Origin of the sequence: Pseudomonas sp. PS02288 (assembly GCF_029959715.1) — a bacterium.
In the GTDB taxonomy this organism is placed as follows: domain Bacteria; phylum Pseudomonadota; class Gammaproteobacteria; order Pseudomonadales; family Pseudomonadaceae; genus Pseudomonas_O; species Pseudomonas_O kuykendallii.
Map to the genome: position 1 here is coordinate 1 of NZ_JASCPA010000043.1, position 45,138 is coordinate 45,138.

42 protein-coding genes and 1 tRNA gene are annotated in these 45,138 nt (G+C 66.0%); 14 read left to right on the plus strand and 29 right to left on the minus strand.

Annotated features, from left to right (window positions below):
• Positions 1-103: 103 nt before the first annotated feature.
• The 17 genes from bamB to trmJ all read right to left on the minus strand — a co-directional run bounded on the left by bamB (position 104) and on the right by trmJ (position 14,300).
• Entirely contained in the window at positions 104-1,246 is a 1,143-nt protein-coding gene (gene bamB / locus QMX85_RS16320) for an outer membrane protein assembly factor BamB (protein ID WP_282342570.1), read from the minus strand.
• 1 nt (position 1,247) lies between these two features.
• On the minus strand, positions 1,248-1,856 hold the full coding sequence (locus QMX85_RS16325; protein ID WP_282342628.1) for a tetratricopeptide repeat protein: 609 nt from the start codon (positions 1,854-1,856) through the stop codon (positions 1,248-1,250).
• A gap of 60 nt (positions 1,857-1,916) precedes the next feature.
• Positions 1,917-3,215: a histidine--tRNA ligase gene (gene hisS, locus QMX85_RS16330; protein WP_282342572.1), complete on the minus strand. Its 1,299-nt coding sequence runs from the start codon at positions 3,213-3,215 to the stop codon at positions 1,917-1,919.
• Between the two features lie 18 nt (positions 3,216-3,233).
• Positions 3,234-4,346: a flavodoxin-dependent (E)-4-hydroxy-3-methylbut-2-enyl-diphosphate synthase gene (gene ispG, locus QMX85_RS16335; protein WP_273232174.1), complete on the minus strand. Its 1,113-nt coding sequence runs from the start codon at positions 4,344-4,346 to the stop codon at positions 3,234-3,236.
• Between the two features lie 6 nt (positions 4,347-4,352).
• Positions 4,353-5,345: a RodZ family helix-turn-helix domain-containing protein gene (locus QMX85_RS16340; RefSeq protein WP_282342582.1), complete on the minus strand. Its 993-nt coding sequence runs from the start codon at positions 5,343-5,345 to the stop codon at positions 4,353-4,355.
• Complete coding sequence (gene pilW, locus QMX85_RS16345; RefSeq protein WP_282342583.1) at positions 5,345-6,103, minus strand: type IV pilus biogenesis/stability protein PilW; 759 nt, start codon at positions 6,101-6,103, stop codon at positions 5,345-5,347. Before pilW ends, QMX85_RS16340 begins: the two co-directional genes overlap by 1 nt.
• 11 nt (positions 6,104-6,114) lie before the next feature.
• Positions 6,115-7,263 (minus strand): 23S rRNA (adenine(2503)-C(2))-methyltransferase RlmN, encoded by a 1,149-nt coding sequence (rlmN, locus tag QMX85_RS16350; RefSeq protein WP_282342585.1) that lies wholly within the window; start codon positions 7,261-7,263, stop codon positions 6,115-6,117.
• 24 nt (positions 7,264-7,287) lie between these two features.
• Positions 7,288-7,719 (minus strand): nucleoside-diphosphate kinase, encoded by a 432-nt coding sequence (ndk, locus tag QMX85_RS16355; RefSeq protein ID WP_090227117.1) that lies wholly within the window; start codon positions 7,717-7,719, stop codon positions 7,288-7,290.
• 132 nt (positions 7,720-7,851) lie between these two features.
• Positions 7,852-8,052 carry a Fe-S cluster assembly protein IscX gene (gene iscX, locus QMX85_RS16360; protein ID WP_090227114.1) on the minus strand — a complete coding sequence of 67 codons (201 nt, stop codon included), beginning with the start codon at positions 8,050-8,052 and terminating at the stop codon, positions 7,852-7,854.
• A 7-nt stretch (positions 8,053-8,059) separates the two neighbouring features.
• Positions 8,060-8,398: an ISC system 2Fe-2S type ferredoxin gene (fdx, locus tag QMX85_RS16365; protein ID WP_090227112.1), complete on the minus strand. Its 339-nt coding sequence runs from the start codon at positions 8,396-8,398 to the stop codon at positions 8,060-8,062.
• A gap of 1 nt (position 8,399) precedes the next feature.
• Positions 8,400-10,262, minus strand: coding sequence for a Fe-S protein assembly chaperone HscA (gene hscA, locus QMX85_RS16370; protein WP_282342589.1), 1,863 nt, complete (start codon positions 10,260-10,262; stop codon positions 8,400-8,402).
• 42 nt (positions 10,263-10,304) lie between these two features.
• Positions 10,305-10,826, minus strand: coding sequence for a co-chaperone HscB (gene hscB / locus QMX85_RS16375; RefSeq protein ID WP_282342591.1), 522 nt, complete (start codon positions 10,824-10,826; stop codon positions 10,305-10,307).
• A 7-nt stretch (positions 10,827-10,833) separates the two neighbouring features.
• A complete protein-coding gene (gene iscA, locus QMX85_RS16380; protein ID WP_282342592.1) occupies positions 10,834-11,157 on the minus strand; it encodes an iron-sulfur cluster assembly protein IscA in 324 nt (107 codons plus the stop codon).
• A gap of 10 nt (positions 11,158-11,167) precedes the next feature.
• Positions 11,168-11,554, minus strand: coding sequence for a Fe-S cluster assembly scaffold IscU (gene iscU, locus QMX85_RS16385; protein WP_090227102.1), 387 nt, complete (start codon positions 11,552-11,554; stop codon positions 11,168-11,170).
• A 45-nt stretch (positions 11,555-11,599) separates the two neighbouring features.
• Entirely contained in the window at positions 11,600-12,814 is a 1,215-nt protein-coding gene (locus QMX85_RS16390; RefSeq protein WP_273232154.1) for an IscS subfamily cysteine desulfurase, read from the minus strand.
• A gap of 55 nt (positions 12,815-12,869) precedes the next feature.
• Complete coding sequence (gene iscR / locus QMX85_RS16395; RefSeq protein WP_282342594.1) at positions 12,870-13,364, minus strand: Fe-S cluster assembly transcriptional regulator IscR; 495 nt, start codon at positions 13,362-13,364, stop codon at positions 12,870-12,872.
• A 162-nt stretch (positions 13,365-13,526) separates the two neighbouring features.
• Complete coding sequence (trmJ, locus tag QMX85_RS16400) at positions 13,527-14,300, minus strand: tRNA (cytosine(32)/uridine(32)-2'-O)-methyltransferase TrmJ (protein ID WP_282342596.1); 774 nt, start codon at positions 14,298-14,300, stop codon at positions 13,527-13,529.
• A 146-nt stretch (positions 14,301-14,446) separates the two neighbouring features.
• Here trmJ and suhB point away from each other — a divergent pair, with 146 nt between their 5' ends.
• On the plus strand, positions 14,447-15,262 hold the full coding sequence (suhB, locus tag QMX85_RS16405; RefSeq protein WP_282342597.1) for an inositol-phosphate phosphatase: 816 nt from the start codon (positions 14,447-14,449) through the stop codon (positions 15,260-15,262).
• Between the two features lie 61 nt (positions 15,263-15,323).
• On the opposite strand, the gene QMX85_RS16410 is transcribed toward suhB, so the two are convergent.
• The 6 genes from QMX85_RS16410 to queA form a co-directional block, all read right to left on the minus strand.
• Complete coding sequence (locus QMX85_RS16410; protein ID WP_282342598.1) at positions 15,324-15,863, minus strand: glycine zipper 2TM domain-containing protein; 540 nt, start codon at positions 15,861-15,863, stop codon at positions 15,324-15,326.
• A 99-nt stretch (positions 15,864-15,962) separates the two neighbouring features.
• The gene (gene secF / locus QMX85_RS16415) at positions 15,963-16,874 is read right to left on the minus strand and encodes a protein translocase subunit SecF (protein WP_282342599.1); all 912 of its coding nucleotides are present in this window, start codon (positions 16,872-16,874) and stop codon (positions 15,963-15,965) included.
• Positions 16,875-16,883: 9 nt separating this feature from the next.
• The gene (secD, locus tag QMX85_RS16420; RefSeq protein WP_282342600.1) at positions 16,884-18,746 is read right to left on the minus strand and encodes a protein translocase subunit SecD; all 1,863 of its coding nucleotides are present in this window, start codon (positions 18,744-18,746) and stop codon (positions 16,884-16,886) included.
• Positions 18,747-18,811: 65 nt separating this feature from the next.
• Positions 18,812-19,147 carry a preprotein translocase subunit YajC gene (gene yajC / locus QMX85_RS16425; RefSeq protein WP_282342601.1) on the minus strand — a complete coding sequence of 112 codons (336 nt, stop codon included), beginning with the start codon at positions 19,145-19,147 and terminating at the stop codon, positions 18,812-18,814.
• 41 nt (positions 19,148-19,188) lie between these two features.
• A complete protein-coding gene (tgt, locus tag QMX85_RS16430; RefSeq protein ID WP_282342630.1) occupies positions 19,189-20,304 on the minus strand; it encodes a tRNA guanosine(34) transglycosylase Tgt in 1,116 nt (371 codons plus the stop codon).
• A 5-nt stretch (positions 20,305-20,309) separates the two neighbouring features.
• Positions 20,310-21,359 carry a tRNA preQ1(34) S-adenosylmethionine ribosyltransferase-isomerase QueA gene (queA, locus tag QMX85_RS16435; protein ID WP_282342602.1) on the minus strand — a complete coding sequence of 350 codons (1,050 nt, stop codon included), beginning with the start codon at positions 21,357-21,359 and terminating at the stop codon, positions 20,310-20,312.
• Positions 21,360-21,465: 106 nt separating this feature from the next.
• Here queA and QMX85_RS16440 point away from each other — a divergent pair.
• The 3 genes from QMX85_RS16440 (at position 21,466) to QMX85_RS16450 (ending at position 22,674) form a co-directional block, all read left to right on the plus strand.
• Positions 21,466-21,550 (plus strand) — tRNA-Leu (locus QMX85_RS16440).
• Between the two features lie 320 nt (positions 21,551-21,870).
• The gene (locus QMX85_RS16445; RefSeq protein WP_090227075.1) at positions 21,871-22,083 is read left to right on the plus strand and encodes a cold-shock protein; all 213 of its coding nucleotides are present in this window, start codon (positions 21,871-21,873) and stop codon (positions 22,081-22,083) included.
• A gap of 96 nt (positions 22,084-22,179) precedes the next feature.
• Positions 22,180-22,674, plus strand: coding sequence for an RDD family protein (locus QMX85_RS16450; protein ID WP_282342604.1), 495 nt, complete (start codon positions 22,180-22,182; stop codon positions 22,672-22,674).
• 9 nt (positions 22,675-22,683) lie between these two features.
• Here QMX85_RS16450 and lptG read toward each other — a convergent pair whose 3' ends face one another.
• Positions 22,684-23,745: an LPS export ABC transporter permease LptG gene (gene lptG, locus QMX85_RS16455; protein ID WP_282342606.1), complete on the minus strand. Its 1,062-nt coding sequence runs from the start codon at positions 23,743-23,745 to the stop codon at positions 22,684-22,686.
• Complete coding sequence (lptF, locus tag QMX85_RS16460; protein ID WP_090227066.1) at positions 23,738-24,856, minus strand: LPS export ABC transporter permease LptF; 1,119 nt, start codon at positions 24,854-24,856, stop codon at positions 23,738-23,740. Before lptF ends, lptG begins: the two co-directional genes overlap by 8 nt.
• Positions 24,857-25,139: 283 nt before the next feature.
• Between lptF and QMX85_RS16465 the strand changes: the two genes are divergently transcribed.
• Positions 25,140-25,979 carry a DMT family transporter gene (locus tag QMX85_RS16465; RefSeq protein WP_282342608.1) on the plus strand — a complete coding sequence of 280 codons (840 nt, stop codon included), beginning with the start codon at positions 25,140-25,142 and terminating at the stop codon, positions 25,977-25,979.
• A 42-nt stretch (positions 25,980-26,021) separates the two neighbouring features.
• Here QMX85_RS16465 and QMX85_RS16470 read toward each other — a convergent pair whose 3' ends face one another.
• Positions 26,022-26,288, minus strand: a complete 267-nt coding sequence (locus tag QMX85_RS16470) for a PepSY domain-containing protein (protein ID WP_273232131.1) — start codon at positions 26,286-26,288, stop codon at positions 26,022-26,024.
• A 357-nt stretch (positions 26,289-26,645) separates the two neighbouring features.
• Between QMX85_RS16470 and QMX85_RS16475 the strand changes: the two genes are divergently transcribed.
• The 9 genes from QMX85_RS16475 (at position 26,646) to QMX85_RS16515 (ending at position 38,004) form a co-directional block, all read left to right on the plus strand.
• Positions 26,646-28,136 carry a leucyl aminopeptidase gene (locus QMX85_RS16475; RefSeq protein WP_282342611.1) on the plus strand — a complete coding sequence of 497 codons (1,491 nt, stop codon included), beginning with the start codon at positions 26,646-26,648 and terminating at the stop codon, positions 28,134-28,136.
• A 50-nt stretch (positions 28,137-28,186) separates the two neighbouring features.
• On the plus strand, positions 28,187-28,615 hold the full coding sequence (locus tag QMX85_RS16480; protein ID WP_090227056.1) for a DNA polymerase III subunit chi: 429 nt from the start codon (positions 28,187-28,189) through the stop codon (positions 28,613-28,615).
• Between the two features lie 8 nt (positions 28,616-28,623).
• Complete coding sequence (locus QMX85_RS16485; protein ID WP_282342613.1) at positions 28,624-29,091, plus strand: DNA polymerase III subunit chi; 468 nt, start codon at positions 28,624-28,626, stop codon at positions 29,089-29,091.
• Between the two features lie 135 nt (positions 29,092-29,226).
• On the plus strand, positions 29,227-32,061 hold the full coding sequence (locus tag QMX85_RS16490) for a valine--tRNA ligase (RefSeq protein ID WP_282342614.1): 2,835 nt from the start codon (positions 29,227-29,229) through the stop codon (positions 32,059-32,061).
• Positions 32,062-32,145: 84 nt separating this feature from the next.
• The gene (locus tag QMX85_RS16495) at positions 32,146-32,442 is read left to right on the plus strand and encodes a winged helix-turn-helix domain-containing protein (protein WP_282342615.1); all 297 of its coding nucleotides are present in this window, start codon (positions 32,146-32,148) and stop codon (positions 32,440-32,442) included.
• Between the two features lie 33 nt (positions 32,443-32,475).
• On the plus strand, positions 32,476-34,305 hold the full coding sequence (locus QMX85_RS16500) for an SLC13 family permease (protein WP_282342618.1): 1,830 nt from the start codon (positions 32,476-32,478) through the stop codon (positions 34,303-34,305).
• A 118-nt stretch (positions 34,306-34,423) separates the two neighbouring features.
• Positions 34,424-35,401: a 23S rRNA (adenine(1618)-N(6))-methyltransferase RlmF gene (gene rlmF, locus QMX85_RS16505; RefSeq protein WP_282342620.1), complete on the plus strand. Its 978-nt coding sequence runs from the start codon at positions 34,424-34,426 to the stop codon at positions 35,399-35,401.
• A gap of 67 nt (positions 35,402-35,468) precedes the next feature.
• The gene (locus tag QMX85_RS16510) at positions 35,469-36,044 is read left to right on the plus strand and encodes an isochorismatase family cysteine hydrolase (RefSeq protein WP_282342622.1); all 576 of its coding nucleotides are present in this window, start codon (positions 35,469-35,471) and stop codon (positions 36,042-36,044) included.
• A 118-nt stretch (positions 36,045-36,162) separates the two neighbouring features.
• A complete protein-coding gene (locus tag QMX85_RS16515) occupies positions 36,163-38,004 on the plus strand; it encodes an ABC transporter ATP-binding protein (RefSeq protein ID WP_282342624.1) in 1,842 nt (613 codons plus the stop codon).
• Positions 38,005-38,171: 167 nt separating this feature from the next.
• Here the strand turns inward: QMX85_RS16515 and QMX85_RS16520 are convergent, their stop codons facing one another.
• The 3 genes from QMX85_RS16520 to sbcD all read right to left on the minus strand — a co-directional run bounded on the left by QMX85_RS16520 (position 38,172) and on the right by sbcD (position 44,952).
• Positions 38,172-39,800: a glucan biosynthesis protein D gene (locus tag QMX85_RS16520; RefSeq protein ID WP_282342625.1), complete on the minus strand. Its 1,629-nt coding sequence runs from the start codon at positions 39,798-39,800 to the stop codon at positions 38,172-38,174.
• Positions 39,801-39,981: 181 nt separating this feature from the next.
• On the minus strand, positions 39,982-43,425 hold the full coding sequence (locus tag QMX85_RS16525; protein WP_282342626.1) for an AAA family ATPase: 3,444 nt from the start codon (positions 43,423-43,425) through the stop codon (positions 39,982-39,984).
• Positions 43,426-43,734: 309 nt separating this feature from the next.
• Positions 43,735-44,952: an exonuclease subunit SbcD gene (sbcD, locus tag QMX85_RS16530; protein ID WP_282342632.1), complete on the minus strand. Its 1,218-nt coding sequence runs from the start codon at positions 44,950-44,952 to the stop codon at positions 43,735-43,737.
• Positions 44,953-45,138: the final 186 nt, after the last annotated feature.

Sequence of the window (45,138 nt, forward strand, 5' to 3'; positions counted from 1 at the left end):
GCATCCACTGGCTTTTAATAATAAAACCCGGGGGGGCGGGGGGGGGCCGGGGGCCCGACGAAAAGTTAAGCACAGCGACCGGCAAATGCCGGCCCGCCGCAGGTCAGCGGATTTTCATCGCGACCAGTTTGCCGCTGTTGCCGAAGGCATACAGCGTGTCGCCGACGACCAGCGGGCGGACGCGCAAGCCGTCGCTGTCGATGCGCTCGCGAGCGACGAAGCGCCCATCGACCTGGCTGAGCAGGTGCAGGTAGCCCTCGATGTCGCCGACCGCGACATAGCTGGAGAACACCGCCGGCGCCGACAGCTCGCGACGGGCCAGGGAGTCGTTGCTCCACAGCGCCGAGGTCGAGCGCTCGTCGATGCCTTCGACGGTGCCGCTGGCCTGGCTCACGTAGACGCTGCCGAAACCTTCGGCGACGCCGACGTAGCTGGACGCATCGCGCTGCCAGAGCACCCGGCCGGTCTGCAGGTCGAGACCGGCCAGGCGACCCTGGTAGGTGACGACGTACAGCGTGTTGCCCGAGAGCAGCAGGCCGCCGTCGATGTCGACCACGCGATCCAGCTCGGAACGGCCCTGCGGCACGGCTATGCGCTGTTCCCAGACCGGCAGGCCGCGCTGGGTGTCGACGGCGATGACCTTGCCGGTGGACAGCCCGGCGATGGCCAGGTTGTTGGTCACGACCGGCGCGCCGGTGCCACGCAGGGTCAGCACGGCCGGAGAGTTTTCGTAGATCCAGCGCTGCGTACCGGTGCTGGCCTCGAGGCCGATCAGGCGGTCGTCCTGGGTCTGAACCACGACGATGTCACCATTGGTGGCGGGCGCCGAAAGCACCTCGCTGGTGACTCGCGCACGCCACTTCTCTTCGCCACTGGCGGCGTCGAGGGCGATCACTTCACCTTTCAGGGTGCCGAGCAGGACCATTCCCGAGCCGACGCCGACGCCGCCGGATACCGGCGCTTCGAGGTCCTTCTTCCAGAGCACCTTGCCGGTTTCGCGGTCCAGCGCCATGACATCGCCGTCCGCGCCGGCAGCGAAGATGCTGTCGCCGTCAACGGCCGGAGTCAGCAGGTTGTAGAGGTCGCCCTGACCGTCGCCGACGGAGCGGCTCCACTGTTCGTCGAGCTTCACCTCCGCGTCGAACTTGACCAGTTCGGCGGGCGGCAATTCCTTCTTGCTGTTGCTGCTGCAACCCACGGCCAGCACGGCCAGGGTCAGCACTGCGGCATATTTCCAGTGCTTCACGTCACGCATCCCCTTTCGCCAGGTCGTCGAGTTTCATTTGCAGGGTACCCACGGCAGCCTCATCGGAGAGCGCCGCTTTGGCCTTCTCGTAAGCGCCGTGCGCGTCGTCGGTACGGCCCAGCTTCGCCAGCAGATCACCCTTGATTTCTTCGCGGCTGGCGACGAACGCCTTGTCGGCGTCGCCATCGAGCAGCTTGAGTGCCTCTTCGGCCTTGTCCTGGGCCGCGAGCACGCGCGCCAGACGCTGACGCGCCAGCTCGCCGAGCACCGCGTCGGCTGGCTTGTCGACGATCGGCTGCAGCTCGGCGACGGCGTCGTCCAGCTTGCCCGACTCGACCGCCACCTTGGCTACGAAGAAGCTGCCGTACTGCGCGTAATGCGTGCCGGGGAAATCCTTCTTCAGCACACCGGCCAAGTCCGCGACGCGCGCCGCATCCGGCTGGCCGGTGCTCATCAGCACGCTCTCCAGCAGTTGCTGATACACGACCGAAGCGCCCTGCTCCTTGTTGGTTTCGTGCTTCCTCCAGGCCTGCCAGCCAAACACCAGCACCAGCGCTAGCAGGATGCCGGTCAACAGCGGCTTGCCGTTGCGCTGCCACCAGTCGCGCATAAGCGCCAGGTTTTCGTCTTCGGTACGCGAGGTCACGCCATTACTCCTTGATCACGCCTGTTAGAGGCAGCTTGCCAGGTGCTCGGCGAGAGCATCCCAGGCGATGGTCCGTTGTTCACCGTTGCCCTGCTCCTTGAGCGAATCGCGCAGCGGTTTGACGCCGACCACCTGCTGCGCCAGCTCATCCTCACCGAGGATCAGGGCATACAGCGCGGCACTCTTGTCGGCTTTCTTCAGTTGACTCTTGAAACTTCCGGCACCGGCGTTGACCTGCAGGCGCAGGTCCGGCAACTGGTCACGCAGACGCTCGGACAGCGCCAGCGCGGCCACCTCGGCCGCCTCGCCGAAGGCACACAGATAGACGTCGACCTGGCGCGCCAGGGATTCAGGCACCTTGCCGAGGGTTTCCAGCAGCAGCACCAGGCGCTCGATGCCCATGGCGAAACCCACGCCCGGCGTCGGCTTGCCGCCCATCTGCTCGACCAGCCCATCATAGCGGCCGCCGGCACACACCGTGCCCTGGGAACCGAGCTGGTCGGTGACCCACTCGAACACCGTCTTGCTGTAGTAGTCGAGGCCACGCACCAGCTTGGGATTGATCACGTAGGGAATGCCGGCGGCATCCAGACGGGTCTTCAGGCCGTCGAAGTGCGTCTGCGACTCGTCGTCCAGGTAATCCGCCAGTTTCGGCGCGTCGACCAGCAGCGCCTGGGTATTGGCGTCCTTGCTGTCGAGAATCCGCAGCGGGTTGCTCGCCAAACGACGGCGGCTGTCCTCGTCGAGCTGGCCTTCACGCGCGGACAGGTAGTCGACCAGCGCCTCGCGGTAACGCATGCGCGCCTCGGGCGTGCCCAGGCTGTTGAGTTCGAGGGTCACCGCGTCGCGGATGCCGAGCAGTTTCCACAGGCGCCAGGTCAGCACGATCAACTCGGCGTCGACGTCAGGCCCTTCGAGGTTGAACACTTCCAGGCCGATCTGGTGGAACTGCCGGTAGCGACCCTTCTGCGGGCGCTCGTGGCGGAACATCGGGCCGGCGTACCAGAGCTTCTGCGGCTGTCCGCCGCCGGTCAGGCCATGCTCCAGCACGGCGCGCACGCAGGCGGCGGTGCCTTCGGGACGCAGCGTCAGCGAATCGCCGTTGCGGTCCTCGAAGGTGTACATCTCCTTCTCGACGATGTCGGTGACTTCGCCGATGGAGCGCTTGAACAATTCGGTGAACTCGACGATGGGCATGCGAATCTGCCGATAGCCGTAGCCGTCGAGCAGGCGGGCCACGCTGTCCTCGAAATAGCGCCAGAGCGGGGTCTGCTCGGGGAGGATGTCATTCATGCCACGAATGGCCTGGAGCGTCTTACTCACAAAGAATCCTTAAAAAAGTCAGCCGCGGGCGATCAGCGCCGCGTCGGCTTCGGCCTTTTCGGCCGCTTTCTGGCGGATCAGCCGTTCCAGCTCATCCACCAGATTTTCGTTGGTCAGTTTCTGCGCCGGCTTGCCGTCGATGTAGATCAGGTTGTTCGGCGTGCCGCCGGTGAGGCCGATATGCGCCTCCTTGGCCTCGCCGGGCCCGTTGACCACGCAACCGATCACGGCCACGTCCATCGGCACGAGCAGGTCTTCCACACGAGTTTCCAGCTCGTTCATGGTCTTCACCACATCGAAGTTCTGCCGCGAGCAACTCGGGCAGGCGATGAAGTTGATGCCACGCGAACGCAGGCGCAGGGACTTGAGGATATCGAAGCCGACCTTGATCTCCTCGACCGGGTCGGCGGCCAGCGAGATGCGGATGGTATCGCCAATCCCGTCGGCAAGCAGCATGCCCAGGCCGACGGCGGATTTCACCGTACCCGAACGCAGGCCGCCGGCCTCGGTGATGCCCAGGTGCAAGGGCTGCTCGATCTGTTTGGCGAGCAGCCGATAGGCCTCGACCGCCATGAAAACGTCGGAGGCCTTAACGCTGACCTTGAAGTCCGGGAAGTTCAGCCGATCCAGGTGCTCGACATGGCGCAACGCCGACTCCACCAGCGCTTGCGGGGTCGGCTCGCCGTACTTCTTCTGCAGGTCCTTTTCCAGCGAACCGGCGTTGACCCCGATGCGGATCGGGATGCCCTTGTCGCGCGCCGCCTCGACCACCGCGCGCACGCGGTCTTCGCGGCCGATGTTGCCGGGGTTGATGCGCAGGCAGTCCACACCCAGTTCGGCGACGCGCAGGGCGATCTGGTAATCGAAGTGGATATCCGCCACCAGCGGCAGGTTGACCTGCTGCTTGATCCTGCCGAAGGCTTCGGCGGCGTCCATGTCCGGCACCGAAACACGCACGATGTCGGCGCCGGCCTGCTCGAGACGGCTGATCTGCGCGACCGTGGCCGCGACATCGCAAGTGTCGGTATTGGTCATGCTCTGCACGGAGATCGGCGCATCGCCGCCCACCGGCACGGAGCCGACCCAAATCTTGCGGGACAGCCGGCGTTTGATCGGGGATTCGCTGTGCATGGGGTCTTATTGTCCCAACTTCAGGCGGGCGGTTTCACCGCGGGTAAAGGACGTCATGTCCACGGGCTGGCCGTTGTAGCTGACCTGAGCGCCGCGGGCGTAACCGAGACGAAGCTCGAGCGGTGCCTTGCCGGTCACCTGCAGGCTGTCACCCTTGCGCTTGAGCATGCTGACCAGCACCTTGCCGGAGGCATCGGTGACCTGGGTCCAGCAGTCCGCCACGAACTGGATCGCGACCACACCCTCACCCGCCGCCGGAGCGACAGGCACCTCGGAGGCTGCGGCTTGCGCCGGAGCCTGGGGCGCGGTCGGAGTGGCTGGCAGCGGCAGCGGAGCAGAGGCAGGCGCACTGGCCGACGTAGCGGGTTGGCCAACGCCGGCCGCAGCATTCGGCGCCGTAGCCGCCGCTTCGTCGTTGCCACTGGCGACCTCAGGCGAAACCGGCAGGCTCAGCTCGTCGGGCTCGCGCGCCTCGACGACGGCCTGGTCCTCGGGCTCGTCCAGCGGATGGATCTGGGTGGTGCCGTCGGCACTCTCGACTTCCACGTGTTCGATCGGCGTACCGGCCTGCTCGCGCGCGACCTGGTCGCTCTGCCCCTGCCACCAGAAAAATCCGGCCAGGCCGAGGGCCACCAGCAAGGCGAAGCTGACGAAGCGCAGGATGTTCTGCGACAGCCGCATCGGCTCTTCGATGCGTCCGAGCGCATGCACGCTGCTGCCGCTGGCGTCGGTACCCGTGTAATGATCGAACGCGCTGACCATCTGCGCCTGGTCCATGCCCAGCAGCTTGGCGTAGGCGCGGATGTAGCCGCGGGCAAAGGTGTGCCCGGGCAGCTTGTCGAACGAACCGGCTTCGATCTGGCCCAGCGAGGTGGGCGTCAGGTTCAACTGGCTGGCCGCCTCTTCCAGCGTCCAGCCCTTTTCTTCGCGCGCCGCACGCAATGTCTCGCCCGGGTTGGTACGAGTCGCCGCGACAGCTTCGGTTTGCGACGTTTTCATCACTGCTCCGATAGATATTGCTTGTATTCCGGCGAGCCGGGATACAGCCGTTTCAGTTGCAGGCCATAGCTGGCCGCGGTGTCCCGATCCTCGAAGACCCGCGCCAGGCGAATGCCGAGCAGCAGGGTACGGGCGTTTTGCGGGGCCAGGCTACTAAAACGCTGGTAGTAGGCACGTGCGGGAACGTATTCCTTGTCCTCGTAGGACATCTGCGCCAGCTCGAACAGCGCCCTCGGCTGCTGGTTGTTCAGCCGCAGGGCACGCTCGAAATGCTGCTTGGCGAGGTCACGCTGGTTCATCGCCAGGGCGGTCATGCCGAGGTTCTCGAACACCCGCGAGCGCTCGGAATACAAGGTATCGGTGGAGGCCTGCTCGAAACGCTGGTAGGCCTGCTTGTAATCCTTCTGTTCGAAAAGAAAGCCGCCGTAGTTGTTGAGGATGCGCGGGTCGTTACCGCGCTCGGCCAACGCCTTGCGGTAGTGCTCGTCGGCGAGCTTGGGCTCCATCTGCGCCTGGAACACGAGCGCCAGCGCCGTATGCGCATCGGCGTTGCTCGGGTCGATCTCCAGCGCGCTTTTCAATGGCGACTTGGCGCGCTCGGTGTCGCCCTGCTGCAGATAGCCGATACCCAGCTGGATGTAGGCATCACGGGCCTGATCCCGGCCCTTGGAGGTTTTCATCGGATCGACATGGCCGGTGGACACGCACCCTGTCAACCAGCCGATAACGCATATGAGCAGCGCAACGCGCAGTGTCATGGTGTCTCCCTTCAAGTCCGATTCGCGGCGCTGCGCGGCCTCTCTGTCTCGGCACTCAGCTCGCGCACGGCGATGTAGCGTTCGCTACGGCGGGTCCGATCGAGCACCTGGCCCACCAACTGGCCGCAGGCCGCGTCGATGTCCTCGCCGCGCGTGGTGCGCACGGTAACATTGTGGCCGGCCTTGTGGAGAAGATCCTGAAACCGCCGTATCGCATTGTTGCTCGGCCGCTCGTAGCCGGAATGGGGAAACGGGTTAAAGGGAATCAGGTTGACCTTGCACGGCACGTCGGCGAGCAGAGCGATCATCTCGGCGGCGTGCTCAGGCTGATCGTTGACGTCCTTGAGCAGCGTGTACTCGATGGTCAGGAAGCGCTTCTCGCCGAGCCCGCCGATGTAGCGTTTGCAGGCGTCCAGTACCACCGCCAGCGGGTACTTGCGGTTGATCGGCACCAGCTTGTTGCGCAACGCGTCGTTGGGCGCGTGCAGCGACAGCGCCAGCGACACGTCGATCACCTGGCCGAGCTTGTCGATCATCGGCGCCACGCCGGAGGTGGACAGCGTCACCTTGCGCTTGGAGATGCCGTAACCGAGGTCGTCCATCATGATGGTCATGGCGGCGACCACGTTGTCGAAGTTCAGCAACGGCTCGCCCATGCCCATCATCACCACGTTGGTGATGGCGCGATCGATCTTCGCCGGCACGGTGCCGAACGACTTGTTGGCGATCCAGACCTGGCCGATGACTTCGGCCGCGGTCAGATCGCTGTTGAATCCTTGTTTGCCGGTGGAGCAGAAACTGCAGTCCAGCGCGCAGCCGGCCTGCGACGACACGCACAGGGTGCCGCGCCCGCCCTGCGGGATGTACACGGTCTCGACGCAGCTGCCGGATGCCACGCGCACCACCCATTTGCGGGTGCCGTCGGTGGAGATGTCCTGGCTGACGATTTCCGGACCGCGAACCTCGGCGCAACCCTTGAGCTTGTCGCGCAGGGCCTTGCCAAGGTTGCTCATGGCGTCGAAATCATCGACGCCAAAGTGGTGAATCCATTTCATCACCTGGCCGGCACGAAAACGCTTTTCCCCGATCCGTTCGAAGAACTGCTCCATTTCCGGCTGGGTCAGACCCAGCAGGTTGGTCTTGCCGGTGGCTTCGGTCATGGTTTCACCCTCGCGCCCTTCGCCTCAGCGAATGCGAGCGCAGACCTCGGTGGAGGCGAAGAAGTAAGCGATTTCGCGAGCGGCCGAGGCTTCGGAGTCGGAACCGTGAACGGCGTTCTCGTCGATCGACACGGCGAAATCGGCGCGGATAGTGCCGGCGTCGGCTTTCTTCGGATCGGTGGCGCCCATCAGCTCGCGGTTTTTCAGGATGGCGCCTTCGCCCTCCAGAACCTGCAGAACCACCGGACCGGAGGTCATGAAGGCAACCAGGTCCTTGAAGAAGCCGCGCTCGCTGTGCTCGGCGTAGAAACCGCCCGCTTCACGCTCGGAAAGCTGGACCATCTTCGAGGCAACGACGCGCAGGCCAGCCTTCTCGAAGCGGGTGACGATTTCGCCGATTACGTTCTTGGCGACGGCATCGGGTTTGATGATGGAAAAAGTACGTTCGACAGCCATGAAAAACTCCATGAAACAAGGATTAAGCAAAAATTAAACCCGCGAATTATACGCGGGTTCCGGTTAAATGCGTAGAAGCTGCTGTGCGCGCACGTCGGAGCCGAAGGCGGCGCTCCACAGCGCTGCCGGCGCTCACTCGGCCTCTTCGATCCAGGCCGCCTGGATCGCCTCGAGAACCTTCTCGCCGCCCCGCTGCGGGTCGTCGTCGAACTCCGGCAGCGCCACTACCCAACTGCGCAGATTGACGAAATTGACGAAGCGCGGATCGACGTCTGCCCTGCTCTCGGCCAACTGGATGGCGATTTCCTGAACATCGACCCATTTGAGACCCATGGCGCCCTCAGTGTCTTTCCGAAACCTGGTTGATGGTGTAGCGCGGGATCTCGACCGTCAGGTCCTTCTCGCCGACCACGGCCTGGCACGAGAGGCGCGATTCCGGCTCCAGCCCCCAGGCCTTGTCGAGCATGTCGTCCTCCAGCTCGTCGGAGGCCTCCAGCGAAGCGAAACCTTCCCGGACGACCACGTGGCAGGTGGTGCAGGCGCAGGACATCTCGCAGGCGTGCTCGATCTCGATACCGTTACGCATCGCCGCGGCAATGATGGTTTCGCCAGGCTGAGCCTCGATCACCGCGCCCTCGGGGCATTGTTCGGCGTGCGGCAGAAAAACGATTTGCGGCATCTTATTCCTCGATTTCGTTCAGTCGACGCCCAGCCAGCGCCGCCTTGACCGTGGAGTCGAGGCGACGAGCGGCGAAGGCGTCGGTAATGTTGCTCAGGCGCTTGGTCTGCTGCTCGATGGCCAGGCCGTCGGTGCCGTCGAGCAGACGGCGCAACTCGTCCATCTGCGCCTCGATGGCCAGGCGCTCCTCGTCATCGAGCAGGCGCTCCCCGTCGGCATCGAGTGCGCCCTGCACGGCTTCCAGCAAGCGCTGCGCATCCACCTGGTGTTCGCGCAGCGCACGGGCAGCCTTGTCGTCGCCGGCGTTGCGGAAGGAATCCTGCAGCATCCGCGCGATCTCGCCATCGGTGAGACCGTAGGACGGCTTGACCTGGATGCTCGACTCGACCCCACTGGACAGCTCGCGCGCCGAGACGCCGAGCAGCCCGTCCGCGTCCACCTGGAAGGTCACGCGAATCTTCGCCGCGCCGGCGACCATCGGCGGAATCCCGCGCAGCTCGAAGCGCGCCAGGGAGCGGCAATCCTTGATCAGCTCGCGCTCGCCCTGCAGCACGTGGACCATCATCGCCGACTGGCCGTCCTTGTAGGTGGTGAAGTCCTGCGCACGCGCCACCGGAATCGTCGTGTTGCGCGGGATGACCTTCTCCATCAGGCCGCCCATGGTTTCCAGGCCTAGCGACAGCGGAATCACGTCGAGCAGCAACAGCTCCTCACCGTCGTGCTTGTTGCCCGCCAGGGTGTCGGCCTGAATCGCCGCACCGATGGCGACCACCTGGTCCGGGTCGATATCGGTCAGCGGTTCGCGACCGAACAGTTCGCCGACCACTTCACGCACGCGCGGTACGCGGGTCGAACCGCCGACCATCACCACCGCCCCGACCTCCTCGCGCTCGATGCCGGCGTCGCGCAGCGCGCGGCGGCAGGCCTTGAGGCTGCGCGCCAGCAGCGGCTCGATCAATTGCTCGAACTGCGCACGCGTCAGCGTGCCCTTCCAGTCGCCCTGGACTACCTCGACCGATTGCGCCGAGCTCAGCGCCTCCTTGGCGGCGCAGGCGTTCTGCAGCAGGCTGCGCTGGGTTGACGGATCGAGATCGGCGGAAAGCCCGGCGTTTTCGATGATCCAGCTGGCGATGGCGTGATCGAAATCGTCGCCGCCCAGGGCGCTGTCGCCGCCGGTGGCCAGCACCTCGAAGACCCCGCGCGACAGGCGCAGGATGGAAATGTCGAAGGTGCCGCCGCCCAGGTCGTAGATCGCCACCAGCCCCTCGGCCTGCTGGTCCAGCCCGTAGGCGACCGCGGCGGCGGTGGGCTCGTTGAGCAGGCGCAGCACGTTGAGGCCGGCGAGCCGCGCGGCATCCTTGGTGGCCTGGCGCTGGGCGTCGTCGAAGTAGGCCGGCACCGTGATCACCGCGCCGACCAGCTCGCCACCGAGGGTCCGCTCGGCACGCTTGCGCAGCACGCCGAGGATGTCGGCGGACACTTCCACAGGGCTCTTCGGCCCCTGCACGGTGTCAAGGAAGGGCATGTGCGACTCGCCCTCGACGAAGCGGTAGGGCAACTGGTCGCCCAGTTGCTTGACGTCGGCGATGCCGCGCCCCATCAGCCGCTTGATCGAAAGAATGCTGTTCAGCGGATCGCTGGAAGCAGCATTGCGTGCGGCCTCGCCCACTTCCACGCGATCGGCGTGATAGCGCACGGCGGACGGCAGGATGACGCGGCCCTGCTCATCGGGGAGCGGTTCGGAGAGGCCGCTGCGCACGGCGGCGACCAGGGAATTGGTGGTACCCAGGTCAATGCCCACCGCCAGGCGACGCTGGTGCGGCTGAGGGGTTTGCCCGGGTTCAGCGATCTGCAGTAAAGCCATGGTTGCCTGCGTTTCGGACGCATCGCGCCGGCGATGCGTGGGTTAATCGTCGAGGCGCTCTTCGAGCTGGCGCACTTCCTGGGAAAGCTTGTCGAGAAACTGCATGCGCCGCACCAGCCGCTCGGACTCCTCGCGCTGCGCGGGGTCCTCCCAGCTGGCGGCGAAGCTCTCCTCGAGCGCTTCCTGGGCCGCTTTCAGGCGCCGCTTGAAGACCGCGACGCCGGCCAGATCGGCCTCGTCCTGCAGCTCCTCGAGCTCCTCCCGCCACTGCATCTGCTGCAGCAGGAACTGCGGGTCCTGCACGGTGACTTCCAGGGGCAGTTCGTGGCCACGAATCGCCAGAAGGTAGCGGGCGCGCTGGGGCGCATTCCTCAGCGTCCGGTAGGCCTCATTGAGCCCCGCCGCGCGCTCGAGCGCAATGCGCTGCTCGCTGGCGGGCGCATCGGCGAAACGATCCGGATGAGTGGCACGAGCCAATTCCCGATAACGCACCGCCAGTTGCTCGAGGTCGATGCGAAAACTGGGCTGCAGGTCGAACAGCGCGAAATGACAGGGAGTGCCCACGATAGCCTCAGGTATTGAAGCTCTCGCCGCAGCCGCATTCGCCGCGCACGTTGGGGTTGTTGAACTTGAAGCCCTCGTTGAGCCCTTCGCGGACGAAGTCCAGCTCGGTGCCATCGAGGTAGACCAGGCTCTTCGGATCGACGATCACGCGTACGCCGTTGGTCTCGAAGACCTGATCGTCGCCGCTGAACTCGTCGACGAACTCCAGCACGTAGGCCAGCCCCGAGCATCCGGTGGTACGAACGCCCAGACGGATGCCCTCGCCCTTGCCACGCCCTTCGAGGGAGCGACGAACGTGGCGAACCGCCGCTTCAGTCATGCTGATGGCCATTGGCGCCTCCTCAGATCAGGCCTTTCTTGTGCTTGTAGTCACGCACAGCCGCCTTGATGGCGTCCTCCGCCAGAACCGAGCAGTGGATCTTCACCGGCGGCAGCGCCAACTCTTCGGCGATGGTGGTGTTCTTGATCAGTTCGGCTTCGTCCAGCGTCTTACCCTTCATCCACTCGGTGGCGAGGGAACTGGAGGCGATCGCCGAACCGCAACCGTAGGTCTTGAACTTGGCGTCTTCGATCACGCCCTGCTCGTTCACCTTGATCTGCAGACGCATGACGTCGCCGCAGGCCGGCGCACCGACCATGCCCGTACCTACATCCGGATCCTCGGCGTTGAGCTTGCCGACGTTGCGCGGATTCTCGTAATGGTCGATGACCTTTTCACTGTAAGCCATGATGCAATTCCTCTGTAATCACGCGGGCGGCTTGTGGGTGACGTCTTAATGCGCCTGCCATTCGACCTGGGAAAGGTCGACACCCTCTTTGTACATATCCCAAAGCGGCGACAATTCGCGCAGCTTGGTTACTGCTTCGCAGACTTTCTGCGCCGCGTAGTCGATGTCTTCCTCGGTGGTGAAACGACCGAAGGTGAAGCGGATCGAGCTGTGCGCCAGCTCATCGTTGCGACCCAGGGCGCGCAGTACATAGGACGGCTCCAGCGACGCCGAGGTACAGGCCGAACCCGAAGACACCGCGAGGTCCTTGAGCGCCATGATCAGCGATTCTCCCTCGACGTAATTGAAGCTGAGGTTCAGGTTGTGCGGTACGCGGGACGTCAGACTACCGTTGACGTAGAGCTCTTCGAGCGACTCGACCTGACGGTAGAAACGGGCACTCAAGGCGCGAACGTGCTCGGCGTCCTTGACCATGTCCTGCTTGGCGATGCGGAATGCCTCGCCCATGCCGACGATCTGGTGGGTCGCCAGGGTGCCGGAACGCATGCCACGCTCGTGGCCACCACCGTGGGTCTGCGCCTCCAGGCGAACACGCGGCTTGCGACGCACGTAGAGCGCGCCAATGCCTTTGGGGCCGTAGGTCTTGTGCGCCGAGAACGACATCAGGTCGACCTTCAGCTTCTCAAGGTCGATCTCAACCTTGCCGGTGGACTGCGCCGCGTCGACATGGAAGAGGATGCCGCGCGAACGGGTCAACTCGCCGATGGCCGCGATGTCGTTGACCGTGCCGATCTCGTTGTTCACGTGCATGACCGACACCAGAATGGTGTCCTCGCGCAGCACGGCTTCGACCATCTCGGCGGTGATCAGGCCATCTTCGCGCGGATCGAGGTAGGTGACCTCGAAGCCTTCGCGCTCGAGCTGGCGAGCGGTGTCCAGGATCGCCTTGTGCTCGATCTTGGTGGTGACGATGTGCTTGCCCTTGCTCGCGTAAAAATGCGCGACGCCCTTGAGGGCGAGGTTGTCCGATTCGGTGGCACCGGAGGTCCAGACGATTTCGCGCGGGTCGGCATTGACCAGATCGGCCACCTGGCGGCGTGCGGTTTCGACGGCTTCCTCAGCGCGCCAGCCGAACACGTGGGAACGCGACGCGGGGTTGCCGAAATTGCCATCCATGGTCAGGCACTCGACCATCTTCTGCGCAACTCGCGGATCGACTGGGGTGGTGGCGGAATAGTCCAGATAAATCGGCAATCTCATCGGTGATCTCCTAATCAGGTATCGAGGCCTCGCGGCCGGCGCCTGTTATGCCCGTCTATTCGACGGCGGACGCTTGAATCTTGTCCAGGCTCATCGGCCTGCCCGTGGAAATGCGGCGCTGATCCTGCCGCAGGGCAACTTCCTGCACTTCGCGACGGGTGACCAGATCGGCCAGGCTGATGCCACTGAGGAACTCGTGGATCTGGTCGCTGAGGTCGCACCACAGGTGGTGGGTCAAGCAGGTATCGCCGGAATGGCAATCGCCGAGCCCCTGGCAGCGGGTGGCATCGACCGATTCGTTGACGGCGTCGATCACCTGGGCGACCTGGATGCCGCACATGTCCCGGGACAGTTGATAGCCGCCGCCCGGCCCACGCACGCTGGACACCAGCCCGCCACGACGAAGCTTGGCGAAGAGCTGCTCCAGATAGGACAGGGAAATGCCCTGGCGCTCGGAAATGTCGGCCAGGGAAACAGGCCCGTTTTGCGCATGCAGGGCCAGATCGAGCATGGCGGTGACGGCGTAACGGCCTTTAGTGGTCAATCGCATGAGTGGTACCACAGAATTCGCTGGTTTGAGCCGATTATCCAATTTCCGAGTATTTAAGTCAACTATAAGACCTATCAACTCAGTCGGATTAGTCCAGCGAAGCGGCGCAGAATCATAGCAGAAGGCAATCCCCTACCGCCAAGCTCGCCTATCCCAGCGCAATCAGGAGTTACCCCGCTTGTGTGGCTCACCGCGGACGGCTTTCTGGGTTTCCGTGAGAATGCCGCGCAAGATGTTCATTTCCAGCTTGCTCACCGCCGCACGCCCGTATAGCCGGCGAAGGCGCGGCATCAGGTGGCGGGGCTTCTCGGGGTCGAGGAAACGGATGTCCAGCATGACCCGCTCCAGATGGCGGTAGAACGACTCCATCTCCTCGGCCGTGCACACCTCCGCATCGCCATCGGCGAGCGCCTCGGTCTTTTCCATCTTGGTCGGCTTGTTCTGCTGCGCCAGCCAGGCCATGCGGACCTCGTAGGTCAGCACCTGCACCGCGGCGGCGAGATTCAACGAGCCAAACTCAGGGTCCGAAGGAATATGCACATGGTAGTGGCAGCGCTGCAGCTCCTCATTAGTCAGCCCGGCATACTCCCGCCCGAACACCAGCGCCACCTTGCCGCCCTTGGTGGCCTGCTCCAGAGAAGTGACCGCAGACTCACGCGGATCCAGCAGCGGCCAGGGGATGCGTCGATCGCGAGCGCTCGTGCCAAGCACCAGGCTGCAACCGACCAGCGCCTCCTCCAGCGTCGCCACGACACGCGCCGCAGCGAGCACATCGGTGGCGCCGGATGCACGGGCATCCGCCTTTGGACTCGGAAACTCCAGCGGATCGACCAGTACCAGATCGGCGAATCCCATGTTCTTCATGGCCCGCGCCGCGCCGCCGATATTGCCCGGATGACTGGTATTGACCAGGACCACGCGAATGTTCTGCAGCAAGGTCGGCTCCCGCAAGCGTTCTAAAAGGGGGATAAATCTTACAGAAGCCCCTTCCGCCACGCTACGCGAAGGCTCCGTTCGGACTGCATCAATCGCGCTTTTCTGCTAGTATGGCCGGCTTTATTCGACGACCCAGGTGAAACTCCATGCAGCCCATGCTGAACATCGCCCTGCGCGCAGCCCGCAGCGCCGGTGAACTGATCTTCCGCTCCATCGAACGCCTGGACGTCATCTCGATCAACGAGAAAGACGCCAACGATTACGTCAGCGAAGTCGATCACGCCGCCGAACAGACCATCGTCACCGCGCTGCGCAAGGCCTACCCGACCCATTCCATCCTTGGCGAGGAAAGCGGCTTCAGCGAAGGCAGCGGCGAAGGCAAGGACTACCTGTGGATCATCGATCCGCTGGATGGCACCACCAACTTCCTGCGTGGCGTGCCGCACTTCGCCGTCAGCATCGCCTGCAAGTACCGTGGCCGCCTGGAACACGCCGTGATCCTAGACCCAGTACGCCAAGAAGAATTCACCGCCAGCCGCGGCCGTGGCGCCGCCCTGAACGGCCGCCGCATGCGCGTCAGCCCGCGCAAGGGCCTGGAAGGCGCCCTTCTCGGCACCGGTTTCCCGTTCCGCGAAGGTCAGATGGACAACCTGGAAAACTACCTCGGCATGTTCCGCGCCCTGACCGGCCAGACCGCCGGCATCCGTCGCGCCGGCGCCGCCAGCCTGGACCTCGCCTACGTGGCCGCGGGACGTTTCGATGCGTTCTGGGAATTCGGCCTGTCGGAATGGGACATGGCCGCCGGAGCACTGCTGGTTCAGGAAGCCGGCGGCCTCGTCAGCGACTTCACCGGCAGCCATGAATTCCTCGAAAAGGGCAATATCGTCGCGGGCAACACCAAGTGCTTCAAGGCCGTGCTGACCGCGATCCAGCCGCACCTCCCAGCCTCGCTGAAACGCTGACTTCGGCAATTTCCAGGCATTAAAAAAGCGCCCTGCGGGGCGCTTTTTCGTTGTCGCTGATTTACTGGGCAGTGTTCTGACCGATCACCAGCTGGCCATTGCTGACCGGAATCTGCGGACCTGGATCACGATCCATACGCACCTGACCGATCTTGCCGTCGAGGTCGTACTTGACGTCGTAACCCACGATTTTCTCGCTGGTCTCGTTGACCGTATTGCAACGGGTCTGCGTGGTCGTATAGGTATCACCGGCCTGCATGCGACCCTGAACCTGGTTGCCGGCGTAACCTCCACCTACGGCACCGGCCACGGTAGCCAGCTTCTTGCCGTTACCGCCGCCGACCTGGTTGCCCAGCAAACCGCCAGCGATGGCGCCGATCGCCGTACCGGCGATCTTGTACTGGTCCTGCACGGGCTTTTGCCGGGTGACCGTGACATCCTTGCAGACCTCGCGAGGTGTCTTGATGGTTTCCTTTACCGGCTGAACCGCTACGACCTTCGCGTAGTCCGGACCGTTGCCGACTACGCTGTAAGCCACCGCGCCCCCGGCCGTAACGACTACGGCACCGAGCACCGCACCGACGAGCATCGACTTGTTCACACGCACCTCCTGACTACCATCCACTGCGAGCGATTACGCTCCATTCCCTGCCTTGGACAGAAGTCAAAAGGGTTAGTTCGACAAGCTCATCTGCGCGGATCACGGGCGCTCGTCGACTTCCTTCGCTGCCGGAGGGATCAGGTCTTCGGAGCTCAGGCCCAGCCAGACAAGCACCGTGGCACCGATGTAGACCGACGAGTAGGTACCGACGACCACACCGATCAACAGCGTGATTGCGAAGTTCGCCAGGCTGTCGCCGCCGAAGAACAGCAACGCGAAGAGTGCCAGCGCTGTGGACAACGACGTGGCGATGGTCCGCAGCAGGGTTTGCGTGACCGAAATGTCGATGTTCTCGATCAGCGTCGCCCGGCGCAGCAGACGGAAGTTCTCCCGCACACGGTCATAGATGATGATGGTGTCGTTCAGCGAGTAGCCGATCATCGCCAGCACGGCGGCGAGCACGGTCAGGTCGAACGGCACCTGGAAGAACGCCAGCAGCCCGAGGGTGACGATCACGTCGTGCGCCAGGGACGCCACGGCGCCGACGCCGAACTTCCACTGGAAGCGGAACGCCAGGTAGATGAGGATGCCGCCCAGCGCCAGGAGCATGGCGAGGCCGCCCTGATCGCGCAGCTCTTCACCGACCTGCGGGCCGACGAACTCGACGCGCTTGACCTCGAACTGGGCGTCCGCATCGATCTTGCGCAATGCCTCGGCAACCTTGTTGCCCAGTTGCGGATCTTCGCCGGCCAGACGAACCAGCACGTCGGTGCTCGCGCCGAAGCTCTGCACGATCGACTCCGGATAACCGGCCTGCCCCAGCTCGGACTTGATCAGCTCGAGATTCGCGGGTTTCTCGTAGGCCAGCTCGATCAGCGTGCCGCCGGTGAAATCCAGACCGAAGTTCAGGCCCTTGGCGACGAGGCTGCCAAGGCCGATGAAGCTGATGACCAGGGTGATGGCGAACGCGATGTTGCGTATCGCCATGAAACGGATGGTGGACTTGATCATGACGGCACCTTAGATCCACAGCTTCTTGAAGTTACGGCCACCGAAGATCAGGTTGACCAAACCGCGGGTGAACATGATGGCGGTGAACATCGAGGTGATGATCCCCAGCGACATGGTCACGGCGAAGCCCTTAACCGGACCGGTACCCAGGGCGAACAGGATCGCGCCGACCAGCAGCGTGGTCAGGTTACTGTCGATGATCGCGCTGTAGGCGCGATCGAAGCCTTCGTGGATCGCACGCTGTACCGAAAGACCTTTGGCCAGTTCCTCGCGAATCCGCGAGAAGATCAGCACGTTGGCATCCACCGCCATACCCAGCGTCAGCACGATACCGGCGATGCCCGGCAGGGTCAGGGTGGCGCCGATCATCGACATCAGGCCAACCAGCAACACCAGGTTGAAGGCCAGCGCGACGGTCGCCAGAACACCGAAGAAGCGGTAGATGGCGATGATGAAGATCGACACGAAGACCATCGCCCACTCGGTGGATTCGATGCCCTTGACGATGTTTTCGGCTCCCAGGCTCGGGCCGATGGTGCGTTCTTCGGCGAAGTACATCGGTGCGGCCAGACCGCCGGCTCGCAGCAGCAGCGCCAGTTCGGAGGACTCCCCCTGGCCGTTCAGGCCGGTGATGCGGAATTGCCCGCCCAGCGGCGACTGGATGGTCGCCAGGCTGATGATCTGTTTCTCTTCCTTGAAGCTCTGCGTGGCGACTTCTTTCTCGACGCCATCGACCACCTGCTTGCTGTAGGTGGTGACCGGACGCTGTTCGATGAAGATCACCGCCATGCTGCGCCCGACGTTGTTGCGGGTCGCGCGGTTCATCAGCTCGCCGCCGTGGCCGTCTAGGCGGATATTCACCTGCGGGCGACCGTTCTCGTCGAAGCTGGCGCTGGCGTCGGTGACCTGGTCGCCGGTGATGATCAGGCTGCGCTCCAGCTGGACCGGCGGACGGCCCGGCTCGCGGAAGCCAAAGGACTCGGTGGTGGCGCGGGAGGCATCGGCCTCGGCCGCCAGGCGGAACTCCAGGCTCGCGGTCTTGCCGAGAATCCGCTTCGCTTCGGCAGTGTCCTGAACGCCCGGCAGCTCGACGACGATGCGGTTGGCGCCCTGGCGCTGCACCAGCGGCTCGGCGACGCCTAGCTCGTTCACCCGGTTACGCACGGTGGTGAGGTTCTGCTTGATCGAGTATTCGCGAATCTCCGCCAGCTTGGCCTGGGTCAGGCGCAAGCTAAGCACCTGCTGACCATTGCGCTCGGCAGTGGCGATCTCGAAGTCGTTGAAGTTTTTGCGAATCAGGTCCTGCGCCTTCTGCGCCGCCTCCGCATCGCTGAAGCCCAGCTGGAAGGCGCTGTCCTGCGCCGGAAGGCTGCGGTAGCGCACCCGCTCCTTGCGCAGCAGGCTCTTGACTTCACCCTCGTAGACCTTGATGCGCGCATCGACGGCTTTGCCCATGTCCACTTCGAGGAGGAAGTGCACACCGCCCGACAGGTCGAGCCCCAGCTTCATAGGCGTCGCATGCAGGCTGCGCAACCAATCCGGCGTGGTCGGCGCCAGGTTCAGGGCAACCACGTAGTCGTCTCCCAAGGCCTTGCGCACGACGTCCTTGGCCGGCAACTGATCAGCGAGCTTGGTCAGACGCAGCAGGCCGCCATGCTGGGCGACTTCGGCCGCCTTGACGGCGATACCCGCGTCACTCAGCGCCTGGCTGGCACGATCGACAGTCGCCTGGTCGATCTTAAGCGCGGTGCTGCTGCCGGTGAGCTGGATCGCCGGATCGTCCGGATAGAGATTGGGCGCGGAATAAAGCAGGCCGATCGCCAGCACCGCCAGGATCAGCAGGTATTTCCACAGAGGGTATTTGTTCAGCATGACGCCGCCCGCTTATGACGCGGGGCGCCCTAAAGCGCCCCGTGTAAGAAAGGAAAAGGTAGGACTCAGATGGCTTTCAGCGTGCCCTTGGGCAAGGTTGCAGCGATAGCGGCCTTCTGGAATTTCATCTCGACGGTGTCGGAGACTTCGACGACGACGAAATCGTCGGCGACCTTGACCACCTTGCCGGCGATCCCGCCGGAAGTGACCACTTCGTCACCCTTCTGCAGGTTGCCGAGGAGGTTCTTGTGCTCCTTCGTGCGCTTGGCCTGCGGACGCCAGATCATCAGGTAGAAGATGACCAGGAAGCCAACCAGAAAGACCCATTCGAAGCCAGTGCCGGCAGGTCCGGCGGCCGGAGCGGCAGCGTCGGCGTAAGCGGCGGGAATCAGAAAGCTCATGTAGCACCCCTGTTGCAAGTTCTTGAAATAAGGAAGGAATTTCAATCCAAAGGCGGCGTTGGCAGGCCGCGTCGGGCGTAGAAGGCGTCGACGAAGGCGGCCAATGTACCCTGTTGAATTGCCCCGCGCAAACCAGCCATCAGGCGCTGGTAATGCCGCAGGTTATGGATTGTATTCAACATGCTCCCGAGCATTTCGCCGCATTTATCCAGATGGTGCAGATAGGCGCGGGAGAAATGTTTGCAGGTGTAACAATCGCAGTCGGCCTCCAGGGGCGACTGGTCGTGGCGATGTCCGGCGTTGCGGATCTTCACCACCCCTTCGGCGGTGAACAGATGACCGTTGCGGGCGTTGCGCGTAGGCATCACGCAGTCGAACATATCGACGCCGCGGCGCACGCCTTCGACCAGGTCTTCCGGCTTGCCCACGCCCATCAGGTAGCGCGGTTTGTCCGCCGGCATCTGAGCCGACAGGAAATCCAGCACACGGATCATCTCTTCCTTCGGCTCGCCCACCGACAGCCCGCCGATGGCCAGGCCGTCGAAGCCGATCTCGCACAGGCGCTCCAGCGAACGCATGCGCAGGTTTTCGTGCATGCCACCCTGGACGATGCCGAACAGCGCCGAAGGGTTGTCCGCGTGGGCGATCTTCGAGCGCTCGGCCCAGCGCAGCGACAGCTCCATGGAGCGGCGCGCGACGTCTTCGTCAGCCGGGTAAGGCGTGCACTCATCGAAGATCATCACGATGTCCGAGCCCAGCTCGCGCTGCACGCGCATCGATTCTTCCGGCCCCATGAACACCTTGGCGCCATCCACCGGAGAAGCGAAGTAGACGCCCTCCTCCTTGATCTTGCGCATCGCGCCCAGGCTGAACACCTGGAAACCGCCGGAGTCGGTGAGGATCGGCCCCTTCCACTGCATGAAGTCGTGCAGGTCACCATGCTCGCGGATCACCTCGGTGCCCGGACGCAACCACAAGTGGAAGGTATTGCCGAGAATAATCTGCGCGCCGATCGCCTCGATGTCGCGCGGCAGCATGCCCTTCACCGTGCCGTAGGTCCCCACCGGCATGAAGGCCGGGGTCTCCACCACACCACGCGGGAAGGTCAGGCGTCCGCGTCGGGCCCTGCCCTCGGTGGCGAGCAGTTCGAAGGTCATGTGGCTCATGCGAAGTCCTCGGGGCCGCGCGCGGCGGGATTGCGGGTGATGTACATGGCGTCGCCGTAACTGAAGAAGCGGTAGCCGTTTTCCACCGCGGCCGCGTAGGCGGCCATCGTCTCGGGATAACCGGCGAACGCGGACACCAGCATCAACAGCGTGGATTCGGGCAGATGGAAGTTGGTCACCAGGGCATCGACCACATGAAAGGGTCGCCCCGGGTAGAGGAAGATGTCGGTGTCGCCACTGAACGCCTTGAGCTGACCGTCGCGCGCGGCGCTTTCCAGCGAGCGCACGCTGGTGGTGCCGACCGCTATCACCCGCCCGCCCCGCGCGCGGCACGCGGCGACGGCGTCGACGACACCCTGGCTGACTTCCAGCCACTCGCGGTGCATGGGGTGATCCTCGATACGCTCGACGCGCACGGGCTGGAAGGTGCCAGCGCCGACGTGGAGCGTGACGAACGCGGTGTCCACGCCTTTAGCGCGGATCGACTCAAGCAGTGCCTCATCGAAATGCAGGCCGGCGGTAGGCGCGGCCACCGCGCCGGAGCGCTGCGCGTAGACGGTCTGGTAGCGCTCGCGATCGGCAGCGTCATCGGCGCGCACTATATAAGGAGGCAATGGCATGTGCCCGACACGATCAAGCAACGCCAGCGCGGGCTCTTCGAAACGCAACTCGAACAGCGCATCGTGGCGCGCCAGCATCTCGGCGCGGCCACCACCCTCGACGAGGATTTCGGTACCGGGCTTCGGCGACTTGCTCGAGCGCACATGGGCGAGCACCCGATACTCGTCCAGCACACGCTCGACGAGGATCTCCAGCTTGCCGCCGGAAGCCTTCTGACCGAACAGCCGCGCCGGAATCACCCGGGTGTCGTTGAACACCATGAGGTCGCCGGGACGCAGATGATCGAGCAGGTCGGTGAAGCGTCGATGCGCCAGCGCACCGCTCTCGCCATCGAGCACCAGCAGGCGGCTGGCGCGACGCTCGGCAAGCGGATAACGGGCGATCAAAGATTCGGGAAGGTCGAAATGGAAGTCGGAAACGCGCATGTCTGGGTCGTCTTGCTCAGGGCACGAATCTTAACGGAAAAGCCTCGCGCTGACCACGCAGCGCGATTGACCCGACGCAGGCGCCTCCCTATACTCCGCCGCCATTGCCCCGGTGGCGGAATCGGTAGACGCGGCGGATTCAAAATCCGTTTTCGAAAGGAGTGGGAGTTCGAGTCTCCCCCGGGGCACCAACACGCTTCATCCCCGGCGACTTTACAGGTCGCCGCTAGCTACAAAGCGCTCAGACTCCAGCTCACACGGCGTTTCTGCCAAAGCCTCGCAGAGCCCGTCCCAGGCAGCAAAAACCACGCATCCCAGGGTTGGCAACGGCCCGGGAGTTAGCGTAGAGTGTGCCCACTGTGTTTGCATGGGTCGCTGTTGAATCGTGACCTGGTGCAGTAGATCCTAAGATCCGCTACATCCCGCTCGACTTCTCTTACTCTTTGCAACCAGTTCCAGCCCTCTATTGTCGTAGAGGCTGCCATCAACTCTAGTTTCAAGGAAATAAGACATGTCGAATCGTCAAAACGGCACCGTTAAGTGGTTCAACGACGAGAAGGGCTTCGGCTTCATCACTCCCGAAAGCGGCCCGGATCTGTTCGTTCACTTCCGTGCAATCGAAGGTAACGGCTTCAAGAGCCTGAAAGAAGGCCAGAAAGTTAGCTTCGTGGCCGTCCAAGGCCAGAAAGGCATGCAAGCTGACCAGGTTCAAATCCTGGCCTAATCGCCTTCGCAAGAAAAAGCCCCTGATGGTGACATCAGGGGCTTTTTTGTGCGCGCCATTCACTAGAATGGCGCTTTATCCAGCGAGCCCATCCACATGCCGAAACACCTGCTCCGTCCGCAAGGCGAGTTTCCTCCCGCCGGCCTTGGCCGCCGCCTTGCCGCGCTGTTCTACGATTTCCTGCTCTGCGTCGCGCTGCTGATCGTCGTTGCCTTCGCCTACAAGCTGGCGCTGATGGGCATCTACGGCGTCGACGAGACCAAGCGCCTCACCGACTCTGGCGCGCTCGACGGCGACCCGCTGCTGTCGACGCTGCTGGTGTTCGCGCTGTTCGGTTTCTTCGCCAAGTTCTGGACCCACTCGGGACAGACGCTCGGCATGCAGGTCTGGGGGCTCCGCATCCAGAACGCGGACGGCTCGGCGGTCAGCCTGTGGCAGGCCCTGCTGCGCTTCGTGATCGCCATCGGCTCCTGGCTGCTCGGCGGGCTCGGCTACCTGTGGATCCTCTGGGACAAGCGCAAGCGCAGCTGGCACGACATCTACTCGGACAGCCAGGTGGTGCGGCTGCCCAAGCATATTCACAAGAAGTGAGTGCCCTCCTCAGCCCGCGCGCCTGAGCAACCAGCCGCCGGCCAGCGCGCAGATCGCGGCCGGCACCAGCACCGCCAGCAACGGCGAGAAGCCGAACACCAGGCTCGATGGACCGAGCAGATCCTGGGCGATGCGGAACACGAAGCCCACCAGCACGCCGGTGAAGATGCGCTGGCCGAGGGTCACCGAGCGCAGCGGACCGAAGATGAAACTGATCGCCATCAGCACCAGCGCAGCGGTTACCAGCGGTTGCAGCAGCTTGCTCCAGAACGCCAGCCAGTAGCGCTGGTTGTTCAGCTCCTGATCGGCGAGATAGCCGATGTACTTCCACAACCCCACGAGCGACAGCGCGTCCGGCTCCATCACCACGGTCCCGAGCATCTGCGGGCTGAGCTCAATATCCCAGGGCTCCTCCGCGGTCGTCTTCACCTCGGTGCTGCGCTCCTTGAACAGCGTGGTGGTCACGTCCTGCAGCTGCCAGTGGTCGCCGTTGTAGTGGGCCTGGCGGGCGAAACTGGATGATTGCAGGTGACGCTGATTGTCGAAGCGGTAGCGTGTCACCCCATACAGGATGCCACTGGGCTGGACGGCGTTGATGTGCACGTATTCGTTGCCCTGGCGATGCCACAGGCCGTGCTTGGCGCTTTGCGCGTCACCGCTGCCCTGGGCCATCGCGCGGAACGACTGAGCCTGGTTCTCGGTTTGCGGCGCGAGGTATTCGCCGATCAGGATGCCGACGACCATCAGCATCAGCATCGGCCGCATCACCGACCAGACGATCCGCCCGATCGACACCCCGGCCGCACGCATGATGGTCAGCTCGCTGTTGCTGGCCAGCGTGCCGAGACCGATGAGGCAGCCGATCAGCGCCGCCATCGGCAGCATCTCGTAGATTCGCCGCGGCGCGGTCAGCAGCACGTACCAGGCCGCGTCGAGCAGGCCATAGCTGTCCTCGATATCGCCCAGCTCGTCGATGAAGGCGAACAGCAGGGCAAGGCCGACGATCACACCGAGCACACTGAGGATGGCGAAGAACACGCTGGTGCCGATGTAGCGATCCAACTTAACCATGGGTCGCAGCTCCAGCACGACGCGCCGCCAGTTTCAGGCGCAACGATTCCCAATAAAGCATCAGCATGCCGATGGCGAAGAACAGCAGATGCACCCACCACAGCCCCAGCGCCGGCGGAATCCGCCCTTTGTCCAGCGCGCCGCGCATGGCGATCAGCAGTGACAGATAGGCCATGTAGAGCAGGATCGCTGGCAGCAGCTTGAGGAAGCGCCCCTGACGCGGATTGACCCGCGCCAGCGGAACGGCGAGCAGCGTGATGACGAACACCAGCAGCGGAATCGACAGGCGCCATTGCAGTTCGGCGATGTAGCGGATGTTGTCACTGCCGAACAGCTGCGAGGTCGGGATCGCCTCGCGATCGCTGATTTCGGCGCTGACCTCCGGGCGCGGCAGCAGCACGCCGTAGGTGTCGTACCGGATCGCGCGGTAATTGGCCTCGCCGGGGTTGCCGTCGTAGCGGTAGCCGTTCTTCAGGATCAGGTAACGGCTGCCATCCTCGCGAATTTCCTGGCGTCCGGATTCGGCCACCAGCACGGTGATGCCGCGCTCCTTCGCCTTGTCGCGGGACAGCTGCTTCTCGGAGATGAACAGCCCGCCCAGCGCGTCGCGATTCTCCGACAGGGTCTCGGTGTAGGTGACCCGCGACCCGTCGCGCATGGACTGGAAGCGCCCCGGCTCCAGCGTATCGAACTCGGTGAGGGCGTCCTGTGCGTTGAGAATGCGCGCCACCTGGCCGATGCCCTGGGGCGCCAGGCCCATGCTCAGCCAGGCCACCAGCAGGGCGACCACGGTGGCCGGCGCGAGGCTGTAGGCCACCAGACGCTGCTGGCTCATGCCGGTGGCTGCCAGCACGGTCATTTCGCTGTCGAGGTAGAGCCGTCCGTAGGCCAGCAGGATGCCGAGGAAAAGCCCCAGCGGCAGGATCAGTTCGAGGAAACCGGGCATCCGGTAGAGCATGATCAGCAGCAGCACGCCCGGATCGAGCAAGCCCTGGGCAGCCTGGGCGAGGTACTTGATGAAGCGCCCGCTCATGATGATCACCAGCAGCACCGCACTGACCGCGCTCAGGGTAATCAGCAGCTCTCGGGACAGGTAACGAAAGACGATCAAACCAGACCACTCCAGGGTTGTCGGGCTCGGGCGGCAACCCAGTGCGCCACCCGCGGCCGGCACGCCCACGGGCGGCCGATTTAAAAAGAGGCCGGCATTATCCTGCGATTGCGCGCGAGTGTCACGGCGAACTCGGATCGCTATCCTCCCGCTCGCCTGCGGCCGGCGCAACCGGCGAGCTTCTACCGATGAACGAGCCACCCTCTACCTTTGGCCAGGCGCGAACCCGAGCCCCGACGCATAGACTCCAGCGTAGCCCGATCGGACTCTGCGCAGAGACGAGATGAACGCCCGAACGCTATCGCTGACCAGCCTCGCCATGCTCGCCTTCGCCGGCAACTCACTGCTCTGCCGCCTGGCGCTCAAACACACTGCCATCGATGCTGCCAGTTTCACCGGGCTGCGCCTCCTCGCCGGCGCACTGATGCTGAGCCTGCTCCTGCAGGTACGCCGCTCGCGAGGCAAACCCCACGGTAGCTGGTCCGGCGCTGCCGCCCTGTTCACCTATGCCGCGGCGTTTTCCTTTGCCTATCTGCAACTGGACGCCGCCGTCGGCGCCCTGCTGCTGTTCGGCGCCGTGCAGTCGAGCATGCTGCTCTACGGGGTGATGCGCGGCGAACGTCTTGGCCGCTGGGCGACACTCGGCCTGCTGCTCGCGCTTGGCGGGTTGCTTGTGCTCCTGCTGCCGGGGGCCAGTGCGCCGCCCCTCGGCAGCGCGCTGCTGATGCTGCTCGCCGGCCTCGCCTGGGCGCTCTATTCGCTGCTCGGACGCGGCGTCGCCGACCCGCTCGCCGCCACCGCCGGCAATTTTCTGCGCGCCATTCCCTTCGCCGTGCTGCTCTGCCTGGCGCTCGTCACCCGGCGCGACTGGGACCTGCCCGGGGTGACCTATGCCCTGCTTTCCGGCGCGCTCGCCTCGGGCGTCGGCTACGCCATCTGGTACACCGCACTGCGCGGCCTGGGCGCGCTGCAGGCCTCGACGGTGCAACTCAGCGTACCCATCCTCGCCGCCCTGGGCGGCAGCCTGCTACTGGGCGAAACCCTGACGCTGCGCCTGCTGCTGGTGTCGATCGCGGTGCTCGGCGGCATCGCGCTGGTGCTCGGCAGCCGCACGCGCACATGAAAAGGCCCCGCAGGGGCGGGGCCCTTCGGCTGGCGCGGTCGATCAGTCCAGCTTGTCACGAGTGACGTCGCCGGTCTTGCCGTCGACGCGGAACTCGTAGACCTTGCCGTCCTGCTTCACGCCTTCTCCCTCCCAGTAACCGCCGTCGTCGGCCTCGATCTTGTGGACCTGGGTGTAACCGGCGGCCTTGGCTTTCGCCAGCGCCTGGTCGATGGTGATCCAATCGGCGCCCGGACGATCGGCCAGGGCCATTCCGGCGGTGAGTGCGGCGGCAGCTGCCAGGGTGGCAGTGAGAGTGTGCTTGAGCATGGAAAGCCTCCGTTTCCGTTATGGGGAGACACCTTGGCGGCGTCATGCAGTTGGAGGCTACTCGCGCGCCAAGGGTTCCATCCCCGTGCGATCCGCTACGCCAAGGCTGGGCATCCGCGCGCCACGACAGTAGGATACGGAGCACACCGCGACACGCCGGCGCAGGTTGGGGTGAGCACCCGTCCGGACGGTTCAGCGCATCCCCGGACAGGCCATGACTGACTCGCTCCACGACCGTCGTCCTGCCACCGGACCAAAGGCATCGACGGTCTTCGCGGCATCTTCCGGATCACGCGGTGGCCCCATGCGCTGTCGCCTTCCTGCACATCAGACACCTTGTCTCGGGGACAAATCTCGATGGAATTCCTAGTCAAAAGCGCTCGCCCGGAAACCGTAAAAACCGCCACCCTGGTGATTCCCGTCGGCGAAGGCCGCGTACTCGGCAACCTCGCCCAGGCGGTCGATACGGCGAGCGGCGGCGCCATCGCCACCCTGCTCAAGCGCGGCGACCTGGCCGGCAAGCCGGGCCAGACTTTGCTCCTGCACAGCCTGCCCAACCTCAAGGCCGAGCGCGTGCTGCTGGTCGGCTGCGGCAAGGAAAGCCCGCTTTCCGACCGCCAGTTCCGCAAGCTGGTGGGCGCTGCGCACGCGGCGCTCAAGGGCCTCGGCGGCACCGACGCGGCCTTCGCCCTGGGCGACCTCGAGGTGAAGAACCGCGACGCCTATGGCAAGGCCCGCCTGACCGTGGAAACCCTGGCCGACGGCACCTACGTGTTCGATCGCTTCAAGAGCCAGAAGGCCGAAGCGCGCCCACTGAAGAAGATCACCCTGATCACCGACAAGCCCGCCCAGGCCGAGGTCGAGCGCGGCATCCTTCACGCCCGCGCCATCGCCACCGGCATGGCCTTCACCAAGGATCTGGGCAACCTGCCGCCGAACCTGTGCACACCGAGCTTCCTGGCCGAAGAGGCCAAGGCGCTGGGCAAGACCTATCCCGGCCTGAAGGTCGAGATCCACGACGAGAAGAAGCTCAAGGCGCTGGGTATGGGTTCGTTCCTCGCCGTCGCCCAGGGCAGCGAGCAGCCCCCGCGGCTGATCGTCATGCAGTACAACGGCGGCAAGAAGGGCGAGCAGCCCTACGCGCTGGTCGGCAAGGGCATCACCTTCGACACCGGCGGCATCAGCATCAAGCCGGCCGCCGGCATGGATGAGATGAAGTACGACATGTGCGGCGCCGCCAGCGTGTTCGGCACCCTGCGCGCGGTGCTGGAACTGCAGCTGCCGATCAACCTGGTGTGCCTGCTGGCCTGCGCCGAGAACATGCCCAGCGGCCGCGCCACGCGCCCTGGCGATATCGTCACGACCATGAGCGGGCAGACCGTGGAAATCCTCAACACCGACGCCGAAGGCCGCCTGGTGTTGTGCGACACCCTCACCTACGCCGAGCGCTTCAAGCCGCAGGCGGTCATCGACCTGGCCACGCTGACCGGCGCCTGCATCGTCGCCCTGGGCAGCAACACCTCGGGCCTGATGGGCAACGACGACGCTCTGATCGAGCAGGTCCTCGACGCCGGTCGCCGCGCCGACGATCGCGCCTGGCAGCTGCCGCTGTTCGACGAATACCAGGAGCAGCTCGACAGCCCGTTCGCCGACATCGCCAACATCGGCGGGCCGAAGGCCGGCACCATCACCGCCGGCTGCTTCCTGTCGCGCTTCGCCAAGGCCTACAAGTGGGCGCACCTGGACATCGCCGGCACCGCCTGGATCAGCGGCGGCAAGGAGAAGGGCGCCACCGGCCGCCCGGTTCCGCTGCTGACGCAATACCTGCTGGATCGCACCCAGGCCTGAGTGCCTGCTGCCCGGCGCCGCGAGGCGTCGGGCAGCACGACGAGAATCCCATGCCCCAGATCGATTTCTATGTGCTCCCCACCGCCGATCCGGCGGCCCGGGTGGAGTTCGCCTGCAAGCTCAGCGAAAAGGCCTGGCGCCTCGGTCATCGCATCTACCTGCACTGCCAGAACGCCGAACAGCGCGAGGCACTGGATGCGCGGTTGTGGACGTTCAAGGGCGAGGCCTTCGTTCCGCACGGGCTGGCCGAAGACGACAGCCAGGCTCCCATCGCCCTGGGCCTGGGCGATGCGCCCGTGGCGCATTGCGATCTGCTGATCAACCTCGACCTGGCCGTGCCGGCGTTTTTCGAGCGCTTCGCCCGGGTCGCCGAGCTGGTGGTGGAAGATCCCGCCATCCGTCAGGCGGCCCGCGAGAGTTTCCGTTTCTACCGGGAGCGCGGCTATCCTCCGCAGGACCACCGCCTGCCTCGCCTTTGAAGCCATCCATGGACAGCCATCAACCTCCTCGCAAGCCCGCCCACCTGCTCGACGAACTCGAGTCGATCCGCCGCGTACTCACGCCGCCGGACCAGGAACCGCCGCTGCTGACCGATTCGCTGGATGCACCGGAGATCCCCCTGCTCAGCGAGGTCGTCGAGGAAGAACCCGAGCCGGCCCCCGTACCGCTCATGCAAGCTCCGCAGGCACCGGTCACCCCGACACCACCGGTGGTGCCGCTGGCGCAGCCGAACCTCGCCCAGACGCCCGTGCAGCAGGCCGAGATCGCCCAGAGCCTGGGCCGCCACCTCTCGCCGGGCGCCGCCGAGCTGGCGCGCCTGGACGGCGAGCTGCGGTCCGCCGCACAGCTGCTGTTGCAGGACGTGATCGATGATTTCGTGCCGCAGATCGAAGCCGAACTGCGCCGTCGCCTCGACGCCCGTCTGGATCGTCTGCTGGCGCAACGCAAGCGCTGAACGCCGCAAAAACGCGCCATCGCCGCGCAACAGTCCGCACGCGGCAGCCTGGCTCCGCGTGCCTAGGCCCTGCCCGCCATCCCCTTTATACTTGCCGGCTTTCCTGATCAGCCGCTTTCAAGAGTCCCGCACCGCATGGACAAGACCTACCAGCCGCACGCCATCGAGACTTCCTGGTACCAGACCTGGGAAGCGAACAACTATTTCGCTCCTCAGGGTGCCGGCGAGCCGTACACCATCATGATCCCGCCGCCGAACGTCACCGGCAGCCTGCACATGGGGCACGGCTTCAACAACGCGATCATGGATGCACTGATCCGCTTCCGCCGCATGCAGGGCCGCAACACCCTGTGGCAGCCGGGCACCGACCACGCCGGTATCGCCACGCAGATGCTGGTGGAGCGCCAGATCGGCGCTCAGGGCCTGTCGCGCCACGACCTCGGCCGAGAGAAGTTCCTCGACAAGGTGTGGCAGTGGAAGGCCGAGTCCGGCGGCAACATCAGCCGGCAGATCCGCCGCCTGGGTTCCTCGGTGGACTGGTCGCGCGAGCGCTTCACCATGGATGACGGCCTCTCCGAAGCGGTCAAGGAAGCCTTCGTGCGCCTGCATGAGGACGGCCTGATCTACCGCGGCAAGCGCCTGGTCAACTGGGACACCAAGCTGCACACCGCGATCTCTGACCTCGAAGTGGAAAGCCACGACGAGAAAGGCCACCTGTGGAACCTGCGCTACCCGCTGATGGACGGCGCGAAGACCGCCGATGGCAAGGACTACCTGGTCGTCGCCACCACCCGCCCGGAAACCCTGTTGGGTGACGCCGCGGTCGCGGTGAACCCGAATGACGAGCGCTATCAGCACCTGATTGGCCGTCAGGTTCAACTGCCCATCGTGAACCGCCTGATCCCGATCATCGCCGACGATTACTGCGACCCCGAGTTCGGTACCGGCTGCGTAAAAATCACCCCGGCCCACGACTTCAACGACTACGAGGTCGGCAAGCGCCATGGCCTGCCGCTGATCAACATCTTCGACAAGAACGCCGCCGTGCTGGCCAGCGCGCAGGTGTTCGACATCGACGGCAAGCCGAACACCGAGGTCGACGCGAGCCTCCCTAGCGGTTACGCGCAGATGGACCGCTTCGCCGCGCGCCGCGCGCTGGTCGCCGAGTTCGAGGCCATGGGCCTGTTGGAGAAGATCGAAGACCACGCGCTGAAAGTACCCAAGGGCGACCGCTCCGGCACCGTCATCGAACCCTGGCTGACCGATCAGTGGTACGTCTCCACCAAACCGCTGGCGGAGAAAGCCATCGCCGCGGTCGAGGGCGGCGAGATCCAGTTCGTGCCCAAGCAGTACGAGAACATGTACTTCAGCTGGATGCGCGACATCCAGGACTGGTGCATCAGCCGTCAGCTCTGGTGGGGCCACCGCATCCCGGCCTGGTACGACGAACTGGGCAACGTTTACGTCGGCCGCGACGAGATGGACGTGCGCGAGAAGCACGGGCTGGGCAGCGAGGTCCTGCTGCGCCAGGACGACGACGTCCTCGACACCTGGTTCAGCTCCGGGCTGTGGACCTTCTCGACCCTCGGCTGGCCCGAGCAGACCGACTACCTGAAGACCTTCCACCCCACCGACGTGCTGGTCACCGGCTTCGACATCATCTTCTTCTGGGTCGCCCGGATGATCATGCTGTCGACCCACCTGACCGGGCAGATCCCGTTCAAGACCGTCTACGTCCACGGCCTGGTGCGCGACGGCCAGGGCCAGAAGATGTCCAAGTCCAAGGGCAACGTGCTCGACCCGCTGGACATCGTCGACGGCATCTCGCTGGACGCGCTGCTGGAGAAACGCACCAGCGGCCTGATGCAGCCGAAGATGGCCGAGAAGATCGCCAAGCAGACCAGGGCCGAGTTCCCCGAAGGCATCGCCAGCTACGGCACCGATGCGCTGCGCTTCACCTTCTGCTCGCTGGCCTCCACCGGGCGCGACATCAAGTTCGACATGGGCCGTGTCGAGGGCTACCGCAACTTCTGCAACAAGCTGTGGAACGCGGCCAACTTCGTCATCGAGAACACCGATGGCCAGGACACCGGCGTGAATGGCGAAGCCGTGGACTTGTCCTCGGTCGACCGCTGGATCATCTCCGCGCTGCAGCGCACCGAAGCCGAAGTCACCCGCCAGCTCAACGCCTTCCGCTTCGACCTGGCCGCCCAGGCGCTCTACGAATTCGTCTGGGACGAGTACTGCGCCTGGTACCTGGAGCTGGTCAAGCCGGTGCTGTGGGACGAGAACGCGCCCCTCGAGCGCCAGCGCGGCACCCGCCGCACGCTGGTGCGCGTGCTGGAAGTGATCCTGCGTCTGGCTCATCCGTTCATGCCCTTCATCACCGAGGAAATCTGGCAGCGCATCAAGGCGCAGGCCGGCGTCAGCGGCGAGACGATCATGCTGCAACCCTGGCCAGTGGCCGACGAAAGCCGCATCGACCCTGCCGCCGAAGGCGACATCGAGTGGGTCAAGACGCTGATGCTCGGCGTGCGGCAGATCCGTGGCGAAATGAACATCTCCATGGCCAAGCGCATCGACATCATCGTCGCCAATGCCAGCGAGCAGGACCTGCGCCGGCTGAACGACAACGCGCCGTTGCTGAACAAGCTGGCCAAGCTGGAATCGGTGCGCGTGCTCGCCGCCGGCGAGGAAGCGCCGATGTCCGCCACCGCGCTGGTCGGCGACATGCAGGTGCTGGTGCCGATGGCCGGCCTGATCGACAAGGCTGCGGAACTGGCGCGCCTGGACAAGGAAATCCAACGCCTGGAGGGCGAGGTCAAGCGCATCGGCGGCAAGCTGTCCAATGCCGGCTTCGTCGACAAGGCGCCCGCCGACGTCATCGACAAGGAGCGCGCCAAACTCGCCGAAGCCGAACAGGCGCTGGCCAACCTCGCCGAACAGCGGCAGAAGATCGCCAGCCTGTAACGACGCCAAGGCCCGCACCCGCGGGCCTTGTGCATTAGGCCGGCGGCGAACCGCCTGCTCCAGAGGCATACAAGGACACTCGGAATGGACGTCAGCAAGACCAAGACCAGCTTCTACCGTCGCCTCTACGTCGCCTGGCTGATCGACAGCGGCGCGGCGACCAGCGTGCCGGCGTTGACGGAGGCTACCGGGATGCCGCGGCGCACCGCGCAGGACACCCTGGCGGCGCTGGCCGACCTGGATATCGAGTGCGTCTTCGAGCAGCAGGAAGGCGAGCGCAACAACGCCGGGCGCTACGCGATTCGTGACTGGGGCGCCATTGACAAGGCCTGGATCGAGCGGCACCTGCCGATGATCAAAGCGGTCCTGGAGTACCCGTGAGCCCCTCGCCGCCCGCCATTCGAACGTCCGACGATGAATAAGGAACTGCTGCTGGTCCTCGCCCTGCTCGTCCTGTGCATCACGCTGTTCGTGCGCAACCGGCCGCGGGTGGACGTGGTCGCGCTGCTGATGATCGTCGCCCTGCCGCTCGCCGGAATTCTCGAATTGCACGAAGTGCTCGCCGGGTTCAGCGACCCCAGCGTGCTGCTGATCGCCGCGCTGTTCGTCATCGGCGACGGCCTGGTGCGCACCGGCATCGCCTATCGCCTCGGCGACTGGCTGGTGCACCGTGCCGGCAGCAGCGAGACGCGCCTGCTGGTGCTGTTGATGCTGATGGTCGCCGGGCTCGGCTCGGTGATGAGTTCCACCGGTGTGGTGGCGATCTTCATCCCGGTTGTTCTCGGCGTCGCCGCGCGGATGCGCGTGGCGGCCAGCCGCCTGTTGATGCCGCTGGCGTTCGCCGGGCTGATCAGCGGCATGCTGACGCTGGTCGCCACGCCGCCGAACATGGTGGTGCACGCCGAGCTGGTGCGCGAGGGACAGGCCGGCTTCGGCTTCTTCGCCTTCGCCCCTATCGGCCTGACGATACTCGCCCTGGGCATCGGCTACCTGCTGCTGGCGCGGCGCTGGCTGGGCAGTCGCGAAGCGGAGAACGGCGAGCAGGACGCCCGGCGCACCCTCGCCGACCTGGCGCAGAGCTATCGCCTGAGCGAACGCGAGCGGCGCCTGCGCGTGCGCGCCGACTCGCGGCTGGCCAACCAGGCGCTGAACGAGCTGGAGCTGCGCCAGCAGTACGGCATCAACGTGATCGCGGTCGAGCGCCAGCACAAGTTCCGCAGCCTGCTGCTGATGGCCACCGGCAACACCGAACTGCTGCCCGGCGACATCCTGCTGATCGACCTGGCCAGCCCGGCCATCGCCCTGCTCGGCGCCTACGACGAACTGGGCCTGGAGCCGCTGCCGTTGCAGACCTCCTACTACAGCATCCACTCCCATGTGCTCGGACTGGCCGAAGTGGCGCTGCCGCCGGATTCCGAGCTGCCGGGCAAGACCATCCAGGAACTGGGTTTCCGCAGCCGCCACAAGCTCAACGTGGTCGGCCTGCGGCGCAACCGCGAGGCGCTCGACGGCCTGCTGGTGGACGAGAAGCTGAAGACCGGCGACATCCTGCTGGTGGCCGGCGCCTGGAAGGGAATCCATCGGTTGCAGAGCCTGGGGCGGGATTTCCTCGTGCTTAGCCTGCCGGCGGAAGTGGACGAAGTGGCGCCGGCCGCGCGCAAGGCGCCGCACGCGCTGCTGGCGTTGGCGGTGATGGTGGCGCTGATGGTCAGCGGGCTGGTGCCGAACGTGATCGCCGCGCTGATCGGCTGCCTGCTGATGGGCGCGTTCCGCTGCATCGACATGGACAGCGCCTACAAGGCGATCCACTGGCAGAGCCTGCTGCTGATCGTCGGCATGCTGCCCTTCGCCCTGGCGCTGCAGAAAACCGGCGGCATCGAGCTGGCGGTGAACGGCCTGGTTGGCGCGCTGGGCGACGCCGGCCCGCGCGCGCTGCTCGCCGGGCTGTTCGTAGTCACCGCGCTGATCGGCCTGTTCATCTCCAACACCGCCACCGCGGTGCTGATGGCGCCGGTCGCGCTGAGCACCGCCGAACGCCTCGGCGCCTCGCCCTACCCGTTCGCCATGATCGTCGCACTGGCGGCGTCGGCGGCGTTCATGACGCCGATCTCCTCGCCGGTGAACACCCTGGTGCTGGGGCCGGGGCATTACCGCTTCGGCGATTTCGTCCGCGTCGGCGTGCCCTTCACCCTGCTGGTGATGGCGGTCAGCGTGGCGATGGTGCCCTGGCTGTTTCCGTTCTAGCGCGGTGACGGTGCGCGCGGCGCACCCTACGCAGGGCGGCGTGATGGCGATGCGGTGATACAGCGCGGCCGGCGCGGCTTGTGGGACAATGCCCCGCCGCGCCAACCGATAACCCGCCATGCCGAACAAGCCCGCCGCCAAGCCCCTGCTGCACCCGCGCAACCGCCACCAGGGTCGCTATGACTTTCCAAAGCTGATCGCCAGCAGCCCGGAGCTGGCGGCCTTCGTCATCCTCAATCCGTACGGCAAGCAGAGCATCGACTTCGCCAACCCGGAGGCGGTGAAGGTGTTCAACCGGGCGCTGCTCAAGCAGCTTTACGGCATCGCCCACTGGGATATCCCGCCCGGCTACCTGTGCCCGCCGATTCCCGGCCGCGCCGACTACCTGCACGGCCTCGCCGACCTGCTCGCCGCCGACAACGGCGGTGAAATCCCGCGCGGCGCCGGGGTGCGTGTGCTGGACATCGGCTGCGGCGCCAACTGCATTTACCCGCTGCTCGGCCACGCCGACTACGGCTGGCGGTTCCTCGGCTCGGACATCGACCGCGTGGCGCTGAAGGCGGCCGAGGTGATCCTGCGCAGCAATCGCCTGGACAAGGCCATCGCGCTGCGCCTGCAGGAACGCCCGGAACAGATTCTCCAGGGCCTGCTGCACGCCGACGAGCGCTTCGACCTGACGCTGTGCAACCCGCCGTTCCATGCCTCGCGCGACGAGGCCACGCGCGGCAGCCAGCGCAAATGGCGCAACCTCGGCAAGCTCGACCCGAGCCGCCAGCTGCCGACGCTGAACTTCGGCGGGCAGAGCAACGAGCTGTACTGCGAGGGCGGCGAGGTGGCCTTCGTCAGCCGGCTGATCGCCGAGAGCGCCGCCTGCGCCGGCCAGGTGCTGTGGTTCAGCACGCTGGTGTCCAAGGCGTCCAACCTGCCGGCGGTGAGCGCCGCGCTGAAACGGGCCGGCGTGCGCCAGCAACGCACGGTGGAGATGGCGCAGGGCCAGAAGCAGAGCCGCTTCGTCGCCTGGACCTTCCAGGATGAGGCGCAACGGCAGGCGTGGCACGACGCACGCGGGCAAGGTGGACGGTCGTCGGCAGACTGAGCCGCTGCGGTGAATCATCCGCGCGGCGCGTATCCAATGAGGGTGTTCCTCGAAAAATGGAGTACGCATGACTACCGCATTCATCGGCCTGGACTACATCGTCGACATCACCCATCCCAGCGGCAGGATGGCCGCCGCCGCGCAGCAGGTCATCGACCGCGAGGTGATCGCCAAGGCCAACCACGCGCTGGCCATCGCACGGCGCAAGGGCTGGCTCTCGGTGCTGGTCAAGGTCGGCTTCGACAAGGGGTATCCGAACCTGCCCAGGCATTCCCGGCTGTTCGGCAAGGCGAAGGAAATGGGCGTGCTGGAGATCGGCTCGCCAGGCACCGAATTCCACCCAGTGCTGGAATCCGCGCTGGCCGACATGGTGCTGGTCAAACCTCGCGTCAACGCCTTCCACGGCACCGGCCTGGAGCCGGCCCTGCGCGCCCGCGGCGTTACCCGCGTGGTGCTCGCCGGGGTGAGCACGGCGATGGCGATCCAGAGCGCCGCCCGCGATGCCCACGATCGCGACTTCGAGGTGCTGATCCTCGAGGAAGCCTGCGCCGCCGCGACCCTGGCCGACCACGTCGACTCGATCCGCCTGCTCGGCAGCATCGCCAGCACGGTCACCCTGGAGCAACTGGCGCAGCTGGATTGAGCCAGGCCGGGCGCGGCTGTGAAACACTAGGGGCTGTCGAGCGTTCATCGCGAGCCACGTTGCCGCGAACCAAACCTCGACGGCCCCCAGCCACCCTTCAGCCAAAGTCGCGTCCTCCATGAAGCCCAGCGTCGCCCCTGCCGTTCCGCGAACCCGCCTGCCCCGCGCCGCCACCCTGCTCGGCTATGCCGGTCGCGCTTTGTCGCTGGTGTGGAGCACCTCGCGACCACTGACCCTCGGCCTGATGGCGGCGACGCTGGTGGCCGGCGTGTTGCCGGCGCTGGCCGCCTGGCTGGGCAAGCAGATCGTCGATGCGGTGGTGGCGGCGATGGAACTGCATCGCGTGCAGGGCGAGGCGCCGTTGTGGCCGGTGCTGCGCTACCTGCTGATGGAGGCCGGCGTGGTCGCCGCCATCGCCGCGGCGCAACGCGGATTGTCGGTGCAACAGTCCCTGCTGCGCGCGCTGCTCGGGCAGAAGGTCAACCTGCTGATCCTGGAGAAGGCGCAGCGCCTGTCGCTGGCGCAATTCGAGGACTCCGAGTTCTACGACAAGATGCTGCGCGCGCGCCGTGACGCCTCGGTGCGGCCGCTGGCGCTGGTCAACAAGACCTTCGCCCTGGCGCAGAACGCGCTGTCGCTGATCAGCTTCGGCGTGCTGCTGGTCGGCTTCTCGCCCTGGGCGCTGCTGATCCTGCTGGCCGGCGCGCTGCCGGTGTTCTTCGCCGAAGCGAAGTTTTCCGGCGATGCCTTCCGCCTGTTCAGCTGGCGCTCGCCGGAATCACGCATGCAGAACTACCTGGAGACGCTGCTGGCGCGCGAGGACAGCGTCAAGGAAGTGAAGCTGTTCGGTCTCGCCCCGCTGCTGCTGCAGCGCTACCGGGAGATCTTCGCCAGGCTCTACGCCGAGGACCGCGCGCTGACCCTGCGCCGCGACGGCTGGGGTTTCGGCCTCGGCCTGCTGGGCACGCTGGCGTTCTACGGCGCCTACGCCTGGGTGGTGCTGGACACCGTGGGCGGGCGCCTGAGCCTGGGCGACATGACCATGTATCTGCTGCTGTTCCGCCAGGGCCAGGCCGCCGTGGCGAGCAGCCTGTCCGCCATCGGCGGGATGTACGAGGACAACCTCTACCTGTCCAACCTCTACGACTACCTGGAACAGCCGGTCGCCGAGGAACGCGGCACGTTGCATGCCGGCGTGCTGCCGGGCGACGGCCTGCGCTTCGAGGGTGTCGGCTTCCAGTACCCGGGCGCCAGCCGGCCGGCGCTGCAGGGCATCGACCTGCACCTGGAGCCCGGCCACAGCCTGGCGCTGGTCGGCCAGAACGGTTCCGGCAAGACCACGCTGATCAAGCTGCTGACGCGCCTGTATGCGCCCAGCGAGGGGCGCGTGCTGCTCGACGGCAGCGATCTGCAGGAGTGGAATGCCGAGGCGTTGCGGCGGCGGATCGGGGTGATCTTCCAGGACTTCACCCGCTACCAGCTGAGCGTCGGCGAGAACCTGGGCGTCGGCGACGTGGAGGCCTTCGACGATCCGGAGCGCTGGCGCGAAGCCGCCGAACGCGGCATGGCCAGCGACTTCATCGACGACCTCGACCAGGGCTACGCGACCCAGCTCGGCCGCTGGTTCCGCGACGGCCAGGAGCTCTCCGGCGGGCAGTGGCAGAAGATCGCCCTGTCGCGCTCGTGGATGCGCCGCTCGGCGGACATCCTGGTGCTCGACGAACCCACCGCCGCGATGGACGCCGCCGCCGAAGCCGAGGTGTTCGCACGCTTCCGCGAACACGCCGCGGGCAAGATGACCATCCTCATCTCGCACCGCTTCTCCACGGTGCGCAGCGCCGAGCAAATCATCGTGCTCGAACACGGGCGCATCCTCGAACAGGGTAGCCACGCGCAGCTGCTCGCCGCCGAAGGCCAGTACGCGCAGTTGTTCCGGCTGCAGGCCGAGGGGTATCTGTAGGGGCGGCTCGCTGCACTGCATCGCGTGGGCTGAAGCCCACCCTACGGCGGGCGCGCACGCCGCTCCCCATTCATGGGAGAGGGACTGGGTGAGAGGGAAGGCAACGCCCTGGTAGACGGAAAAAGCCCGCTCGATGCGGGCTTTTTCAGCCGTCCACCGAATCCCGCCTACGGGTAATTGCGCTTCTCCGGCGCCGGCGGGAAGTATTGGTAGAGCCAGGTCTCGCTGAGCACCTGCCTGTCGCTCGCGCGGCGGATGAAGGCGCGAAATTCCACGGGGTCGACGCTGTCGTTGGTGGGGAACCAGTCGAACAGCGCGCGGAAGCCCTTCACCTCCGGATGCAGCGCAAGGATGTGGAAGTCCTTCGCCTCGCCGTTGGATGCGGTGACCACCAGCTCGATGCCCTCGCTGGGGGCCATGGCGTGCAGCGGGCCGCCGGTGAAGTCGATGGCGAAGCGCCGCGCCCAGACCTCCGGGTAATGCTCGCCCGGCGCCCAGCCCTCGATGAAACCGCCCATCCCGGAGCGCGTGGCGAGCACCCTCGCCAGCGACGGCTGCACCGGCGGCAGCGCGGCCCAGTAGAGCTTGTACGCGTAGTTCAGCGAGGTGCCGGCGGTGATCGCGCGCTTGGGATTCCAGAACACCACGATGTTGTCCAGCGTCTCGCCGGTGGTCGGCAGCTCCATCAGGTCGACGCTGCCCTCGCCCCAGTCGTTGGTCGGCTCCACCCACAGGCTCGGCCGGCGGCTGTACCAGTCCACGGTGTCCTGGTAGGTGGCGAAGTCGTGGTCGCTCTGCACCAGGCCGAAGCCCTTCGGGTTGTTGTCGGCGAAGGCGTTGAACTGGATGCGCTCGGGGTTGTTCAGCGGGCGGCAGACCCACTCGCCATTGCCTCGCCACATCGACAGCCGGTCGGAATCGTGGATGTTCGGGTGGATGGTGTCGCACATGCGCCGCTCGTGGCCGCCGCAGCTGAACATGCTGGTCATCGGCGTGATGCCGAGCTGCCTGATCGCCTGGCGCGCGTTGACGTGCGCGTCGATGGACATCACCACCTGGTCCGGCTGGCAGTCGATGTCGAAGCGGTAGGCGCCGGTGGCGCTGGGCGAATCGAGCAGCGCGTAGAGCACGAAGCGGGTGCTGTCCTTGTCCGGCGTCTCGAACCAGAACTCGACGAAATTGGGGAATTCCTCGGGGCCGCCGGCGTAGGTGTTGATCGCCAGGCCGCGCGCCGAGAGGCCGTACTGGCCGGTCTTGTCCACCGCGCGGAAGTAGCTGGCGCCGAGGAAGGAGACGATGTCGTACTTGGCGATGTTCGGCTGCTTGAACGCCTTGAACCCGGAGAAGCCAAGGTCGCCCTTGAGCTGGGCGACATCGACGCCGCTGCTGGCGTAGTTGAACAGTTCCGGGCGGAAGTGCACTTCGCGCGACAGGCGCGTGGTCGGGTCGATGCTGTGCATGCGCACCGGCTGGCGGAACGCCATGCCGACGTGGAAGAACTGCACGTCGAGCTGGCCTTCGAGGTCCTTCCACAGCGAATGCTCGGGGTCGTACTGAATGGCGTTGAACTGCTGCGGGGTCATCTTCGCCAGGGTCGGCGGCAGCGTCTCGCGGGTATCCACATAGGGCTTACCGGCGAGCGCCTTGGCCTGCGCCTGCAGGCGCTTGAAGTCGAAGGGTTCGGCGGCGCCGTTGGCGGTGTCGGCGAGCACGCGGGCGGCGAAGAAACCGGACGCCGGCAGGCCGGTCAGGGCGGCCAGCGCCATGGACGCTTTCAACAGATTTCGTCTTTGCATGGATCACTTCACGACGGAGGTTCTGGGAACCGCGCACCCGCGAGGCGGCGGCAGGGGTAAACGTGGCAATGGACGCCATAACGCGGCGACAGTTCGGCAATGATGCCTGCAACGGCCGCCGTTGAGCGCTCGCGGCCCCTAAAAACGCGGGCGGTCCGCGGAGCGAATTCTTTACCGGCTGTTACGGCGTCGCCGGCACCCGGGGTTCGACGGCGAAGCGCTTCTCCAGGCTGCTGTAGCCCATGCCGTGGCCCTTGCTGACCTTGAGCTGCACCGGAATGCGCTCCTTCAGCGCCTCGACGTGGCTGATGATGCCGATCATCTTGCCGCTGGCGTTCAGGCTGTCCAGCGCGTCGAGGGCGATGTCCAGGGTTTCGCCGTCCAGCGTGCCGAAGCCTTCGTCGAGGAACAGCGAGTCGATGCTGGTCTTGTGGCTGACCAGGTCGGACAGCGCCAGGGCAAGCGCCAGGCTGACCAGGAAGCTCTCGCCGCCGGACAGCGTGCGCGTGTCACGGGCGACATCCGCCTGCCAGGTGTCGATCACCTCCAGTTCCAGTTCGCCGACCGATTTGCGCGCCAGCAGGTAGCGCCCATGCAGGCGTTCCAGCTGACGATTGGCGAGGTGCACCAGGTGGTCGAGGGTCAGGCCCTGGGCGAACTTGCGGTACTTGGCGCCGTCCGCCGACCCGATCAGGCCGTTGAGGTGCTGCCAGAGCTGGTGCTCGCCCTCCTGCGCAGCGATCGTGGTGAACAGCGCCTGCTGGCTCTGCCGACGCTGTTCGTCGCCCTGCAGTTGCGCGCGGATCTCGCCCTGGCGCTGGGTCAGGCTGCGCAGCGCGGCGCCCAGCTCGGCCAGGCGCGCATCCAGTTGCGCGGCGTCCGCGTCGGTCCTGGGTGCGGCGCGCAGGTCGGCCAGCGCCTGTTCGGCCGACGCTCGCAATGCCTGCGCCTGGGCCAGCCCGGTGTGCAGGCGCTCCCTGGCGTCCTGCAGGGTGGCACGCTGCGCCTCGTCCAGGCAGGCCTCGAGAAACGCCTCGGTGTCGGCGAACGGGCTGTCTTCCAGCGCCACGTGCCAGGCCTGCTCGGCCTCGGCGAACCTGGCCTGGTCCTGCGCCAGGCGCTGCTCCAGGCTGTGATGGGTGCCCTGCAATTCGGCGCTGCGCTGCTGCGCGCCGGCGAGCTGCGACTCCGCCTCGCCTATCGCGGCCTCCAGATCGGCCGGCGGCGCGTCCTCGGGCAGATCCGCGTGCTGCGCCGCCTGCCAGCGCTGCAGCCACTTGCCGGCCAGCTCGCGGGCATGGGCGGCGGCGTGCTCCAGCGTTGTCTGCTGTTCGCGCAACGCCTGCAGCCGCGCCTGCGCCTGCTGCCAGGCCTGGGCATCGGCTTCGCGCTCGCGCAGCCAGGCGGCGCCATCGGTCGGCAGCGCGTAACCGAGGGTTTGCAGCTCGCCAGCCAGCCTCTCGTCCGCTTGCGCCTGCTGCGCGTGCAGCTTGCTCAACTGGCGGCCCAGCTCGTCCAGCGCGGTTTGCCGGGCGAGCTGGTCGCGTTGCGCCAGGGCCAGCGCCTGCGCGGCGTCCGCTTCGCCCTGCTGGGCCCGCTGCAGTTCGAGGCGGGCGCTCTCCAGCTGCTGCTTCAGGCCATCCAGCGCTTCCAGCCGACGCTGCACCTCGGCCAGCGCCGCAACCTGATGGGCCTGCGCCCCGGCGATGGCCGAGGACTCGCCGGGTTCCAGCGCCAGGGTTTCGCACTGCTGCTGCCAGGCCTGGTCCAGCGACAGCCGCTGCTCCTCGCCGGACACCAGCAGCTCGCCGGCCTGGCGGCGTTGCTCGTCCAGTGCCGAGGCCTGCCGGCTGAGTTCCTGACCGCGCTCGCCCAGGGCCTCCAGCTCCGCCTCCTTCGCCGCCAGGGCGCGGGCGGTCTCCGAGACGTCCAGTGCCTGATACGCGGCGATCGCCGGATGCTCGCGGGCGCCGCACAGCGGGCAGGCATCGCCGGGCTGCAACTGCGCGCGATGGGTTTCCAGCGCCTTGATGCGCTCTTCCTGGGCGAGCAGCGTCTTCTTGTCCTGTACCTGCTGCTTGAGGTCGCGGTAACGCTCGCGCAGCGCCGCGACTTCTGCGTTCTTCTCGTCCTGCTGACGCTGCCGCGCGGCCAGCGTGACGCGCGCCTGCTCGACCTGGCCGGCCAGTTGCGTGCGCCGCTCGCCGAGCTGGCGCAGCTGTTCCAGGGCACTGCCGCGGGCCAGCAGGCGCTGCCAGTCGGCGCGCCACTCGGCCTCGCTGCGGCCGTCGAGGGTCGACTGCCAATCCCGCTGCGGCGCCTCCAGCGCCTGCCGCGCCGCCTGCAGATGTGCCTGCGCCCTCTGCAGGTGCTGCTGCCGGTCGGCGACCTCGGCGCCCAGCGCGTGCAACTGGCGGGCGGCGTCCTGCTGGCGCGCCTGCGCCTCGGCGATTTCCTGCTGACAGGTGCTGCGTGCCTCGAACCGGCTGCGCCAGCCGCTCAGTTGCTCGGCCAGGGCTGCATGCGGCGCGCGCTCGCTCAAATCGGCGTCCAGACTTCGCCGCTGCTCGACCACGGCCGACAAAGCCTCGCCGCGCTCGCCCGCCAGCCGCGCGGAGAAACGCTGCGCCTGCCAGAGCTGACGCACGGCTTCGGCGGACACCGCCGCCTGTTCGTCGAGGACCGCCTGCAACGACCGCCGGGTGTCCTGCAGCGCCTGCTCCGCTTCCAGGCGATGCCCCTGCACCGGCAGCAGCCGCGCCGCCGGCTCGCTGTCGGCGAGGCGTTGCAGATCGCCCGCCGCCGCGTCCAGCGCCTGTCGCGCCCGGTCTTCGCCGGCCAGCGCGTCCTGCTGGCGCGCCTCGGCCTTGCCCAGCTCATCGAGCCAGTGGCGTTCGCCCTGGGCGCTGGCGAGTTGCCGGTGCAACGTCGCCTCCTCGCCTGCCAGGCGCGCGGCCTCTTCGGCCAATCCGGCACGCTGCGGCTCGTCGAGCAACTCGACGCCCTCGGCGCGCGCGCGGAGCTGCTCCAGCGTCGCCTTGACCTCATTGGTGCGCTGGAACACCCGCTGCGACAGCTGCCCGTAGATGTCGGTGCCGGTCAGCTCCTCCAGCAGCTCGGCGCGCTTGTTCGCAGAAGTCTCGAGAAAGGCAGCGAAACCGCCCTGGGCCAGCAGCATCGACTTGGTGAAACGCTCGAAATCCAGCCCGGTCAGGCGCTCCACCTCGCGCGGCTTCTCGCTCAGCTTGTCGCTGATGATCTGCCCGTCCAGCCGCGCCAGCTCGGCACGCGGCGCCTGCAACGCGCCGTCGGCCTTGTCGCGCGCCCGGCGCTGGCTCCAGAACGCCCGGTAGCCCTGCCCCTTCACCTCGAACTCGACCTCGGCCAGGCAATCGGCGCAGTGCCGCGTCATCAGCTCGTTGCTGCTCGCCGACAGCGCATTCATCCGCGGCGTGCGGTGGTAAAGCGCCAGGCAGATGGCATCGAGCAAGGTGGTCTTGCCCGCCCCGGTCGGCCCGGTGATGGCGAACAACCCGTTGTCGCGGAACGGCTCTGCGGTGAAGTCGATCTTCCACTCGCCCTTGAGCGAGTTGAGGTTCTTCAGGCGCAGCGAGAGGATTTTCATGGCGGGAGCTGATCAGGTCGGGGTTGGCATTCTAACGGCAGCGCGGAGCCCCTGCCGACCGGGCGTGACAAGTCTCGTAGGGTGGGTTAGCGGCATCGCTCGATAGCCCCTGACGACCCGAGGCCGAAAGCCGCGTAACCCACCGGGCGGAGTCCGGCATGTCACCCCCTGGCGGGTTACGCCGCGCGCCGGCTTCCGCGCCTGCCCCACCCCTCGCCCGGCGCGGCTAACCCACCCTACGTGGGTGTGCTCCAGTTCCGTAGGGTGGGCAACGCTTCACCTGCCCACCGGGCGGTTCATCGCCCGACACTATTCCCCGTCCTGCAACTCGCCGAGCACCTGCCGGTGTAGATCGTGGAGACGCTGCTGGAGGGCGTCGTCGAGGGTTTCGCTGGCGAGGCGACGGGCGAAGACGTCGTGCGGGGTGAGCTCGTCGAGGGTTTCGCGGGATTCACCAACCAATCTGGCTCCGATCGAATCCCGCGCACCGCGCACACAAAAAAGATCAACCGGTAGCCCCTCGCATAGCGAGGCCACTTGGGCCCAAAGGTCACTGCGGTAATCGCTTGCGGTTACCGTTACATCCAGCCACACCGGCAACGTCGCGCTGCCCTCGCGCGCCGCGTCGGCGATCGCTCCCTTGAGTTCCGCCAGCGAGCCGCGCAGCGAGGCCAGCGGCTGGAAGCGCGGCACCGGCAGCGGCGTCACGGCGCGCAGGCCGTCGCTGTCGAGGTCCACCAGCAGCACCTGTTTTTCCTGCCGCGCTTCGTCGAAGGCCAGCGGGATCGGCGAGCCGCAGTAGCGGATGTGCTCCAGGCCGCCGACCTTCTGCGGCCGGTGGATGTGCCCAAGGGCGATGTAGGCCGCCGCCGGGAAGGCGTTGGTGGGAAAGGCCTCCAGCGCGCCGACGTAGATTTCCCGCACCGAATCGCTGGCACTGGCACCCACGGTGGTGAGGTGGCCGCTGGCGATGATCGGCAATGCGCCACCGAGTTCGGCGCGGCGCCGCTCGGCCAGCGCGAAGAGTTCCCGGTAGTGCCCGGCGATGGCTTCCTGCAGCGAGCGTTGCTTGTCCTCGGCGCTCTGCCCCGCTTCGCTGCGGAGCAGGTCGCGCGGGCGGAGGAACGGGATCGCGCAGAGCAGCGCGCCCGGCGAGCCGTCGCGCTTGTCGAGCACCAGCAACTGGTCTTCCGGGTTTTCCGCCACCGCCGGGACCACCCGCGCGCCGAGCCGGCCGAGCAGGCTGCGCGACTCGCCGAGGGTCGCCACCGAGTCATGATTGCCACCGAGCACGACCAGTTGCGCACCGCTGTCGCGCAGGTCGACGACGAAGCGGTTGTACTGCTCGCGGGCGTAGCTGGGCGGCGCGCCGGTATCGAAGATGTCGCCGGCGATCAGCACCACGTCCACCGCCTGCTCGCGCACTTGGCCGATCAGCCAGTCGCAGAACGCCTGGTGCTCGGCCTGGCGGGTCTTGCCCATGAAGTGCTGGCCGAGGTGCCAATCGGAGGTGTGCAGCAGGCGCAGGCCGTCGAAGGGCGCGGCGGCCAGCGAAGTATCGAACAGGGAGAGGGTTTCCATCGTGGTGCCCTTGCTGGCGGGCTCGTTTGCCGAGCCCGCCGGGAGGATCACAGGCCGCGGTTGAGCCCGGTGTTTTCCGCAGCACCGCTGTGCACGTTCATGCACTGCACGGCGGCGCCGGCAGCGCCCTTG

Bases quoted from the DNA above. Each gene is read 5' to 3' on its own strand.
- QMX85_RS16325 (WP_282342628.1), bottom strand. From the start codon at position 1,856: ATGCGCGACTGGTGGCAGCGCAACGGCAAGCCGCTGTTGACCGGCATC.
- QMX85_RS16480 (WP_090227056.1), top strand. From the start codon at position 28,187: ATGCCCCAGATCGATTTCTATGTGCTCCCCACCGCCGATCCGGCGGCC.
- QMX85_RS16465 (WP_282342608.1), top strand. From the start codon at position 25,140: ATGAACGCCCGAACGCTATCGCTGACCAGCCTCGCCATGCTCGCCTTC.
- QMX85_RS16340 (WP_282342582.1), bottom strand. From the start codon at position 5,345: ATGAAAACGTCGCAAACCGAAGCTGTCGCGGCGACTCGTACCAACCCG.
- secD (WP_282342600.1), bottom strand. From the start codon at position 18,746: ATGCTGAACAAATACCCTCTGTGGAAATACCTGCTGATCCTGGCGGTG.
- queA (WP_282342602.1), bottom strand. From the start codon at position 21,359: ATGCGCGTTTCCGACTTCCATTTCGACCTTCCCGAATCTTTGATCGCC.
- tgt (WP_282342630.1), bottom strand. From the start codon at position 20,304: ATGACCTTCGAACTGCTCGCCACCGAGGGCAGGGCCCGACGCGGACGC.
- rlmN (WP_282342585.1), bottom strand. From the start codon at position 7,263: ATGACCGAAGCCACCGGCAAGACCAACCTGCTGGGTCTGACCCAGCCG.
- QMX85_RS16500 (WP_282342618.1), top strand. From the start codon at position 32,476: ATGAATAAGGAACTGCTGCTGGTCCTCGCCCTGCTCGTCCTGTGCATC.
- QMX85_RS16490 (WP_282342614.1), top strand. From the start codon at position 29,227: ATGGACAAGACCTACCAGCCGCACGCCATCGAGACTTCCTGGTACCAG.
- lptG (WP_282342606.1), bottom strand. From the start codon at position 23,745: ATGGTTAAGTTGGATCGCTACATCGGCACCAGCGTGTTCTTCGCCATC.
- QMX85_RS16510 (WP_282342622.1), top strand. From the start codon at position 35,469: ATGACTACCGCATTCATCGGCCTGGACTACATCGTCGACATCACCCAT.
- suhB (WP_282342597.1), top strand. From the start codon at position 14,447: ATGCAGCCCATGCTGAACATCGCCCTGCGCGCAGCCCGCAGCGCCGGT.
- QMX85_RS16445 (WP_090227075.1), top strand. From the start codon at position 21,871: ATGTCGAATCGTCAAAACGGCACCGTTAAGTGGTTCAACGACGAGAAG.
- QMX85_RS16470 (WP_273232131.1), bottom strand. From the start codon at position 26,288: ATGCTCAAGCACACTCTCACTGCCACCCTGGCAGCTGCCGCCGCACTC.
- yajC (WP_282342601.1), bottom strand. From the start codon at position 19,147: ATGAGCTTTCTGATTCCCGCCGCTTACGCCGACGCTGCCGCTCCGGCC.
- rlmF (WP_282342620.1), top strand. From the start codon at position 34,424: ATGCCGAACAAGCCCGCCGCCAAGCCCCTGCTGCACCCGCGCAACCGC.
- QMX85_RS16520 (WP_282342625.1), bottom strand. From the start codon at position 39,800: ATGCAAAGACGAAATCTGTTGAAAGCGTCCATGGCGCTGGCCGCCCTG.
- iscX (WP_090227114.1), bottom strand. From the start codon at position 8,052: ATGGGTCTCAAATGGGTCGATGTTCAGGAAATCGCCATCCAGTTGGCC.
- QMX85_RS16485 (WP_282342613.1), top strand. From the start codon at position 28,624: ATGGACAGCCATCAACCTCCTCGCAAGCCCGCCCACCTGCTCGACGAA.
- secF (WP_282342599.1), bottom strand. From the start codon at position 16,874: ATGATCAAGTCCACCATCCGTTTCATGGCGATACGCAACATCGCGTTC.
- QMX85_RS16515 (WP_282342624.1), top strand. From the start codon at position 36,163: ATGAAGCCCAGCGTCGCCCCTGCCGTTCCGCGAACCCGCCTGCCCCGC.
- QMX85_RS16525 (WP_282342626.1), bottom strand. From the start codon at position 43,425: ATGAAAATCCTCTCGCTGCGCCTGAAGAACCTCAACTCGCTCAAGGGC.
- ndk (WP_090227117.1), bottom strand. From the start codon at position 7,719: ATGGCTGTCGAACGTACTTTTTCCATCATCAAACCCGATGCCGTCGCC.
- QMX85_RS16390 (WP_273232154.1), bottom strand. From the start codon at position 12,814: ATGAGATTGCCGATTTATCTGGACTATTCCGCCACCACCCCAGTCGAT.
- fdx (WP_090227112.1), bottom strand. From the start codon at position 8,398: ATGCCGCAAATCGTTTTTCTGCCGCACGCCGAACAATGCCCCGAGGGC.
- QMX85_RS16495 (WP_282342615.1), top strand. From the start codon at position 32,146: ATGGACGTCAGCAAGACCAAGACCAGCTTCTACCGTCGCCTCTACGTC.
- iscU (WP_090227102.1), bottom strand. From the start codon at position 11,554: ATGGCTTACAGTGAAAAGGTCATCGACCATTACGAGAATCCGCGCAAC.
- QMX85_RS16475 (WP_282342611.1), top strand. From the start codon at position 26,646: ATGGAATTCCTAGTCAAAAGCGCTCGCCCGGAAACCGTAAAAACCGCC.
- QMX85_RS16450 (WP_282342604.1), top strand. From the start codon at position 22,180: ATGCCGAAACACCTGCTCCGTCCGCAAGGCGAGTTTCCTCCCGCCGGC.
- ispG (WP_273232174.1), bottom strand. From the start codon at position 4,346: ATGCACAGCGAATCCCCGATCAAACGCCGGCTGTCCCGCAAGATTTGG.
- iscR (WP_282342594.1), bottom strand. From the start codon at position 13,364: ATGCGATTGACCACTAAAGGCCGTTACGCCGTCACCGCCATGCTCGAT.
- pilW (WP_282342583.1), bottom strand. From the start codon at position 6,103: ATGACACTGCGCGTTGCGCTGCTCATATGCGTTATCGGCTGGTTGACA.
- iscA (WP_282342592.1), bottom strand. From the start codon at position 11,157: ATGGCCATCAGCATGACTGAAGCGGCGGTTCGCCACGTTCGTCGCTCC.
- hscA (WP_282342589.1), bottom strand. From the start codon at position 10,262: ATGGCTTTACTGCAGATCGCTGAACCCGGGCAAACCCCTCAGCCGCAC.